General features: G+C 71.2%; 54 protein-coding genes and 1 pseudogene (2 of these 55 cut by a window edge). 32 read left to right on the forward strand and 23 right to left on the reverse strand.

What is annotated here, in order from left to right; translation table 11 throughout:
- The 3 genes in view from KME79_RS46230 to KME79_RS11120 are tightly spaced (at most 15 nt apart) and all read right to left on the reverse strand, a layout consistent with a single transcriptional unit that may run on beyond the window.
- Positions 1 to 2723, reverse strand: the 5' portion of a protein-coding gene (locus KME79_RS46230) for a helix-turn-helix transcriptional regulator (protein WP_219544355.1). 700 nt of this gene lie to the left of the window's left edge; only the first 2723 of its 3423 coding nucleotides appear in the window; it begins with the start codon at positions 2721 to 2723; the stop codon falls past the left edge of the window.
- Between the two features lie 15 nt (positions 2724 to 2738).
- Positions 2739 to 3470 (reverse strand): nucleotidyltransferase domain-containing protein, encoded by a 732-nt coding sequence (locus tag KME79_RS11115; RefSeq protein WP_219544356.1) that lies wholly within the window; start codon positions 3468 to 3470, stop codon positions 2739 to 2741.
- Positions 3467 to 4105 (reverse strand): nucleotidyltransferase domain-containing protein, encoded by a 639-nt coding sequence (locus KME79_RS11120; RefSeq protein ID WP_219544357.1) that lies wholly within the window; start codon positions 4103 to 4105, stop codon positions 3467 to 3469. The genes KME79_RS11115 and KME79_RS11120 overlap by 4 nt, the downstream gene beginning before the upstream one ends.
- Positions 4106 to 4246: 141 nt before the next feature.
- Here KME79_RS11120 and KME79_RS11125 point away from each other — a divergent pair, with 141 nt between their 5' ends.
- The 10 genes and pseudogenes from KME79_RS11125 (at position 4247) to KME79_RS11170 (ending at position 16390) form a co-directional block, all read left to right on the forward strand.
- Complete coding sequence (locus KME79_RS11125; RefSeq protein ID WP_219544358.1) at positions 4247 to 6109, forward strand: propionyl-CoA synthetase; 1863 nt, start codon at positions 4247 to 4249, stop codon at positions 6107 to 6109.
- A 71-nt stretch (positions 6110 to 6180) separates the two neighbouring features.
- Positions 6181 to 6603: pseudogene (locus KME79_RS47395) on the forward strand (NACHT N-terminal helical domain 7-containing protein); the annotation flags it as partial.
- A 139-nt stretch (positions 6604 to 6742) separates the two neighbouring features.
- A complete protein-coding gene (locus KME79_RS11135; protein ID WP_219544360.1) occupies positions 6743 to 7753 on the forward strand; it encodes an NACHT domain-containing protein in 1011 nt (336 codons plus the stop codon).
- Positions 7754 to 8451: 698 nt separating this feature from the next.
- Complete coding sequence (locus tag KME79_RS11140) at positions 8452 to 9606, forward strand: hypothetical protein (protein WP_246639639.1); 1155 nt, start codon at positions 8452 to 8454, stop codon at positions 9604 to 9606.
- A complete protein-coding gene (locus KME79_RS11145) occupies positions 9603 to 10703 on the forward strand; it encodes a sensor histidine kinase (RefSeq protein ID WP_219544361.1) in 1101 nt (366 codons plus the stop codon). Before KME79_RS11140 ends, KME79_RS11145 begins: the two co-directional genes overlap by 4 nt.
- Positions 10700 to 11347, forward strand: coding sequence for a response regulator (locus tag KME79_RS11150; RefSeq protein WP_148034642.1), 648 nt, complete (start codon positions 10700 to 10702; stop codon positions 11345 to 11347). Before KME79_RS11145 ends, KME79_RS11150 begins: the two co-directional genes overlap by 4 nt.
- 188 nt (positions 11348 to 11535) lie before the next feature.
- Positions 11536 to 13512 (forward strand): MMPL family transporter, encoded by a 1977-nt coding sequence (locus KME79_RS11155; protein WP_219544362.1) that lies wholly within the window; start codon positions 11536 to 11538, stop codon positions 13510 to 13512.
- A 48-nt stretch (positions 13513 to 13560) separates the two neighbouring features.
- Positions 13561 to 14454 carry a hypothetical protein gene (locus tag KME79_RS11160; RefSeq protein WP_271279207.1) on the forward strand — a complete coding sequence of 298 codons (894 nt, stop codon included), beginning with the start codon at positions 13561 to 13563 and terminating at the stop codon, positions 14452 to 14454.
- A 72-nt stretch (positions 14455 to 14526) separates the two neighbouring features.
- A complete protein-coding gene (locus KME79_RS11165) occupies positions 14527 to 15396 on the forward strand; it encodes a hypothetical protein (protein ID WP_271279208.1) in 870 nt (289 codons plus the stop codon).
- A 100-nt stretch (positions 15397 to 15496) separates the two neighbouring features.
- The gene (locus KME79_RS11170; protein WP_148032018.1) at positions 15497 to 16390 is read left to right on the forward strand and encodes a hypothetical protein; all 894 of its coding nucleotides are present in this window, start codon (positions 15497 to 15499) and stop codon (positions 16388 to 16390) included.
- Here KME79_RS11170 and KME79_RS11175 read toward each other — a convergent pair.
- Both KME79_RS11175 and KME79_RS11180 read right to left on the reverse strand, forming a co-directional pair.
- Entirely contained in the window at positions 16387 to 17532 is a 1146-nt protein-coding gene (locus KME79_RS11175) for a UDP-N-acetylglucosamine--N-acetylmuramyl-(pentapeptide) pyrophosphoryl-undecaprenol N-acetylglucosamine transferase (protein WP_148032017.1), read from the reverse strand. The two genes, KME79_RS11170 and KME79_RS11175, sit on opposite strands and share 4 nt — an antisense overlap.
- A 4-nt stretch (positions 17533 to 17536) precedes the next feature.
- Positions 17537 to 18460: a formylglycine-generating enzyme family protein gene (locus KME79_RS11180; protein WP_308248874.1), complete on the reverse strand. Its 924-nt coding sequence runs from the start codon at positions 18458 to 18460 to the stop codon at positions 17537 to 17539.
- Positions 18461 to 18584: 124 nt separating this feature from the next.
- On the opposite strand from KME79_RS11180, the gene KME79_RS11185 reads away from it, so the two are divergent.
- A complete protein-coding gene (locus KME79_RS11185; protein ID WP_219544363.1) occupies positions 18585 to 19544 on the forward strand; it encodes a Ppx/GppA phosphatase family protein in 960 nt (319 codons plus the stop codon).
- 80 nt (positions 19545 to 19624) lie between these two features.
- A complete protein-coding gene (locus KME79_RS11190) occupies positions 19625 to 19798 on the forward strand; it encodes a hypothetical protein (RefSeq protein WP_187281195.1) in 174 nt (57 codons plus the stop codon).
- 5 nt (positions 19799 to 19803) lie between these two features.
- On the opposite strand, the gene KME79_RS11195 is transcribed toward KME79_RS11190, so the two are convergent.
- Complete coding sequence (locus KME79_RS11195) at positions 19804 to 20235, reverse strand: ATP-binding protein (protein ID WP_148032014.1); 432 nt, start codon at positions 20233 to 20235, stop codon at positions 19804 to 19806.
- Between the two features lie 72 nt (positions 20236 to 20307).
- On the reverse strand, positions 20308 to 20628 hold the full coding sequence (locus KME79_RS11200) for an STAS domain-containing protein (RefSeq protein WP_219544364.1): 321 nt from the start codon (positions 20626 to 20628) through the stop codon (positions 20308 to 20310).
- 65 nt (positions 20629 to 20693) lie between these two features.
- Here KME79_RS11200 and KME79_RS11205 point away from each other — a divergent pair, with 65 nt between their 5' ends.
- Complete coding sequence (locus KME79_RS11205; protein WP_219544365.1) at positions 20694 to 21662, forward strand: GNAT family N-acetyltransferase; 969 nt, start codon at positions 20694 to 20696, stop codon at positions 21660 to 21662.
- Here KME79_RS11205 and KME79_RS11210 read toward each other — a convergent pair.
- The 5 genes from KME79_RS11210 to KME79_RS11230 all read right to left on the reverse strand — a co-directional run bounded on the left by KME79_RS11210 (position 21659) and on the right by KME79_RS11230 (position 27703).
- Entirely contained in the window at positions 21659 to 22954 is a 1296-nt protein-coding gene (locus KME79_RS11210) for an AAA family ATPase (protein WP_271277442.1), read from the reverse strand. The two genes, KME79_RS11205 and KME79_RS11210, sit on opposite strands and share 4 nt — an antisense overlap.
- The gene (locus tag KME79_RS11215; protein WP_219544366.1) at positions 22951 to 24378 is read right to left on the reverse strand and encodes a hypothetical protein; all 1428 of its coding nucleotides are present in this window, start codon (positions 24376 to 24378) and stop codon (positions 22951 to 22953) included. Before KME79_RS11215 ends, KME79_RS11210 begins: the two co-directional genes overlap by 4 nt.
- Positions 24375 to 25472, reverse strand: a complete 1098-nt coding sequence (locus KME79_RS11220) for a hypothetical protein (RefSeq protein ID WP_148032011.1) — start codon at positions 25470 to 25472, stop codon at positions 24375 to 24377. Before KME79_RS11220 ends, KME79_RS11215 begins: the two co-directional genes overlap by 4 nt.
- Positions 25469 to 26254 carry a hypothetical protein gene (locus KME79_RS11225; RefSeq protein ID WP_148032010.1) on the reverse strand — a complete coding sequence of 262 codons (786 nt, stop codon included), beginning with the start codon at positions 26252 to 26254 and terminating at the stop codon, positions 25469 to 25471. The genes KME79_RS11220 and KME79_RS11225 overlap by 4 nt, the downstream gene beginning before the upstream one ends.
- A gap of 105 nt (positions 26255 to 26359) precedes the next feature.
- Entirely contained in the window at positions 26360 to 27703 is a 1344-nt protein-coding gene (locus tag KME79_RS11230) for an MFS transporter (RefSeq protein ID WP_219544367.1), read from the reverse strand.
- A 195-nt stretch (positions 27704 to 27898) separates the two neighbouring features.
- Between KME79_RS11230 and KME79_RS11235 the strand changes: the two genes are divergently transcribed.
- Genes KME79_RS11235 through KME79_RS11245 form a run of 3 tightly spaced genes read left to right on the forward strand, consistent with a single transcriptional unit; the run spans position 27899 to position 31208 of the window.
- Positions 27899 to 28741: a shikimate dehydrogenase gene (locus tag KME79_RS11235; RefSeq protein ID WP_246639640.1), complete on the forward strand. Its 843-nt coding sequence runs from the start codon at positions 27899 to 27901 to the stop codon at positions 28739 to 28741.
- A 12-nt stretch (positions 28742 to 28753) separates the two neighbouring features.
- The gene (locus KME79_RS11240; RefSeq protein ID WP_219544369.1) at positions 28754 to 30517 is read left to right on the forward strand and encodes a bifunctional sugar phosphate isomerase/epimerase/4-hydroxyphenylpyruvate dioxygenase family protein; all 1764 of its coding nucleotides are present in this window, start codon (positions 28754 to 28756) and stop codon (positions 30515 to 30517) included.
- A 37-nt stretch (positions 30518 to 30554) separates the two neighbouring features.
- Positions 30555 to 31208, forward strand: coding sequence for a TetR/AcrR family transcriptional regulator (locus KME79_RS11245; protein ID WP_219544370.1), 654 nt, complete (start codon positions 30555 to 30557; stop codon positions 31206 to 31208).
- Here the strand turns inward: KME79_RS11245 and KME79_RS11250 are convergent.
- The 6 genes from KME79_RS11250 to KME79_RS11275 form a co-directional block, all read right to left on the reverse strand.
- Entirely contained in the window at positions 31196 to 32605 is a 1410-nt protein-coding gene (locus KME79_RS11250; protein WP_219544371.1) for a dihydrolipoyl dehydrogenase family protein, read from the reverse strand. The genes KME79_RS11245 and KME79_RS11250 overlap by 13 nt on opposite strands.
- A 149-nt stretch (positions 32606 to 32754) precedes the next feature.
- Complete coding sequence (locus tag KME79_RS11255) at positions 32755 to 33453, reverse strand: class I SAM-dependent methyltransferase (RefSeq protein WP_219544372.1); 699 nt, start codon at positions 33451 to 33453, stop codon at positions 32755 to 32757.
- Between the two features lie 32 nt (positions 33454 to 33485).
- Complete coding sequence (locus KME79_RS11260) at positions 33486 to 34307, reverse strand: ABC transporter permease (RefSeq protein ID WP_148032004.1); 822 nt, start codon at positions 34305 to 34307, stop codon at positions 33486 to 33488.
- Entirely contained in the window at positions 34304 to 35023 is a 720-nt protein-coding gene (locus KME79_RS11265; RefSeq protein WP_219544373.1) for an ABC transporter ATP-binding protein, read from the reverse strand. Before KME79_RS11265 ends, KME79_RS11260 begins: the two co-directional genes overlap by 4 nt.
- A gap of 27 nt (positions 35024 to 35050) precedes the next feature.
- Complete coding sequence (locus tag KME79_RS11270; protein ID WP_308248875.1) at positions 35051 to 35998, reverse strand: phosphotransferase family protein; 948 nt, start codon at positions 35996 to 35998, stop codon at positions 35051 to 35053.
- Positions 35995 to 37176, reverse strand: a complete 1182-nt coding sequence (locus KME79_RS11275) for an acyl-CoA dehydrogenase family protein (protein ID WP_148032001.1) — start codon at positions 37174 to 37176, stop codon at positions 35995 to 35997. The genes KME79_RS11270 and KME79_RS11275 overlap by 4 nt, the downstream gene beginning before the upstream one ends.
- 46 nt (positions 37177 to 37222) lie before the next feature.
- Here KME79_RS11275 and KME79_RS11280 point away from each other — a divergent pair, with 46 nt between their 5' ends.
- Together KME79_RS11280 and KME79_RS11285 are read left to right on the forward strand one after the other, a co-directional pair.
- On the forward strand, positions 37223 to 37549 hold the full coding sequence (locus tag KME79_RS11280; RefSeq protein WP_219544374.1) for a DUF6285 domain-containing protein: 327 nt from the start codon (positions 37223 to 37225) through the stop codon (positions 37547 to 37549).
- 180 nt (positions 37550 to 37729) lie between these two features.
- Positions 37730 to 38395 carry a lytic polysaccharide monooxygenase auxiliary activity family 9 protein gene (locus KME79_RS11285; protein ID WP_219544375.1) on the forward strand — a complete coding sequence of 222 codons (666 nt, stop codon included), beginning with the start codon at positions 37730 to 37732 and terminating at the stop codon, positions 38393 to 38395.
- A gap of 101 nt (positions 38396 to 38496) precedes the next feature.
- On the opposite strand, the gene KME79_RS11290 is transcribed toward KME79_RS11285, so the two are convergent.
- Entirely contained in the window at positions 38497 to 39063 is a 567-nt protein-coding gene (locus KME79_RS11290; protein ID WP_219544376.1) for a PIN domain-containing protein, read from the reverse strand.
- Between the two features lies 1 nt (position 39064).
- Positions 39065 to 39523 (reverse strand): helix-turn-helix domain-containing protein, encoded by a 459-nt coding sequence (locus KME79_RS11295; protein ID WP_148031998.1) that lies wholly within the window; start codon positions 39521 to 39523, stop codon positions 39065 to 39067.
- Between the two features lie 368 nt (positions 39524 to 39891).
- Between KME79_RS11295 and KME79_RS11300 the strand changes: the two genes are divergently transcribed.
- A complete protein-coding gene (locus tag KME79_RS11300; RefSeq protein WP_219544377.1) occupies positions 39892 to 40368 on the forward strand; it encodes a VOC family protein in 477 nt (158 codons plus the stop codon).
- Here KME79_RS11300 and KME79_RS11305 read toward each other — a convergent pair whose 3' ends face one another.
- A complete protein-coding gene (locus KME79_RS11305) occupies positions 40369 to 40974 on the reverse strand; it encodes a hypothetical protein (RefSeq protein WP_219544378.1) in 606 nt (201 codons plus the stop codon).
- A 48-nt stretch (positions 40975 to 41022) separates the two neighbouring features.
- Entirely contained in the window at positions 41023 to 41661 is a 639-nt protein-coding gene (locus KME79_RS11310) for a serine/threonine-protein kinase (protein WP_219544379.1), read from the reverse strand.
- Positions 41662 to 41903: 242 nt separating this feature from the next.
- Between KME79_RS11310 and KME79_RS11315 the strand changes: the two genes are divergently transcribed.
- The 7 genes from KME79_RS11315 to KME79_RS11345 all read left to right on the forward strand — a co-directional run bounded on the left by KME79_RS11315 (position 41904) and on the right by KME79_RS11345 (position 47415).
- Positions 41904 to 42449 (forward strand): alpha-ketoglutarate-dependent dioxygenase AlkB family protein, encoded by a 546-nt coding sequence (locus tag KME79_RS11315; protein ID WP_219544380.1) that lies wholly within the window; start codon positions 41904 to 41906, stop codon positions 42447 to 42449.
- Positions 42450 to 42599: 150 nt separating this feature from the next.
- Positions 42600 to 42908 (forward strand): MafI2 family immunity protein, encoded by a 309-nt coding sequence (locus KME79_RS11320; protein WP_219544381.1) that lies wholly within the window; start codon positions 42600 to 42602, stop codon positions 42906 to 42908.
- A 669-nt stretch (positions 42909 to 43577) separates the two neighbouring features.
- Positions 43578 to 43739 carry a hypothetical protein gene (locus tag KME79_RS11325; protein ID WP_219544382.1) on the forward strand — a complete coding sequence of 54 codons (162 nt, stop codon included), beginning with the start codon at positions 43578 to 43580 and terminating at the stop codon, positions 43737 to 43739.
- A 165-nt stretch (positions 43740 to 43904) separates the two neighbouring features.
- Positions 43905 to 44120 (forward strand): hypothetical protein, encoded by a 216-nt coding sequence (locus KME79_RS11330; protein ID WP_219544383.1) that lies wholly within the window; start codon positions 43905 to 43907, stop codon positions 44118 to 44120.
- Between the two features lie 52 nt (positions 44121 to 44172).
- A complete protein-coding gene (locus tag KME79_RS11335; RefSeq protein WP_219544384.1) occupies positions 44173 to 44970 on the forward strand; it encodes a hypothetical protein in 798 nt (265 codons plus the stop codon).
- Positions 44971 to 45023: 53 nt separating this feature from the next.
- Positions 45024 to 45224 carry a hypothetical protein gene (locus KME79_RS11340; protein WP_219544385.1) on the forward strand — a complete coding sequence of 67 codons (201 nt, stop codon included), beginning with the start codon at positions 45024 to 45026 and terminating at the stop codon, positions 45222 to 45224.
- A 154-nt stretch (positions 45225 to 45378) separates the two neighbouring features.
- Positions 45379 to 47415 (forward strand): hypothetical protein, encoded by a 2037-nt coding sequence (locus tag KME79_RS11345; RefSeq protein ID WP_219544386.1) that lies wholly within the window; start codon positions 45379 to 45381, stop codon positions 47413 to 47415.
- A gap of 30 nt (positions 47416 to 47445) precedes the next feature.
- Here KME79_RS11345 and KME79_RS11350 read toward each other — a convergent pair whose 3' ends face one another.
- On the reverse strand, positions 47446 to 49440 hold the full coding sequence (locus KME79_RS11350) for a beta-galactosidase (RefSeq protein ID WP_219544387.1): 1995 nt from the start codon (positions 49438 to 49440) through the stop codon (positions 47446 to 47448).
- Positions 49441 to 49599: 159 nt separating this feature from the next.
- On the opposite strand from KME79_RS11350, the gene KME79_RS11355 reads away from it, so the two are divergent.
- The 6 genes from KME79_RS11355 to KME79_RS11380 all read left to right on the forward strand — a co-directional run.
- Positions 49600 to 50607 carry a LacI family DNA-binding transcriptional regulator gene (locus KME79_RS11355; protein WP_271276549.1) on the forward strand — a complete coding sequence of 336 codons (1008 nt, stop codon included), beginning with the start codon at positions 49600 to 49602 and terminating at the stop codon, positions 50605 to 50607.
- Between the two features lie 247 nt (positions 50608 to 50854).
- A complete protein-coding gene (locus KME79_RS44710) occupies positions 50855 to 53470 on the forward strand; it encodes a glycoside hydrolase family 3 N-terminal domain-containing protein (protein WP_246639642.1) in 2616 nt (871 codons plus the stop codon).
- A complete protein-coding gene (locus tag KME79_RS11365) occupies positions 53470 to 54456 on the forward strand; it encodes an ABC transporter permease (RefSeq protein WP_219544388.1) in 987 nt (328 codons plus the stop codon). Before KME79_RS44710 ends, KME79_RS11365 begins: the two co-directional genes overlap by 1 nt.
- The gene (locus KME79_RS11370; RefSeq protein WP_148031990.1) at positions 54450 to 55328 is read left to right on the forward strand and encodes a carbohydrate ABC transporter permease; all 879 of its coding nucleotides are present in this window, start codon (positions 54450 to 54452) and stop codon (positions 55326 to 55328) included. Before KME79_RS11365 ends, KME79_RS11370 begins: the two co-directional genes overlap by 7 nt.
- 37 nt (positions 55329 to 55365) lie before the next feature.
- The gene (locus KME79_RS11375; RefSeq protein WP_219544389.1) at positions 55366 to 57003 is read left to right on the forward strand and encodes an ABC transporter substrate-binding protein; all 1638 of its coding nucleotides are present in this window, start codon (positions 55366 to 55368) and stop codon (positions 57001 to 57003) included.
- A 4-nt stretch (positions 57004 to 57007) separates the two neighbouring features.
- On the forward strand, positions 57008 to 57137 hold the beginning of the coding sequence (locus KME79_RS11380) for a hypothetical protein (protein WP_219544390.1). Its footprint extends 563 nt past the window's final position; the window shows 130 of its 693 coding nt (coding positions 1-130); it begins with the start codon at positions 57008 to 57010; its stop codon lies off the right edge, out of view.

Consider the following 57137-nt stretch of genomic DNA (forward strand, 5'->3'; position numbering starts at 1 on the left):
GTGGGTTGATCGGGGTGGGTCGGTGTTCCGTGGGTGGGTTGATCGGGGTGGGTCGGTGTTCCGTGGGTGGGTTGATCGGGGTGAGTCGGTGTTCCGTGGGTGGGTTGGTCGCGGTGGGTCGGCGTTCCGCCAGCCCTCTGATCGCGGTCGGCCGGCCCCGCGCCTCTCTTCGTCCGCCTGCCCGTCGTCCCGTGCCCGTAGATCGACCGTTCGAAGAGTGCCGTACGGAAGCGCAGTTCGTCGTGGACCAGGCCAGGGCCGCTTCCCGCCAGCTCCGCGCCCTGGCGGAAATGGCGGCGGGCGGAGTCCGAGTCGCCGCGCAGCGCAGCCACATGGCCGAGCACCGCCAGCAGCGCCGGTGCGAGGGCCATCGCCGACAGCTCGGCGGTGACCCGCAGCCCGGCCTCCGCCTCCGCCTCCGCGTCGTCCAACCGGCCCCACGCCAGCAGCAGATCCGCCCTGAACCGGTGACGCAACGGCCGCGACCAGGCCGTGCCCGCCGCGCGCGACTCCCGCGCGACCGTCGCGTACACCGCGTCCGCCTCCTCGAACCGGTCCAGCACCGTCAAGGCCGCGCCCAGCCAGAGCCGTGGATGCCTGTGCGCCACCTCACCCCCGGCCGCGTCCGCGATCCGTACCGCCCGCTCGGCATGCTCCAGCGCCACCCGAGGCTCGCCCCGGAACAGCGCCACGGTCGAACGCGCCTGTAACGCGACCACCTGCCCGAACGGCTCCCCACTGGCCACCGCGCCCGCCGCCGCCGCGTCGGCCTCACCGATCCGTCCGGTCATCATCAGCGCGTGCGCCCGTACCGCGAGCAGCCGCGCCCGCGCCTCCACCGGCACCCCGGCCCGCGCCAGCGCCCGCCCCGTCCGCTCCACCACACCCGCGTCGTCACCGGCATGCTTGAGCGCCTCCGCCAGCCCAAGACAGATCGCGGCCTCCTCCCCAGCACTCAGCCGCCCGCCCAGCGCATCCGCCGATGCCGTCACCGCCTGCGCGCCCGGCTCTTCTGGTGTGTCCAGCCGTCCGGCTTCCATGTGCCCGCTCGGCGCGCCCAACCGTGCCGTCGCCGTCCTCGCGCCCGGCTCTTCGGGTGCGTCGAGCCGTCCGGTCTGCCGGCTCGGCGCGTCCGCCGGTGCCGTCGCCGTCTGCGCGCTCGGCTCTTCGGGTGCGTCCAGCTGTCCGGCTTCCGTCTGCCGGCTCGGCGCGTCCAACGGTGCCGTCGCCGTCCTCGCGCCCGGCTCTCTGGGCGTGTGCCGCCGGGGGGTGGGGCCGTCCATCGGGTCGTTCTCATCACCTGGGAGAGCCGGGGTGTCAGGAGACCAGGGACGGGCGTACGGTCGCGCGGAGCAGTCGTCGGCGAGGGCGCGGGCATCGGCGAGGCGGCCCGCCGAGGCGAGGAGGCGTACGGCGTCCGCGACCAGCGCCGGATCCCAGCTGTCCGAGAGGTCGAGGGCTCGCGTCATCAGGTCGGCGGCGGCCGACGGGGCGGTGGCTCTGAGGCCGGCCGCCGCCGCACGCAGCTCCGCGACGGCTGCGGCGTCTCCCCGGCGGGCGCCGTGCCGCAGGTGCTCGGCCAGCTCCGCCGGGGGCCTGCCCTCGGCCCTGAGCACGGCGGCCGCCTCCCGGTGCCACGCGCTCCTGACCGCCTCCGGCAGCCCTCCGTACACGGCCTCCCTGATCAGGTCGTGCCGGAACGCCAGCCGCCCGCCCTCATCCACCAGCACCCCGGCCCTGACCGCCTCCTCCACCGCCGCGACCGCCCCGGCCACCGGCGCGCCGAGCACTCCTGCCGCCTCGTGCACCGAGAACGGCCGCCGCAGCACCGCCGCGACCCCCAGCAGCCGCCGCGTCCCCGCCGCGAGCGGCAGCAGCCGCCGCTCCACCGCCTCAGGGAACCCGCCGTCCATCCTGACCCGGCCGTCCTCACGAGCCGCTGACAGCGCCTCCTCCAGCAGGAACGGATTGCCGCCGCTCGCCCGTACCAGCTCCAGAACCGGTCGCGACTGCGGCGACCCCAGCAGGTGGCCGCTCAGCTCCGCCGCCTCCTCCTGGCTGAGCGGCGGCAGCGGCACCCGCACCGCCTCCAGCCGGTCCAGCGACTCCTGCTCGGGCAGCGGCCGCCGGGCCAGCAGCCACACCACCGAAGACCCGCCCGGCACCAGCCGCCGCAGCGCCAGCAAGCTCAGCTCGTCGGCCCACTGCACGTCGTCCAGCACCACGAGCAACGGCCCAGCGAACCGCTCCAGCGCGTCCCCGATCAGCTCCACCCCGCCGAACCGATCGCCGAGGTGGCCCGTTCCGGCCGCCCACCGGCCCCCCGAGCCGTCCGCGAAGGCCTGCCGGACGCCGCCGGCCGTCGCGAGGGGATCCCGCCCGCGAGCGGCGGGGTCCTCCCGGCGGTCCGCTCCACCGCCGGGCAGAGGGTCCTCATCATCGGTGCGGGCGGCGGCGTGGGGAGCTACACCGTCCAGCTCGCGGGTCACCGGCACCACTCCGGCCAGTGCCGAGCGCAGTGTCGACAAGGGGGCCACCCGGTCCAGCTCGGTGGCACGACCGGCGGCCACCGTCAGGCCGCGTGCGCGGCCGAGGCGGGCGGCCTCCGCGAGCAGCCGGGTCTTGCCGATCCCCGCGGGACCCTCCACCAGCACGCATCCCGCACCCTCGGCCAGCACGCCGCTGATCGCCGCGAGCGCCTCCCGCCTGCCGACGAACGTCATGGCACCGATTCTGCGCTACCCCAGGCGGATCCGGACCACGAGGTCGTGCAGGGCGGCGTGCGCGGAGGCGGTGCCGGGCAGCGCCGAGCCGTCCCCGGCCCGCTCCAGCTCCGCGGTCATCCTCGCCACGTCCGCGGCGGCCGAGGCGATCACGGGCGCGGCGCCGTGCTCGGCCTCCCGCTTGGCGGCCACCAGCTCGGGCAGGTACGCGGGCCCGTACTCATACAGCTGCGTCAGGTCGGCCCGCAGCTCGCCCGACCGCATCAGGTGGATCCCGGTGGCCAGCACCCGGAACGTGTACAGCAGCGGCTTCAGCTCGCCCGTCTTCCCGAACAGCCGCCACTGCGTCCGCGCGAACCCCAGGTAGTGGTGGGCGTGATGGCGCGTCAGGCACGCGGGCGCCAGCGCCACCAGCTCCTCGTGCACCGGCGACGACGCCACCACCAGCGGCGACAGGAGCTGCTCCAGCACGTAGCCGTTGCGGCTCAGCAGCAACCGGCAGAACTTGGCCAGGTCGTGCGTCACCAGATCCACCTCGACGCCGTCCCGCGTCCACGTCGCGTCGAGCGTCTCCGGCCCGGTGACCAGCCCGACGACCTCCCGGGCGGCCAGCACGTGCACACCGCGCAGGTCCACGTCCGAGTCCGCCGACGGGAAACCGTACAGATGGGCCCCGCTCACGGTGGCGAAGACCAGCGGGTACGGCTGCTCACCCGGGATCTCCGGCAACCAGGCGGGCAGGTTCACAGGTTCTCCCTCCGCACGCCGATCAGGAACTCCTCGACCGCGTCCCGGTCCGGCCGCTCCGGCAGCACCGAGTCGGTCGCCGCCAGCTCGGCGACCAGCCGCGCGCGCCAGGCGTCCACCTCCGCCCACGGCACCTCGCCCCGCTTGACCGCCAGCAGGCGCTCGCGGTCGTCGCCCATCCGGACGCGCGGCTCGCCGTGCCGGACCAGATGGAGGCCGCTCAGCAGCAGCCTGATCATGTGCATGGCCTGCTTCCACTTCGGCGCCTCCGGGTCCAGCCGGCGGAACTGCGCGTCCGCGTACCCGGCGAACGTCTCCTGGGCGCGGCTCGACAGGAACGCGCGGCGCAGGTCGAGCAGCCGCCGCCCGGCGGGCGTGACCAGTTCGACCAGCGGCGACCACAGGCACTCCAGCACCGTCGGGTTCGCCTGCAGCGCCAGCACGCAGAACCGCTCGACCTCCCACGAGAACTGCTCGGGCAGCGGCCCGTCGCGGTGCGTCGGCGGCTTGTCCAGCCGCCAGAACGCCTCGGTCGGGGCCGCGAACACGCCACGCCGGTCGATGTCGGACGCCTCGGTTTCCAGCCCGTACGCGCGCGAACCGGTCACCACGGACAGGATCAGGTCATCGCCCATGAGGATCGACTCTTACCTCCTGTGGTCGGCACCGAGCCCCGCACGAAGCCCGAATCCCCCAATTTAGGGCTTTGTTGCCCGTTCCGGGTTGATGATCGTCGATTGCTGACACAGTCTTGAGTCGTGGGAAGTGCTCCGGAAATGCGTAGCTACGAGTCCGTCTACCGGCAGAGCATCGAGGCGCCGGAGGAGTTCTGGCGCGAGGCGGCGCGGGGCGTCGACTGGGACGTGGAGCCCGAGCGGGCCCACGACGGCGGGCGGTGGTTCCCCGGAGGGCGGCTCAACACCTGCCACAACGCCGTCGACCGGCACGTCGCGGCGGGCCGGGGCGACCAGGACGCGCTGATCTACGACAGCCCCGTCACCGGGTCCGCGCGCCGCTACACCTACCGGGAGCTGCTCGGCCTGGTGTCCCGCACCGCGGGGATGCTCCGCGGGCTCGGCGTCGGGACCGGCGACACCGTGGTGATCTACATGCCGATGGTGCCCGAGGCCGTGGTCGCGATGCTCGCCTGCGCCAGGCTCGGGGCGGTGCACTCGGTGGTGTTCGGCGGGTTCGCGGCCAGCGAGCTGGCCGTCCGCATCGACCACGCCAGGCCCAAGGTCGTGCTGTCGGCGTCGTGCGGGATCGAGCCGTCCCGGCTGGTGGAGTACAAGCCGCTGCTGGACGCCGCGCTGGAGCGGGCGTCGCACCGGCCCGCCCACTGCGTGATCCTGCAGCGCGAGCAGCACCCCGCCGACCTCACCGAGGGCCGCGACCTCGACTGGGAGAGCGCCGTGCGCGACGCGGAACCCGCCGGATGCGTCAGCGTGGCCGCCACCGACCCGCTCTACATCCTCTACACCTCCGGCACCACCGGCGCCCCGAAGGGCGTGGTCCGCGACAACGGCGGCCACGCGGTCGCGCTCCACTGGAGCATGGCCAACGTGTACGGCGCCGCGCCCGGCGAGGTCTACTGGGCCGCCTCCGACGTCGGCTGGGTCGTCGGCCACTCCTACATCGTCTACGCCCCGCTGCTCGCGGGCTGCACGACCGTCCTGTACGAGGGCAAGCCCGTGGGCACGCCCGACCCGGGCGCGTTCTGGCGGGTGGTGTCGACGTACGGGGTGCGGACGCTGTTCACGGCGCCCACCGCGTTCCGCGCGATCAAGAAGGAAGACCCGTCCGGCAGTTTCGCCAAAAAGTGGGATCTGTCCAGCCTGCGTTACCTCTTCCTCGCCGGCGAACGGCTCGACCCCGACACCTACCACTGGGCCTCGGCCCTGCTCGGCATCCCGGTCATCGACCACTGGTGGCAGACCGAGACCGGCTGGCCGATGGCCGCCAACTGCGTCGGCATCGAGGAACTGCCGGTCAAGCCGGGTTCGCCCACCAAGCCCGTCCCCGGCTGGGACATGCGCGTCCTCGACGACGACGGGAACGAGTGCCCGCCCGGCGTCGAGGGCGCCGTCACGGTCCGGCTGCCGCTGCCCCCCGGCTGTCTGCCGACCCTCTACCGCGACGACGACCGCTTCACCGAGGCCTACCTGTCGCGCTACCCCGGCCACTACCTGACCGGCGACGGCGGCCGCATCGACGAGGACGGCTACCTGTTCGTCATGGGCCGCATCGACGACGTCATCAACGTGGCCGGGCACCGGCTGTCCACCGGGGCCATCGAGGAGGTGCTCGCGGACCACCCGGACGTCGCCGAGTCCGCGGTCATCGGCGTGACCGACGAGCTGAAGGGACAGCTCCCGGTCGGGCTCGTGGTGCTCAAGGCGGGCGCGGAGCGCGACCCCGCCGACGTCGAGCGCGAGCTGACCTCCCTGGTCCGCGAGCGGATCGGTCCCGTCGCGGCCTTCCGCAGGGCCGTCGTCGTGAGCCGGCTGCCGAAGACCCGCTCCGGCAAGATCCTGCGCGGCACCATGCGCGACATCGCCGCCGGGACCCCCTACCGCGTGCCGTCCACCATCGAGGACCCCGCCGCCCTCACGGAGATCACCGACGCGCTCAAGGGCTGAGCATCCGACAACCCTCCAAAGCCGGACCAACGGCGTCATGATGGGAGCTCTCACGCTCTTCGGAGACGCCGATGACGGACATCCTGAGCTACGCGGGCGCGCTGGACATCCTCGGCTGTGAGCGGCCCCGGCTGGCCGAGGCCGTCGAGCGGGCCGCGGCCGTGCCTCCGACCGGCTGGGGCGGCGCCGCCGTGCCCGCCGCGGGCCTGGTGGAGCTGCGCGGCGAGATCGTCCGCTACACCGAGGACACGGTGCGCGGGGTCGCCGCCCGGCGCGGCGGCGACACCCGGTTCGTCAGGACCCGGCGGCTGGCCGCGGCCCACGCCGTGATCGTGGTCTCCGCGTACTTCGAGGCCCTGGGCGAGGAGTCGAGGCCGCCGGTCACGCTGGAGAGACTGGACCACACCCGCCACCCGGAGGCGGCCGAGCGGTACGCCGCCCTCGTCAGGAGCCTGCTCGCCACCGGGCTGCCGACGCCCGAGCCGCATCGCCCGTACGAGGAGACCCGGCAGGCCGTGCGGCTGGTCCACCGGCGGATGTCGGAGGCGCTCCGCCCGCCGCGAGGTCGGCAGGGACGCCTCCGCCGCCGGGCTGCCGCCGCCCCGGCTGCGCGCCCTCGTCGACCGGGAGCTGGTGCGGCTCGGGGCGGTCGCGCTGTCGATGTTCGCCCGCGGCCGGCCGGTCGCCGCGGCGGCCGCGCTCGACGCCGACCTGGCGGCGCTGTGCGGGCCGGGCAGCGGGGCGGATCGGGCCACCAGGCGGTTCTTCTTCGCGCGCCGTACGTCCGCGCACCGTACGGGGAACGGGACAGACGGCTACGAGTTCGCGCACGCCACCTTCGGCGAGTTCCTCGTCGGCTGGCTGGCCGTGTTCGCGGTGCGCGAGCTGGTCAGGAGACACGACCTGACCGGCGGCGAGCTGGCCGCCGCGCCCGCCCAGGACCTGGACGACGACCTGCTGTACGCGGTCACCTCGTTCTCCTGCCTGGCCGAGCGCGGGCCGATCGTGGGCTTCGCCGTCGAACTGCTCGCCGGGCTGCCCGCGCGGGAGCGCGAGCGGGCCGTGGAACTGCTCGGCGTGCTGCTGCGCGAGTCGCTGTACGAGCGGCGGCGGCGCTCCTTCACCGCGTTCGAGCCGGTGCGGCGGCCGGTCACGCGGCGGCTGGCCGCCTACTCCGCCAACCTCACCCTGCTCATCGTGGCCGCGTCCGCCGCGCCCGTACGGGTGTCGGAGCTGTTCGGCGGCCCCGACCCGCTGGCGCGGTGGACCTCGCACGCCCACCTGTGGCGCAGCCAGCTTGGCGACGGCGGCTGGAGCGGGCTGCTGGCCGCCATGCCCGCGCTGCGGGTCTCCGAGCACGGCGAGCGCGACATCCTGCTCGGCGGGCCGGCCGAACCGCCGGGCGGCGACGGGCTCGGCTGGTGGTTCGGTCACGGCCTCGGGCGGCGCGCCACCGTGCTGCGCCACCGTGCTGCGCCACCGTGCTGCGCCACCGGATCAGGGTGTTCGCCGAGCGCGCGTACCTGCTCAACCCCGACACCGACCTGCTGGCCGACCTGCTCGACGAGGGCGCCGACCCGCCGCTCCTGCTGCGCCCGCGGGGCCGGGTGGCCAGCCTGCCCCGGCTGCTGCGGGACCTGCTGACCGGCGAGCCCCTGAACCCCGACGACCGGCTGGCCCGCTACCTCGACGCGATCACCGCCGCCACCGCCCCCGGCCTGCCGCCCGACGCCCGCCTGCTCGCGCTCATCGCGCACGCGGTCACGATCGACGGCGCCCGGCTGCCGTTCGCGGGCCGCGGCCGCATCGTCAGCGAGCTGCTGCACGCCGGCGCCGACCACGCGCTGCTGCGGCCGCTCGTGGAAGCCATGATCGCCGAACGGTTCGAGAGCTGGGAGAGCCTCGTCGAGGCGGGCATCCCCGAGGACGTGCTCCGCAAGATCCACAGCCCATGACCGGCTCTCCCGGACTTTGCGTAATAAATGCCGCCATAGCTTGATCAAGTACCGCTAGGGTATCCGCCGACCGCTGAACCGCGGTTCCGCGCCGGGATCCGCCCGGCCCGTCCGGGGGAACCTCTGCCATGGCGTCCGTCCTCGCCTTCCGTGTCCCGCCCGGCCGCTCCGCCGTGGCGCGACCGGCCGGCCACCGCCTGTTCGCGGCCGTGCTCGTGCTCGCCGCCGCGCTGCGCGTGCTGGTCATGCTGGGGTACGACACCGCGATGGTGTACTGGTACGACTCGTTCACGTACCTCGACACCGCCGTGCGCATGCGGCCGAACGGGGGCCTTCCACCCCGCCGGATACTCCGCGTTCCTGTGGCTGCTGCGGCCCTTCCACAGCGTGGAACTCGTGGCGGGCGTGCAGCACGCGATGGGGCTGGGCGTCGCCGTGCTGATGTACGCGCTGCTGCGCTCGCGCGGGCTGCCCGGCTGGGGCGCCACCCTCGCCACGCTGCCGGTGCTGTTCGACCCGTCGTTCGTCCGGCTGGAGCACGCGATCCTGTCCGACCTGCAGGCGATCTTCCTGGTGATGGCCGCGCTGCTCGTGCTGGGCCGCCGGGAGGAGGTCACCGCGCGGGCGGCGGCCGGGGCCGGCCTGCTGCTCGCCCTGGCCGGGCTCACCCGCACCGCCGCGGTGCCGCTGATCGGCCTGGCCGCGCTCTGGCTCCTGCTCAGGCGGGGCCGGCGCCGGCGGGCGGCCGTCCTGCTGGTGGCCGGCGCGCTGCCGCTGCTCGCCTACGCCGGATGGTACGAACGCCACCACGACCGGTTCGCGCTCAGCGGCTCCGACGGCGTGGCGTTATGGGCCCGCACGATGACGTTCGCCGACTGCTCGGTCATCCAGCCGCCGCCCGCCGAGGCGCGACTCTGCCCGAACGGCACCGTGATGGACGCCGCCTCCGAGTACGTGTGGGCGCCCGGCGCCTCGCTCAACCTGCTGCCCGGCGACCGGTTCGCGCACAACGACCTGGCCAGGTCCTTCGCCCTGCGCGCCATCGCCGCCCAGCCCCTGGACTACCTGCGGCAGATCGCCGGGGACACCGCGCTCGCCTTCACCTGGGAGCCGGTGCCGCACCCCGACCGGATGACGCCGACCTCGACGTTCCCGTACGGGGTCTGGACCGTGCCCGACAACGAGCTGGTGCGCGCGGTCCGCGCCGACTACGACCCGGACATCAGGGGGATGCGCTCGGTGGAGCCGTGGGGATCGGTGCTGGCCGCCTACCCGTACCCGTGGTTCCTGCACGGGACCCTCTTCGGGGTGCTGCTGCTGGCCGGGGCCGCCGGGTCCGTCGGGCGGCGGCGGCCGGCGCTGCTGCCGTGGGTGTTCGCCGCGTTCCTCCTGGTGGCGCCGGTCGCCGCGCTCGACTTCGACCACCGGTACGTGCTGCCCGCGATCCCGCCGGGCTGCGTCGCCGCCGCGCTCGCCGTACACGGGATACCGCGATCGCGGTATCGCGCGGCGGGGGACGAGCGCACTACCGTGAACATGTGAGGACGCTCGCCCTGGTCTGCGGCATGGCGGTGGTCGTCCTGTACTCGACCGTCATGGCCTACGACAACCAGCCCGGGGCCACGCCCCTCGACCCGGCCGGCTACGCGCTGCTCGTCACGGACGTGCTCGCGCTCGCCTGGCTGCCCCGCAGGCCGGAGGTCGCGCTGGCGATCAGCGTCGGGGCGGTCGCCGCCCTGTTCACCCTTGGCTACGCGTACGCGTTCTGGCCCGCTCCGGCGCTGATCGCGGTCTTCGCCACCATCTCGACCGGCCGCCGGGCGGCGGGCTGGGCGGGGGCGGTGTTCCTGGTCGCGGTGCCGGCGGTCGCGGCGGTGCTCCACCCCGGGGTGGACAACGCGGTGGCCGTGGTCATCTGGGCGCTGCTCGTCCTCGTCGCCGCGCAGCCCGCCGAGGTGTCGCGGGCCCGCCGCGCCTACACCCTCGAAGTCGAGCGCCGCGCCGCCGAGGCCGAGCGCGGCCGCGAGGAGGAGGCGCTGCGCCGCGCCCAGGAGGAGCGGCTGCGGGTGGCCAGGGAACTGCACGACGTCACCTCCCACACGGTGTCGGTGATCGCGCTGCACGCCGCCGTCGCGGCCGAGGCCGTCGCCCGCGCGGGCGGGCCGCCGGAAGCCCGCGACGCCCTCCAGGTGATCCGCGACTCCAGCCGGCAGGCGCTGGCCGAGATGAAGGGCGTGCTCGGCGTGCTCCGGCCCCGGCATCCCCTGCCCGGCAGCGCCCAGCTCCCCGCCCTGGCCAGGACCGCCGGGCTGCCGGTCACGCTGGAGACCACCGGCGAGCCGCGGCCGCTGCCGCCCGCCGTGGACCTGGCCGTCTACCGGGTGGTCCAGGAAGCCCTGACCAACACCATCCGTCACGCCGGCGCCACCCGCGCCACGGTGACGCTGGCGTACGAGGAGGCGGGCGTGCGCGTGCGCGTGGACGACGACGGCACCGGCCCGTCCGGCATCCCCGGTCTGGACGCGGGAGGCCATGGGCTGAGGGGGATGGCCGAGCGGGTGGAGGCCGCGGGCGGGAGACTCACCACCGGTGCCGGTCCGGCGGGCGGGTTCCGGGTGGCGGCGTGGATGCCCGCGTGATCACCGTCCTGCTGGCCGACGACCAGCCGCTCGTCCGGGCGGGGCTGCGCGCGCTGCTCGACCCGGAGGACGATCTCACCGTCGTCGGGGAGGCCGCCGACGGGGCCGAGGCGGTGCGCGAGGTGGCCCGGCTCGGGCCGGACGTGGTGCTGATGGACATCCGGATGCCCGGCGTCGACGGGCTGGAGGCGACCCGCCGCATCGCCTCCGGACGGACCCGCGTCGTCGTGGTGACCACCTTCGACCTGGACGAGTACGTGTACGAGGCGCTCCGATCGGGTGCCAGCGGATTCCTGGTCAAGGACGCGGAACCGGCCGAGATCCGGCACGCGGTGCGGGTGGCCGCGCGGGGCGACGCCCTCCTGTCCCCGGGGGTCACCCGCAGGCTGATCGAGGAGTTCGCCGCCCGGCCCGGCGTGAACGACGACCGGCTCGCCCCCCTCACCGGCCGTGAGCGTGAGGTCCTCGCCCGCGTCGCGCACGGCCGCACGAACGACCAGATCGCCGGCGAGCTGTTCATGAGCCCCGCCACGGTCAAGACGCACGTCAACCGCATGATGACCAAACTCGGCGTCCACGACAGAGCCCAGCTCGTGGTCCTCGCCTACGAAACCGGCCTCACCCGCCCCGGCCACCACCCCTGACCACCCCGTGGATGCGGTGGGGGACGCCCTGTCCCTGACCCCGGCCGTCCGGCGCCGGGTGCGGTGGAGGAAGACCCGTACCCGCCTCTGATCCTCCGCCGTTCGGTGCTGGATGCCGCGGGTGTGGTAGGCGGGGGACCGCGGTGGGGGGACGACCGGTGCGGAGGGCCGTTCCTAGCGTCGGCGGCATGATCCGATTCTGCATCCGCCACCGGCGGCTGGTCCTGCTGGGCTGGCTGGCGCTGGTCGCCGCGCTCGTCGCCGGGGCCGCCTGGAACCCGGCGCCGGTGGCCGGTGAGTTCGCGCTGCCCGGCAGTGAGAGCGGGCGGGCCGCCGAGCTGCTCGGGCCCGCACCCGCCGAACCGCCCGGCACGCTCGTCGTGTCCGCCCCCGCCGGGGTCGAGTCGCCGGCCGCCCGCCAAGCCGTGGACGGGCTTCTCGCGAGGATGAACGAGGTCCCGGGGGTCCGCGCCGAGACCCCGTACGCACGCGTCTCGCCGGACGGGACCGTCGGCACGATCCCGATCGACTACCCGGACGAGACCGCCGCCCGCGAGCTGGCCGAGGTCCGTGACGGCTTCGAGGCCGGGGCCGTCACGGCCGAGCTGGCCGGCGACGACTTCGCCGACTTCACCCCCGGCGGCCTGACCGAGGGGGTCGGGCTGGTGGCTGCGGCGGTGATCCTGCTGTACGCGTTCCGGTCGCTGCTCGCCTCCGCCCTCCCGATCGCCATCGGGGTCGTCGGCGTCGTCTCCGGCACCAGCCTGCTCGCCCTGCTCGGCCACCTGGTCGCCACGCCGGACTTCGCCGTGTACCTCACGATCATGCTCGGCCTCGGCGTCGGCATCGACTACGCCCTGCTCATCGTCACCCGCTTCCGCAGCGGCCTGCACGAGGGCCAGGAGGTCGAGACAGCCGTCGGCACGGCCATGCGGACCGCCGGCAGGTCCGTGCTGTTCGCCGGCGTCACCGTCATCGTCACCGGCGCCGGCATCGTGTTCCTCGGCCCCGGGCTCGGCGGCGGCATCGCGGTGGCCGCGGGGTGCGGCGTGCTCATGGTCATGCTCGCCTCCCTCACCCTCCTGCCCGCGCTGCTGACCATGATCGGCCACCGGATCGACCGGTTCTCGCTGCCGGCCCGTACCGGCGGGGAGCCGTGGTCGGCGCGGTGGAGCAGGGCCGTGCAGCGCCGGCCGTGGACGGCGGGGCTGCTGGCGACGGCGCTGCTCGCCGGGCTCGCGCTGCCCGCGCTGGACCTGCGCACCGGCTGGTCGGACGCGTCCGACCGGCCCGTCACCGACACCACCAGGCGCGCCCACGACCTGCAGGCCGGCGCGTTCGGGCCGGGCGCCGGGTCGCCGCTCGTGCTCGCCTCCGACCGCCCGCTCGGCGCCGCCGTCGAGCGGGCCCGCGCCACGCCGGGAGTGGCCGGCGTGACGCCGCTGGGGGAGCGGGCCGCGCTCGTCGTGCCCGCCACGGCGCAGCAGGACGAGGCCACCGCCGGCCTGGTGCGCCGGCTCCGCGCCGAGCTGCCGGAGCCCGTCCTGGTGACCGGCTCGACCGCCGCCGCCGTGGACTTCGCCGACCACGCCGCCGACCGGCTGCCGTGGACGGTCGGCGCGGTGCTGCTGGCCTCGCTGGCGCTGCTCATGGCCGTGTTCAGGAGCGTGGCGGTGCCCGTCAAGGCGATCCTGGTCAACCTGCTGTCGATCGGGGCCGCGTACGGGGTGGTCGTCGCCGTCTTCCAGTGGGACGTGCTCGGGCTCGGCACCAGCGGGCCGATCGACGCCTGGGTGCCGATGATGCTGTTCGTGATCACGTTCGGGCTGTCCGTGGACTACGAGGTGTTCCTCGTCTCCCGCATCCGCGAGGAGTACCGGAACGGGCTGGGCAACAGCGCCGCGGTCGCCGCCGGGCTCGCCGGGACCGCCCGGGTGATCACCGCCGCCGCCGCGATCATGTTCTGCGTGTTCGCCGCCTTCGGCGCGTTCGACGACCGGGCGCTGCGCGTCATGGGGGTCGGGCTGGCCGCCGGAGTGCTGGTCGACGCCACGATCGTGCGGATGGTCCTGGTGCCCGCCGCGATGGAGGTGCTCGGCGACCGTAACTGGTGGTTCCCCGGCCTGTCCTTCGCGAGGCTGACACCCGAGCGGGATGTTTCGTAGTATCCGGAACAGAGGAGCGTTGGGGGCGCCGAGGTGCCAGGGCAGAGCGTGGGAGTGGTCGTCGATCCGGCGGTGCCGCCGGAGACCGCGGGGATGCTGCGCGCCAACGCCCCGCTGCTGTCGAGGATCCGGACGGGCTGGGTGCCCCCGGCCGCCCTGCCGGTCCCCGCCAGGCGGCGCAACACCTCCAGCGTGGCGCTGCTCGCCGCCACCCCGCTGGTCATCGCGCTCATGGCCGTGCTGCTGGACTCGCCGGCCGCGCCCGCCGGGTTCCTGCTGCTCGGCGGGTTCGTCTTCCTCGTCCTCGTCAAGATCGCCAACATCAGCGAGGCGGTCGACGACGACCACCGGCCCCAGGAGCGGGCCCTGTACGAGAAGGCCCGCCGGCACCACGGCCGCTACCTGATCCCGCAGGACTTCGACGAGGAGGCCGCGGCCGTGCTCCACCGGGCCCAGCAGGCCGTCGGCACCGTGCTGCGCTCCCACGTCAACGCCGAAGGGCTGCTCGACGGCCCGCGCAACGCGCTCCTGCTGCCGGAGCAGGAGTGGGAGATCGCCCGCCTGCTCGCCAAGCTGTCGGCGCTGCGCGCCGACCACCGCGAACTCCTCGGCCGGGGCCTCGCCCCCGAGGTCGCGGCCGTGCTCAAGCCCCTGCAGGGCGCGCTCGACAGCAGCGAGGCGGCCGTGGTCGCGCGCGTCGAGGCTCTGGAACGTTACGCCGGCCACGTAGCCGAGGCCGAGCGGGCCTACCACGCCCGCGAGCAGATCGAAGAGCTGCGCGCCAGGCTGCCGCGTTACGAGGAACTGCTGGCCGAGACCGGCGCCGGCACGATGGCCGTCGCCGAGATCGAACGCCTCGCGGAGGACGCCGACTCCGTGGAACGCGCCCTGCGGCGAAGTGTCACCTCCGCGCATGAGGCTTTTCGCTACTTAGAAGGCTGACGTTCGGACAGACCGCCACATAGGATTCTTAATGTGCCGGGTCGTCATGCGAAGGTGGTAGTGGAGCCGACGGTGCCTGCCGAGACGGCCGACCTGTTCCGTGACCACCGCAAGCTCCTGCTGCGCATCCGCGCCGGGTGGACCCCGCCGAACAGGCGTCATCCTCCGGCTCTCGGGCTCGTCACCCGGATGACCACCACGCTCGTCGCGCTGGTCGCCGTCGGCGCCGGGCTCGACTTCTTCCTCGCCGGCCTCTACACCCCGTTCGTCGTCGTCATGACGCTGGCCGCGCTGCTCATCGCCGGTGTGCTCGCCAAACCCAGGCCCGACGCCGAGGCCGAGCGGCGCCAGGTGGTCGAGCGGCACGTCTACGACAGCGCCCGCAGGTTCGAGGGCCGCTACGTGCTCCGCGAGGACCTCGACGAGAGCGCCCGCCGGCTCATGGCCCGCGCCCAGGCCGCCGTCGACGCGGTCATGGAGTCCCACGTCAACGCCGGAGGGCTGCTCGACGACGTGCGCAACGCCGTCATGCTGCCCGCCCAGGAGTGGGAGATCGCCCGCCTGCTGGCCAAGCTGTCGGCGCTGCGGTCCGGACACCGGGAGGTCGTCTCCGAAGGCGTCACCCCCGAGGTGGCGGCCGTCGCCGAGCCGCTCGCCCAGGTGCTCGACAGCAGCGAGCGCGCGGTCGTCGCCCGGGTCGAGGCTCTGGAACGTTACGCCGGCCACGTCGCCGAGGCCGAGCGGGCCTACCACGCCCGCGACCAGATCGCGCGGCTCAGCGCCCAGTTGCCCCGCTACGAAGAGCTCCTGGCCGAGTCCGGCGCCGACGACTCGGCCGTGCCCGAGCTGAGCCGGCTCAGCGAGGACGCCGACCGGCTCGAACAAGCGCTGCGCGACAGCGTCACGTCGGCCCACGAAGCGTTCCGTCACTTACAGGGGTGATCGGCCGTTCACCCCGCCGTCCGCCACAGGGAGGGTCGCACGCCGTTTGTCGTACAAAGAATCGAGCTCGAAGGGCAGAGTTCCCATAGGATCCGGATTTGTGGAAGTCGTGGTGGATCCAGGGGTGCCACCGGAGGACGCGCGGCTGATCAGGGACAGCGGCCAGGTCCTGGTCAGGATGCGCCGCGGCTGGGTTCCCGAGCCGCCGCCCCGCGCCGGCGTCGCCCAGTCCAAGGGCGTGGCCGTCGCCGTGACCGCCGTCGCCGTGCTGCTGATCGCGCTCGGCCTGATGAGCCGCGGCATCGGCCTGCTGCTGCTCGCCTTCGTCGGCGTGCCCGTGCTCCTCGTCGCCTTCATCCGCAACGACCTCACCGACGAGGACGAGGAGGCCGTGCTCGCCCGCGAGGTCTACGAGCAGCTGCGCTGGTACGAGGGCCGCTACGTGCTCACCGACGACCTCGACGAGGCCTCGCGCAGGCTGCTGGCCCGCGCGCAACGGGCCATCGCCACCGTCAACGAGTCGTCGGTCAACGCCGAAGGGCTGCTCGACGGGGTGCGTAACGCGGTGATGCTGCCCGCCCAGGAGTGGGAGATCGCCCGCCTGCTGGCCAAGCTGTCGGCGCTGCGCACCAGACACCGCGAGACCGTCACCGGCGCCGTCACCCCCGAGGTGGCGGCCGTCGCCGAGCCGCTCGCCCGGGCCCTCGACAGCAGCGAGGAGGCCGTGGTGGCGCGGGTCGAGGCGCTGGAACGCTACGCGGCCAACGTCACCGAGGCCGAGCGCGCCTTCCGCGCCCACCAGCAGGTCGAGGAGCTGCGCGGCCGGATCCACCAGTACGAGGAACTGGTCGCCGAGACCGGGGCCGACGCGTTCGCGGTGCCGGAGATCGCCCGGCTCGCCGAGGACGCCGACCAGCTGGAGCAGGCGCTGCGGCGCAGCCTCAGCTCCGCGCATGAGGCCTTCCGCCACCTGGAGCCGGGCGAGCGGTCCTAGGCCGCGGCGGGCCGGGCGGGCTGGGCGGTCTGCAGCAGCAGGTCGCACAGCACGTCGGCGGCGTCCACGCGGCCCAGCTTCTGGGCCGCCTCGCCCATCGCCGCCCGCAGGCCCGGGTCGGCCAGCAGCGGCATCAGCTCGGCCAGCAGCTGGTCGGCCGCAGGGTTCGGCTCCAGCAGCGCCCGCGCCGCGCCCGCCGACACCAGGTAGCCGGCGTTCTTGCGCTGCTCGTCGCCGCCCGTCGGGATCAGCGGGATCAGCAGCGACGGCTTGCCGATCGCGGTCAGCTCCGACACCGTGCCGGCTCCGCTGCGCGAGATCACCACGTCGGCCGCCGCGTACAGGTCGGCCAGCTCGGACCCCACGTAGGGGACCGGGTGGTAGCGGTCGGCGAGCTCGGGCGGCAGCTCCACGGCCCGCATCTGCTCGATCCAGGCGGGGCCGCACTGGTGGACGATCTGGGCGTGCGGCAGCAGCCTGGGCAGGACCTCCGCGATCAGTGTGTTGATCTGCTTGCTGCCCTGGGCGCCGCCCGTCACGTAGATCAGCGGCACCTCGAACGTCAGCCCGAACAGGTCGTAGGCCGCCGCCCGCTTGCCCTGCAGCAGCTCGGGCCGGATCGGGTTGCCCGTCACCACGGCCTTGGCCCTGGCCTTGGCGGGCAGGTGTTCGAGCGACGACTCGTGCGACAGCGCGATCCGCGTCGCCAGCCTGGACAGGATCCGGTTGGCCAGCCCCACCACCGTCGTCTGCTCGTGCATGACCAGCGGCCTGCGGATCAGCTTGGCCGCCACCCCGATCGGCACCGCCACGTAGCCCCCGGTCGACAGCACCACGTCGGGCAGGTAGCGGGCGGCGTGGCCGATCGCCTGGAACACCCCGACGGGGATCCGGAACAGGTCGGCCAGGTTGGTGCCGAGCTCGCGCAGGTTGGGCCGGCGGCGCAGCTTGCCCGTCGTGATCGCCTTGAACGGGATGCCGTGCTCGGCGGTGATCCTGGCCTCCAGGCCGTTGGCCGTGCCCACCCAGAGCACGTCGTGCGGCACCTGCCGGCGCTGGATGGCCGTCAGGGTCGTCAGGGCCGGGTAGGTGTGACCGCCGGTGCCGCCGCCGGTGATCAGCAGTCGCAGGGTTTGTGACATGGGCTCAGACTATGGCCGCGCACCGGAAACCCGTATGTCCGGTGGCCGAGTCGGGGGTGTTGGCGGTGCGGGCGGCCAGCCGGTAGCGGTTGCAGTAGGAGTCATGGCACATGTAGGAGCCGCCCCTGATCACCTTCATGGTGCCCTCGGCCGGGCCCGTGGGGTTCTCCGCGTACGGTTCCCAGCGGGTGTCCCACCAGTCGGCGGTCCACTCCCACACGTTGCCCGCCACGTTGTAGAGGCCGTAGCCGTTCGGCTGGAACGACTTGACCGGCATCGTGCCCCTGCTCGGCGCCGAGGGGAACGGGCCCTGCCAGATGTTGCACCGCTGCCGCCCCTTCGGCGCCAGCTCGTCGCCCCACGGGTAGCGGGTCCGCCGCAGGCCGCCGCGGGCGGCCGTCTCCCACTCGGCCTCCGTCGGCAGCCGCTTGCCGGCCCACCGCGCGTACGCGGTCGCGTCGTGCCACGACACCTGCACCACCGGATGGTTCTGCCGGTCGCCGATCGACGAGCCGGGCCCCTCGGGGGAGCGCCAGGAGGCTCCTTCCACCCCGACCCACCAGGGCGCCTGCGGCACGCTCGCGTCCATGACGCCGCGGGAGGCGAACTGGCGGAACACGAACGACCAGCCGATCCGCTCGGCCTCGGTCACGTATCCGGTCTCCTTCACGAACCTGGCGAACTGCGCGTTCGTCACGCAGGTCGGGTCGATCAGGAACGCATCCAGCTTCACCTCGCGGACCGGGCCCTCGCCGTCCTCCGGGTTGGCGTCGGGGTCGTCGCCGCCCACCGAGAACGTCCCGCCCGGGACGCGGACCATCCCGCGCGGCGGCTCCCGCCGCGCCGGCCCGGGCATCACGAGGACCGGCGCCTCGGGGGCGTCCGCCCCGGTGACGGCCTCCCTGGCGGGCCCGCAGCACGCGCTCATCTGGCTCCTCCCATGTGTCACGACCTCTAGGAAGGGTAGTCGCCCCGGCATGCCCACGATCACGCGGTCGTCGCCCCCCGGCCTCCGCTTCGCGGGCGAAGCGCCTGCCTGTAGCGTCATCGCCATGCGACTCGGCGTGCTGGACATCGGCTCGAACACCGTCCATTTACTCGTCGTGGACGCCCACCGCGGCGGCCGTCCCATCCCGGCGTTCTCCCACAAGGAGGAGCTGCGCCTCAGCGAGCATCTCGGCCCGGACGACAAGCTGTCCGCCGAGGGCGTGGACCGGCTGCGCGCGTTCGTCGAGCAGGCCGTGGTCATCGCCGAGGACAAGGGCGTGGAGGAGCTGCTGGCCTTCGCCACCTCCGCCGTGCGCGAGGCCGCCAACGGCGAGCGGGTGCTGGAGAAGGTCCAGCGGCACACCGGCGTGCTCATCGACGTGCTCTCGGGCCGCGACGAGGCGAGGCTGACGTTCCTGGCGGTGCGCCGCTGGTTCGGCTGGTCGTCCGGGCGGCTGCTGGCCTTCGACATCGGCGGCGGCTCCCTGGAGATCGCGGCCGGGGTCGACGAGGAGCCCGACGTCGCGGTGTCGCTGCCGTTCGGCGCCGGGCGGCTGACCCGCGACTGGTTCACCGCCGACCCGCCGTCCGCCGACGAGGTGCGCCGGCTGCGCCGCCACGTGCGCGCCGAGATCGCCCGCACCGTCGGCTCCGTCGTCCGCTACGGCGGGGCCGACCGGGCGGTGGCCACCTCCAAGACCTTCAAGCAGCTGGCCAGGATCGCCGGGGCGGCACCGTCCAGCGACGGCGTCCACGTGCCGCGCTCGCTGTCGCGGCAGGACACCGCCGACTGGGCCGCCAAGCTGACCGCCATGACGGCCGCCGAGCGCGCCGAGCTGTCCGGCGTGTCGGCGGGGCGGGCGGCCCAGCTCGCGGCGGGCGCGATCGTGGCCGACGCGGTGATGGACCTGTTCGAGGTGGAGCGGCTGGAGATCTGCCCGTGGGCGCTGCGCGAGGGCGTCATCCTGCGCCGGCTGGACGCGCTGCCGGGACGGCTGGAGGCGCCCGACGGACCCACCGAGTAAGAGGGATATATCGCCACATAACAGGCAACTGACCGCGATGAAACTGCAGAGAACGAGCACCGGCGGGCAACTCTGACGGAGTGTGGACGTTGCTCGGCGCGATCGGCTCGCTGCTGGTCGCCCTCTCCCTGTCGTTCCTCGCGGTGCTGGGCATCGCGGTGGCCGTGCTCATCTGGCTGGCGCTGATGGCCTCCATGAGCGGGATCGTCCTGACGCACGGCGGCTCCGCCCGGCGGAGCGGCCGTGAGCCATGACGTCCTCACGTCCGGATGAAGTGCGGCCCCGCCGCGCCCGGTGAGTAGCGCAGCCGCTTCTCCAGGCACACCACCGCGCCGTTCTCCCGCTTGTTGGTGAAGCGGACGTCGTCGGCCAGCGCCCGCATGATCTGCAGCCCCCGCCCGTTCTCGGACCCGGGCGTCGCGTCCCTGACCGACGCCGGGTCGAAACCATGGCCGGTGTCGACCACCCGGATCACGCACAGATCGTCGTAGACCATGGCGCTCACCGTGTACTCGTCGCTCGGCGCGGCATGCTTGACCACGTTGGAGCACGCTTCCGTCAACATGAGCTCGATGTCGTCCCGGATCTCCGGCTCCACACCCAGCGAGTTCAGCGTGCCGTCGAGCATCTGCCGGATGAGCGGCACGCTCGCCGCGTCCCTGGGCAGCCGCAGCGCCATCGTGGTCTCCACCGGCGCCTCCCTTCCGTGTCGAGAATGCCTCTGCCCATGATCCGGCGAAGCATTCGTTACGGAAGGAGACGCTCAGCCCGGCGGCAGGCCGAACAGGCGGTCGAGCGCGGTCATCCGCATCAGATTGCGCAGATAGGGCGTGACGGCGACCACCCGCAGCACCGCGTCCTCGGCGGCCACCCGCTGATAGAGGCGGACCAGGGCCGCCAGCCCCGACGAGTCGATGAACCCCAGCCCCGACAGGTCGACGTCCACCCGCTCGAATCCGTCACCCAGCCGGACCGACGACAGCTCGTCCGCGGTGTCGAAATCGAGGTCACCGCGGACCGCGAGCTGGACCGTGGTCTTGTCGGACGAGTCGATCTCGATCTGCAGCGGGGTCTTGTCGGGCACCCTCACAGCCTAACCACCACGAAAATACGGCGCGCGGCGAGGGGCACAACCATGACAATCACCCCATGCATCACTTCAGCCGACCGGGTGCCGGAGACGCCCCGGCCATCCACGAGCTCAGCGCCGCCTGCGACACCGAAGTGCTCGGACGGCCCGACCTCACCCTCGACGACATCGCGGGCGAGCTTGCCGAGCCCGGCTTCGACCTCGACAGCGACGCCTGGCTCGCGCACGGCCCGGACGGTCGCCTCGACGGCTGGGCGTGGGCGCGCCGCCAGGGCGCGAGCGAGATCGTCGACGCCGACGTGATCGTCCGCCCCGGCGTGGCCGGCCTCGCCGAGCGGCTCTGGCCGCTCGTGCTGGAGCGCGCGGGCGCGCTCGCCCGCGAGGCGGGCCACCCCGCCGCCGTCACCGACGTCGGCGTCTACCGGGCCGACCGGGCCAAGCAGGCGCTCGTCACCGGGTACGGGTTCGCGGCCGCCACCAGCTTCCATCGCATGCGCGTCGACTTCGACGGCCCCGTCGAACCGCCTGAGCCGCCGCCCGGCGTCACCCTGCACGGCGGCCAGAACGAGCAGGTCCGCCGCGAGGCCCACGAGGTGTACCAGGAGGGCTTCGCCGACCACTTCGGCCACGCCTACGTCGACTACGACCGCTGGTACGCCCGCAGGCAGGCGATCCCCACCACCGACTGGAGCCAGCTCACCCTGGCCAGGGTGGACGGCCGCGCGGCCGCGATGGTGCTCGGCAACAACCAGTTCGCCGCCGACGAGGGCTGCGGCTACGTCGACACGCTCGCCGTGCGGCCCGAGTTCCGCGGCCGGGGCCTGGGCCGCCTGCTGCTGCGCACCGCCATCGCCGCCGACGCCGCCCGCGGCCGCGAGGGCACGATCCTGCACGTCGACACCAACAACACCACCCCCGCGCTGGGCCTGTACGAGTCGGAGGGGATGCGCCCGGTCCTCGTCATCGACATCTGGCGGCGCACCGTCGAACCCGGCACCGTCGAAGCCGGCACCGTCGAAGCCGGTTAGACCCGGTGGGCCGCCAGGTGGTCCAGCACCGCCTGGTTGGCCTCCCACCCGTCGGGGAACTTCACCGGCACCCCGAGCTGCACCGGCTCCGCCGACGGATGCGCGTCGAGCAGCTCGGCGATGCCCGCCCTGGCCACCACCACGCACGCGTGCCGGTGCCGCGAGGCCAGCACACACAGCCGCCCCGACTCCAGGTGGAAGGCGGTCGCGTCGCGCCGCCCCGACAGCGGGTGCAGCACGATCGTCACGTCGTACTCGCGGCCCTGCAGCCGGTTGGCGGTGTCGACGGTGATCTCCGGCGGCAGCCCGGCGTTCCTGATCGCCGCCACCTGGTCGCGGTGGGCCGCGCCGACCGCGATCCGGTCGGCCGTCACCGGCCGCTCGCCCTGCTCCGAGCTCGCCACCGCGCCGCGCTGCATCAGCCGGGCCGCCAGCAGCGCCACCGCCTCCACCGCTTCGGCGTCGGTCCGCACGGTGTGCCGGTTCGGCAGCTCCAGCAGCGCCCACCCGGAGCGGGCCGCCTCCTCCAGCGCCCGGTCGTGCACCGTGCCCATGCCGCCGGTGACCAGCTCCAGCCGCCGGTCGCCAGGCCCGGTGCCCGACCGGAACCCGGTGAACGGGTAGAACGCCCGCGACACCACCGGCGCCGCCGACGAGGGCAGCCGCCACGACACCGGCAGCCGGTGCACCGGCAGGTCGGGGTTGTGCCGCAGCAGCACCGACACGGCGCTCTGCAGCGGATCCCACGACAGCCCCGACCACCGGTCGCCGTCCACGATGGAGAACGGGTCGAGCTGCCCGGGGTCGCCCACGAACAACGCCCGCTCGAACAGCCCGGCGATGCGCAGCAGCTTGTCGGAGCGCATCTGGTAGGCCTCGTCCACGATGGCCCACGGCCACGTCCGGCCGCTGATCCAGGCCCACTTGTCGGCGGTGGCGATGACGACGTCCGGATCGCCGAGGTCCTGGACGCGGGTGCCGAAGGTCACCCCGGGCAACTCCAGCATCCGCTTGCGCGGCACGTAGCCGCCCGCCGACAGCCGGCCCACCGTGAGCCGCGGATGCTTCTCGCAGATCCGCGTCACCAGGTCGTCCACCTGCTCGTTCGTCTGGGCGACGATCATCAGCGGCTCGCCGGTGGCGGCCAGGTGCGCCGCCGCCCGCACCACGAGCGTCGACTTGCCCGCGCCGGGCGGCGAGTCGACCACCACGCCCCGGTGGCCCGGCAGGTCGGCCAGCACCCGCCGGATGACCTCCTCAGGCGTGGGCTCGGGCGTGGGCTCAGGGATCACGACCACTCCTCCCGGGCATCCTCGTCGGCCGGTTCGTACGGGCGCGGCGGGCCGCCGTGGGTCCACGGCGTCGCCTCCGGCTCCGGCAGCGCCGCCGCGCCCTGGAACTCGTCGGTCAGCGAGCTGTAGCAGACCCGCTCGCCGATCTCCGGCACCGCGCCGGGCGCCGGGGTCTTGCCCCGCCCCATGCCCTTGGTGATCTTCAAGGTGACCAGGCCGTCGCCCGCCGACACCAGCTCGGCCCCCTGCCCGCGCCGCTCGGGCGTGCCCAGCGAGGTGCCGGGCGGGATCCGTACGGGATCGTCGGTCTTGACCGTCACCAGCGGGCGCAGCTTGCGTGAGCGGCCCTCGCCCTCGGTGTTGCCGGGCACCGTGTCGACGACCTCGCCCGCGAACGCCTCGCCCGTGAGCCGGTACTCGGCCATCACCAGCGGGTCGTCGTAGGCGCGCTGCACCTCGTAGGCGGCCTGGGCGCGTTCCATCCGCGAGAGCCGGGCCGCCGCGGCCACCGCGCCGTCGCGGCGGGCCTGCGGCGGCGCCCCCTCCGCGAGCTGCGCGGTCATGCCGCTGAACGAGCCGCGGTCGTGCTCCCACCGCTGCGCCACGCTCGCGCCCGGCTCCAGGCCGCGCAGCAGCTCGACGGCCCGCCACACCAGCCGCCACGTCGGCTCCAGCTGGGTGCGCAGCGCCTCGGCGATCCGCTCTGCCGATCCGCTCTCCATCGCCGGCGCCAGCACCTCCGCGTCGAACCCCGGATCGGTGGCCGGGCCGGCCGGCGGCCAGATCAGCGGGTCCTCGGCCGCGTCGTCGGGCCCGTCGGTGATCCAGGCGAGCAGCGCCGCCAGGTTGGCGTCCTCCAGCGCGCTCTGCCCGCTCGCCCAGTGGCGGGCCAGCTCGTCGGTCGCGGCCAGCATGAGTGACGAGCCGGGGTACGCGGCGCGCTCGGCGAAGTACGTCAGCCACCGGCCGAGCAGCGGCACCCCCTCCGGCACCGGGAACGGCCCGTCGGTGCGCCGGAACCGGGTGGAGCGGCCGAGCAGCCGGGTGAAGGCCACCCCGGCCCGGTTCGGCACGATCAGCTGCGGCGCGTCCAGCGCCCGCTCGTACGGGTCGGCGCCGCGCCGCTCCACCGTCTCGGTCTCGGCCGTGAAGCCCGCCACGTACGGCAGCAGCACCCCGGCCAGGTCGGCCGTCCAGGCGAAGCGCAGGTCGCGGTTGCGCGGCTGGGCCACCGCCAGCAGCCGCGGCTCGGCGGGATCGGTGCCCAGCATGGCGGCCAGCGGCGCCGCCGCCTCACCCGACAGCTTCAGCGGGATGAACACCATCGGCCGCGCCGACAGGTGGCAGTGGCGGACGGTCGCGATCGGCTGCGCGACGCCCTCGTCGATCGCCCGCAGCCGGGCGAGCGAGGTGAGCAGGCTCACGCCAGGCACTCCCGCCGCAGCCGCTCGGCGCCGCGCAGCAGCCGGGCGATCTCCTCCTGGCCCTGCGCGGGCGCGCGCGAGCCGTCGGCCAGCGCCAGCGCCTCCCGCACCGACGCCACCCCGCCGAGCTCGTCGCGGACGGCGCGGCCCAGCAGATCGGACGCGCCCTCCTGACGGGCCTCGTCGCGGCAGAAGAAGCACAGGTCGCACGTGGACAGGCAGTCGGGCGCGTAGCGGGCCTCCGCCCTGCGGACCGCGTCGGCCAGCTCCGCGACCGGCCTGGCCGGCCGCCCGTCGGCGTCCGGCGCCAGGTCGAACGTCACGTCCTCGGGCAGCGCGTCCAGCAGCCGGTCCAGGCTCGTCATCCGGGAGAGCTGGCGGCGCAGCACCGCGAGCTGGCGGCGCACGTCGACCAGCGTCGCCACCGGGCGGTTGGCGAAGTTCTCCGGGCAGACCAGCACCACGTCGTCGGCCACCCGGAGCGGGTCGTGGCCCAGCTCCTCCAGCAGCGTCCGCAGCGCGAGCACGTACACGGCCGCCTGCCGCGCGGCCGCCGCCACCGCGGCCGGGTCGGCCTGCCCGTCGACCACCGCGAACGACTTGATCTCCACGATGTGGAACCGGCCGCCGAGCTGGAACGCGACCACGTCGGGCTCCAGATAGGCGGTGTGGCCGGCGATGCCCAGCGTGAACAGCGGGTGGTCGTAGACGGTGCCCACGCCCTCGCCCCTGGCCGCGCGGTCGATCAGCGCGCGGGTGTGGGTGTGGCGCAGGTGGGCGCCGACGTTCTCCACGTCGTGGTAGGCCACCTCGTCGATCGGCAGGCCGAGCAGCTCGCGCAGCATCCGGATCAGCTCCGCGCACCCGTCGGCCTTCACCAGCGCCTCGAACGCGTTGCCCCGCGTGATCGCGAACGGCGACTGGCCGAACGGGGCGGGGAACCCGAGGTGGCGGGCGACGGCGTCCTTGTCGATCCCGGCGCCGTCCATGAGCGCCCGCCGCGTGCAGCCGGGGTTGGCCGCAAGCGCGGCGATCGCCCGGGCGTCGTGCGGCTTCGGCGGTGTGGTGCCGCGCAGCGCGTCGAGCCGGTTCATCGGCCGCCTCCCATAGCCATGACTGATCTTGGAACAGTGGTCAGCGTAGTGGCCCCGAACAGCCGGGCCACGTCATCGAGCTGGGTGTCGGCGCGTCCCGCCAGCTCCGCGCGGTCGCCGGCGTCGCGCCCGGCGTGCACGGCCAGCTCCCGCCGCGCCGCCTCGGCCACCCGCGCCGGGTCGGGCGGCACCTCGTCACCGGCGCCAGGGATGTTGCGCGCCATCCTGGATAACAGCCGGTCGCCGTCGGGCGAGCGCCGCCCCGCGGCGTGCTCGGCGATCCGGATCGCGCAGGTGAGGAAGTCGACGCGAGGGCTGAGCGGGCCCACCACCCGGCGCTCCACCGGCCACGTGCTGACGGTGAGGTAGCCGCGGGCGGGGGAGAGCCGGTCGGTCAGCGCCGCGCACAGGTAGTAGGGCCGCCCGAACGGCGACGAGCGGAACGAGCGCTCCTCGTCCCTGCGCAGGCTGGTGAGCTGGGAGCTGCGGATCGTGCCGGCCAGGAACGCGCCGCTCACCGCCACCACCAGCCGGGCCTGCGCGGGCGCGCCCAGCAGCTCCAGCGCCTGGTGCACCTGCTCGCGCACGGTCACCAGCCGTGGCCCCTGTGTCTTCCCGGCGGGCTTCTCGCCGCTCACCAGGGAGTCCCACGCCTTCTCGGCGGTGCGGAGCTCGGCCCGCAGCGCCCTGGCCGCCGAGCCGTCCCTGGCCCGCATGGCCCTGCGCACACCGGCCCTGAGCTCGTCGATGCGCCGTTCGAGCTCGTCCAGCCGGTCACTCATGGCGCGAGGGTATCAGGGGTTCCAGTAATTACCAGTATTTCGGTGCGTGTCCCGCAGATGCGTACGCGGCCGCACCCGGGAAGGGCGCGGCCGCGTACGGAAGGGTCAGGCGGACGTCGTGACGCGGTCGGCGGGCGGGAGGCCGAGCTGGTCCGTGGGGACCTTGTGGGTCTCGCGCGCCGTGGCCACCGCCACCGCGCTGATCGCGCAGAGGATGGCGGTGAAGATGCCGACGCCGACCCAGCCCTGCAGGCCGAGCCAGCCTCCGGGGGAGACGATGCCGGCCGCCGAGGCGACCGCGAAGCCGGCGACGGCGAAGCCGATCTGGGTGCCGATCGCCATGCCCGACAGCCGCACCTTGGTGGTGAACATCTCCCCGTAGAGCGAGGGCCAGATGCCGTTGGAGGCGCTGTAGACGACGCCGAGGGTGAGGATGCCGACCAGGAAGATCATCGGGTAGCTGCCGGAGTTGATCGCCGCCAGGTAGGCGAAGATCATGATCGGGCTGCCGACGGCTCCGATGAGGAACACGGGCTTGCGCCCGATCCGGTCCGACAGCATGGCCCACAGCGGGATGGCCAGCAGCGCGGCGGTGTTGGCCACGGTGCTCACCCAGAGCATGGTGGCCCGGTCCAGGCCGACGTTCTCGACGGCGTAGTTGAGCGCCCACACGGTGAAGATGGTGCTGACCGTCGCGATCAGCGCCGCGCACACCACCCGCACCACGCTCGCCCAGTGGTCGCGGAAGAGCAGCGACAGCGGCATCCGCGGCACCGTGCCCTGGGCCACCTCGCGCTCGAACGCCGGCGTCTCCTCCAGCTTGCGCCGGATCACCCAGCCGACCACGGCCACGATCACGCTCATCCAGAACGGCACCCGCCAGCCCCAGGACAGCAGCTGCTCCTCGGGCATGGCCGCCACCGGGATGAACACGACGGTGGCCAGGATCTGCCCGAACTGGGTGCCGTTGAGCGTGAAGCTGGTGTAGTAGCCGCGCCGGTGCTCGGGGGCGTGTTCCAGGGTCATGGAGTTGGCGCTGGCCTGCTCTCCGGCGGCCGACAGGCCCTGCATGATGCGCAGCACGACCAGCAGCACCGGGGCGAGGTCGCCGATCTGGTCGCGGCTCGGGAGGCAGCCGATGAGGAACGTCGACACGCCCATGAGCACGAGCGTGAACACCATGATGCGCTTGCGGCCGAACCTGTCGCCGACGTGACCGAGGATGAACGCGCCCACGGGCCGGGCGGCGTAGGCGACGCCGAAGCTGGCCAGCGACTGGAGGGTCGCCGTGGTGGGATCGGACTCGTCGAAGAACACCTTGGAGAAGATGAGGGCGGCGGCGCTGCCGTAGATGAAGAAGTCGTAGTACTCCAGCGCGCTGCCTATCCAGGCCGCGACGGCCGCTTTGCGCGGCGTGCCCTGGCGGGCGCCGGGGGGTTGGTCGGTCACGATGGCTCCCTGTTGGTGCGGCGTCGTCAGTGTGGACCGTGCCCCCGTCCGGGCCCCGCACTTGTTACGAACTAGATAGTTAATTGCTCGCCATGCTCCTGTGACCGCGATCTCATGTCAAGAGTCTCTTCACGGGACGGCTCCGGAGATGTTATGACTAACTCACTAGTTCGTACATAAATCATGAGGGTGAGCATGACCTCCTACCTGATCGGGCTCATCGGCTCCGGCATCGGGCCGTCACTCAGCCCCGCCCTGCACGAGCGGGAGGCGGTCCGGCTCGGCATCCCGTACGTCTACCGCCTGATCGAGGCGGCCGACGCCGCCGAGGTGGGGGAGCTGGTCCGCGCCACGCGGCGGTTCGGCTTCGACGGGCTGAACATCACCCATCCCTGCAAGCGGGCCGTGCTCCCGCACCTGGACGAGCTGTCGGCGGACGCGGCCACGCTGGGCGCGGTCAACACGGTGGTGTTCGACGGCGAGCGCGCGGTCGGGCACAACACCGACTGGACCGGCTTCGCCGAGTCGTTCGCCCGCGACCTGCCCGGCGCGCCCACCCGCCGGGTGACGCAGCTCGGCGCGGGCGGCGCCGGGGCGGCGGTCGCGCACGCGCTGCTCACGCTGGGCGCGGGCGAGCTGACGGTGGTGGACGCCGAGCCCGGCCGGGCCCGGGCGCTGGCGGGGGAGCTGGCCGCGCGGTTCGGCGCGGGCCGGGCGCACCCGGCGGCCCCGGACGACCTGCCGGACCTGCTGCCGGACGCCGACGGGCTGGTGCACGCCACCCCCACCGGCATGGCGGGACACCCCGGCCTGCCGCTGCCCGCCGCCCTGCTCCGCCCGGACCTGTGGGTGGCCGACATCGTCTACCGGCCGCTGGAGACCGAGCTGCTGCGCCGCGCCCGCGCCCTGGGCTGCCGCACCCTCGACGGCGGCGGCATGGTCGTCTTCCAGGCGGCCCACGCCTTCCACCTGTTCACGGGCAGGAAACCGGACGCGGAGCGGATGCTCGCCCACCTGACCGAACTCGTCACCGCCTGACAGGAGGACGCCATGCGCAAGTCCATCGCGACCGTGTCGGTGAGCGGCACGCTGACCGAGAAGCTGGAGGCGATCGCCGCGGCCGGCTTCGACGGGGTGGAGGTGTTCGAGAACGACCTCGTCGCCTGCCCGCTGCCGCCCGAGGAGATCCGCCTGCGGGCGGACGACCTGGGGCTGGGCATCGACATGTACCAGCCGCTGCGCGACTTCGAGGCGGTGCCCGACGACGTGCTCAAGGGCAACCTGCGCCGCGCCGAGTACACGTTCGAGCTGATGAACCGGCTCGGCGCGGACACGCTGCTGGTCTGCTCGAACGTCTCCCCGGACGCCCTGCCCGACGACGAGCTGGCCGCCGCCCAGCTCCGCCTGCTCGCCGAGCGGGCCGCCGGGCACGGCATCCGGGTCGCCTACGAGGCGCTCGCCTGGGGACGGCACGTCAGCGAGTATCTGCACGCCTGGCGGATCGTGCGGACGGCCGACCATCCCGCGCTCGGCGTCTGCCTGGACAGCTTCCACATCCTGTCGCGCGGCTCCGACCCCATCGGCATCGAGGCGATCCCGGGGGAGAAGGTGTTCTTCCTGCAGCTCGCCGACGCGCCCCGGCTGGCCATGGACGTGCTGCAGTGGAGCCGCCACTACCGCTGCTTCCCCGGCCAGGGCGGCTTCGACGTGACGGGCCTGGTACGGCACGTGCTGGCCACAGGGTACGCGGGACCGCTGTCGCTGGAGGTGTTCAACGACGTCTTCCGGCAGTCCGACGCCCGCCGGACCGCGCTGGACGCGATGCGGTCGCTGATCGCGCTGGAGGAGGCGCTGACGCCGGACGGGGTGCCGCCGGTGGTGCCATCCGGGTTCGCCTTCGCCGAGCTGGCCACCGAAGGCTCCGCCGAGCTCTCCGGGATCCTGTCGGCCCTCGGCTTCGCCCGTACCGGCACGCATCGCACGAAACCGGTCGAGCTCTGGGAGCAGGGCGGCGCCCGCGTCCTCCTCAACGCGGCCCCAGCGGAATCGGCCGACGAGGAGCCGGCGCTGGTGGCGATCGGGCTGGAGACGCCCGACCCGGCCGCTTCGGTGAAACGGGCCGGGAAACTGCTCGCGCCGGTGCTGCCGCGCGAGCGCGCGCCCCGCGACGCGCCGCTGGACGCCATCGCCGCCCCCGACGGGACCGCGCTGTTCTTCTGCCGCACCGGCCACGCCGACCACCCCGACTGGACGGCCGACTTCCCCCGTGCGGAGCCCGTACCGGAAGGGGACGTGACCGGGATCGACCACGTCGCGCTCACCCAGCCCTGGCAGCACTTCGACGAGGCGTCGCTGTTCTACCGCGGCGTGCTCGGGCTGCGCCCGCAGGAGAGCCTGGAGGTCGCCGACCCGTACGGCCTGCTGCGCAGCCGCGCCATGGCCGGCGGCGGCACCCGCCTGGTCGTCAACATCGCCAGGACGGTCGCCCGCCAGGCGTCCCGGCAGCACGTCGCGTTCGCCGTCCGCGACCTGCGGGCGCTCGCCCGGCGGCTGCGCGCGGACCATCCCGGCCTGCTGCTGCCCATCCCGGCCAACTACTACGACAACCTGGAGGCCAGGTACGGGGCGGACCCGGAGATCAGGGAGCTGGGGCTGCTGTACGACAGGGACGAGGAGGGCGAGTTCCTGCACCTGTACACGGTGACGGCGGGCCGGGTGTTCTTCGAGCTGGTGCAGCGGATCGGCGGCTACGACGGGTACGGCGCCGCCAACGCGGCTGTCCGGCTGGCCGTGCAGCACGCCGAGCGGTCATAGGATGAGGCGTATCGTCCCCGCCGTCCCGTGGAGTCACATGACCTCGCAGCCAGCCACCGGTGAGCGACGGCGCGACGCCGACCGCACCAGGGCGGAGATCCTCGAGGTCGCCCAGCGGGAGTTCGCCAGGCGCGGCTACGCGGGGGCGCGGGTCGACGAGATCGCCGAGCTGATGCGCACCACCAAGCGCATGATCTACTACTACTACGGCAGCAAGGAGAAGCTCTACATCGCCGTCCTGGAGAAGGCCTACTCCGAGGTCCGCGCCGCCGAGCGCGACCTCGACGTGGAGCACCTGGCGCCGGTCGAGGCGATCCGCACGCTCGCGCAGCTGACCTTCGACCACCACGAGGCCCACCGCGACTTCATCAAGCTCGTCGCGATCGAGAACATCCACGGGGCCGAGCACATACGCAAGTCGCAGGCCCTGGCCAACCTCGGCACGCCCGTGCTCGGCGTCATCGAGCGCATCCTGGAGGCGGGCCGGGCCGGCGGCGACTTCGACACCGAGGCCGACGCCGTCGACGTGCACATGATGATCAGCGCGTTCTGCTTCTTCCGGGTGGCCAACCAGCACACGTTCGGCGCGCTGTTCGGGCGCGACATGGCCGCGCCCGAACACCGCGACCGGCTGCGCCGCATGGTGGGCGAGATGACCGTCGCCTACCTGCGCGGCGGTCACAGACCGTAGGCCTCCAGCAGCCGCAGCCACACCTCGCTCACCGTCGGGAACGACGGCACGGCGTGCCAGAGCCGCTCCAGCGGCACCTCGCCGGTCACCGCGACGGTCGCCGAGTGCAGCAGCTCGGCCGTGCCCGGCCCGGCGAACGTGACGCCCAGCAGCACCTTGCGGTCCTCGTCCACCACCGCCTTGGCCCGGCCGCGGTAGCCGTCGCCGAGCAGGTAGGCGCCGGACACGTCCGCGAGATCGTACTCGACCGCCCGCACCCGGAAGCCGGCCTCGCGGGCGGCCGACTCGGTGCGCCCGACCGAGCAGATCTGCGGGTCGGTGAACACCACCTGCGGCGGCCCGAACCCGTCCGCGACCGCGCGCATCCCCGGCAGGTCGTCGGCCTCGCCCCTGGCCCGGGCCGCGATGACGTCACCGCACGCCCGCGCCTGGTACTTGCCCATGTGGGTGAGCAGGTTGCGCCCGTTGACGTCGCCCACCGCGTACAGCCAGCCGCCGTCCACGCCGGTGGCGCGCAGGCTGTCGTCCACCTCGACCGGCCGGTCCGCCGGTAGCCCGACGCTCTCCAGCCCCAGCCCCTTGGTGGCGGGTCTGCGGCCGGTCGCGACCAGCACCTCGTCGGCCTCGATCGGCGGGCCCTCCGGCAGGTGGACGGTCACCTTGCCGCCCGGCTCCGGCCGTTCCACCCGCTCCGCCGAGGTGTGCGGCCGCACGTCGATCCCGGCGGCCGCGAACGACTCGGCCAGCAGCTCACCCGCGAACGGCTCCATCCGCTCCAGCAGCCCTCCGCCGCGCACCAGCATCGTCGTCTGCCTGGCGCCCAGCCCGTGCATGGCCTGCGCCATCTCGCAGCCGACCACGCCGCCGCCGATCACCGCGAGCCGGTCGGGCACCGAGGAGGCGGCGGTCACCTCGTGGCTGGTCCACGGCTCCGCCTCCCTCAGCCCCGGCACCGGCGGCACCGAGGCGACGCTGCCGGTCGCCAGCACCACGGCGTGGCGGGCGGTCAGCACCCGCTCGCCGTCCGGGGTGTCGACGACGACCCGGCGCGGGCCGTCGAGCCTGCCGCGCCCGCGCACGAACGTGGCGGGCACGCTCTCGATCCACCCCACCTGGCCGGCGTCGTCGTAGCGGCTGACCGCCTCGTCGCGGCGGGCCAGCACGGCCCGCGTGTCGATCGGCCCCACCTCCAGGCCCGGCACCCGGGACACGTCGGCGGCCAGCTCGACCGGGCGCAGCAGCGCCTTGCTCGGGATGCACGCCCAGTAGGAACACTCGCCGCCCGCCAGCCGCTCCTCCACGACCGCGGCCGACAGCCCGCCGCGCACCGCCCGCTGGGCGACGTTCTCACCGGCCGGGCCTGCTCCGATCACGATGACGTCGAACTCGTCGGACACGGTTACCTCCCGGATGGCGTTTCCCCTGGGGGCAGTCTGCCAGCCGATCAACCCACGCTCCAGGGCGCGCACCGAGCCCGCGAAGCCGATCGCCGGCGAACGCGCGGGGCCATCCGGTTCTCAGCGCAGGCCGGGGGCGAGGTCCTCGCTCAGGCCCCGGCGCCGGTCGAAGGCACGGCCTTCAGCCAGCCTCTGTCGTCGGTCAGGAACCGGTCCAGCCGCAGCCCCGCCTCCTCCAGCGCGGCCGCCAGCTGCTCGTCCGACAGCCGCCGCGAGGTGAACGACTGCGACCACTCGCGCTGCCCGTACCAGTAACTCATGGTCGCGTTGACCAGGCCGGGCGCGATCTCCTCCAGCGCCGACAACTCGATCCGGAGGTCGCCGTCGGTCCTGCCCCGGCCCACCTCCCAGGCGTCGTGCCGCTCCGGCGGCGTCCACTGGATCAGCACCGCCCCGTCCCCGGCCACGTGCCGCGCGCACGCCTCCAGCAGGCCCCGCCGCCCGCTCTCGTCGGCGGTGTGCACCAGGTTCGAGGCCAGCAGCACGCCGTCGAAGCGCCGCCCCAGCCGCAGGTCCTGTACGCGCGAGCAGACGGTCTCCGCCCCCCGGACCTCGGCCAGCATCTCGGCCGACTCGTCGACCGCCACCACCTCGTAGCCGCGCTCGACCAGCGGGTGGGTCACCCGCCCCACGCCTGCGCCCAGGTCGAGCACCGACCCGCCGGCCGGCACCTCGCCGGCCACGATGTCCGGCTCCCCGCCCGGCCGCATCAGCTTGTAGAACTCGACGGGCGAGCCGTCGGGAGTGATGGCCCCGAACCCGGTCCCGCTGTTCGGAATGATCTTCATGCGTTCGACACTAATCCCGGAAGGACGCGCCGTCAGTCGCCGAACCGGGACAATTTCCCGTGCCGCCGGGCATACCGCAGCGCCCACCCGAACAGCGCCAGCGTCGCCGCCACGTAGACCACGTTCAGCCCCGCCGCCCACGCCATCCGGTCCCACGGCACCGCGCCGCCCGCCATGACCGTGCGCATCCCCTCGAACACATGGGACGCGGGCGTGAACCAGGCCACCACCCGCAGCGGCTCCGGCAGCACCGAGACCGGATAGAAGATCCCCGCCAGCGGCTGCACCACGAACACCAGCGACCAGGCGATCACCTGCGCGTTCTCGCCGAACCTGAGCACCGCCGAGATGCCGACCAGCCCGAGCGACCAGCCGAACACCAGCAGCACCCCCATGAACGGCACCAGCCCCACGCCCAGGGTCATCACCCCGAACCCGTACAGCGCGTACGCCAGCCCCGCCATGACCATGACCGCGACCGCCACCTTGCCCAGCGCGAACAGCATCAGCCCGGTCACGTACTCCACGCTGGACAACGGGCTGACCTGGACGTTCAGCAGGTTCCTGGACCAGATGTCCTCCAGGAAGGCGATGGAGATCTCGTTGCTGGCCTTCTGCAGCACCTGCCACAGCAGCACCGCGCCGAGCAGGAACGTGACCACGAACGGCACCCGCTGCGACTGCAGGAAAAGCGTCACGAACCCCCACAGCACCAGCTCGACCGTCGGCCAGAACAGGATCTCGAACATCCTGATCGGGCTGCGCCGCAGCGCCGCGAAGTCGCGCCGCACCACGCCGAGGATCCGCTGCCGCCGGGCGGCCGCCCCGAGCGGGGGCAGCGTCAGAGTCGTCATCCGCGCGCCACCTTCAGGAACACCTCTTCCAGGTCCACGACCCCGTAGTGACCGGCCAGCTCGGCGGCCGTCCCCTCGGCGACGATCCGCCCGGCCGCCATGAAGCAGATGCGGTCGCACATCCGCTCCACCTCGCGCATGTTGTGCGAGGTGATCAGCATCGCGCTGCCGTTCTCCCCGGCCACCCGCGACAGCAGGCCGCGGATGCGGTCGCCCGCGTCGGGGTCGAGGTTGGCCGTCGGCTCGTCGAGCACCAGCAGCCGGGGCGCGTTGAGCAGCGCCTTGGCCAGCTGCACCCGGGTGCGCTGGCCGGACGACAGGTCCATCATCCGCCGCCCGCGCAGCGGCCCCAGCTCCAGCAGCTCGATCATCTCCGCCACCCGCGCCTTCGGCCGCCGCACCGCGTAGAGGCGGGCGAACGCGTCCAGCACCTCGTGCACCAGCAGCGGCCCCGGGAGGTCCACGTAGCTGGCGGCGAAGTTGACCTGGCTGAGCACCTCGACGCGGTGCCGCGCCAGATCCATCCCGAAGACCCGCACCTGGCCCGCGTCGGGAGTGATCAGCCCGAGCAGCATGTGGAGCGTCGTCGACTTGCCCGCCCCGTTGAGGCCCAGCAGCCCCACGACCTCGCCGTGGCCTACGCCGAAACTCACCTCGTCGACCGCGGTGACCGGGCCGAACCGCTTGACCAGCTTGATCGCCTCGAGGATGGCCACCGCTTCAGCGTGCTGCCCCGGCGCGAGTCACCGCAACGGGTTTTCCTCCAGCATGGCCAGCAGGTCCCACTCGTTCTCGCACACCCGCCGCCCGATCGCCGCCAGTTCCACCGACCGCGACTCGCCGGTGAGATGCCGCCGGGCCTGCACGACGCAGATGACGCCCCACTTGAGCACCCCGAACGTCTCCCACCAGCGCAGCGCCTCCCGGTCCACCGGGTGTCCCGACGCCTTCTCGTACGAGGTCACGAGGTCGTCGTAGGACCCGAAACCGCCCACCGGCAGCGGCGACCCGAACCGCCACGCCTTGACGCACAGCCAGCCGAGGTCCTCCAGCGGGTCGCCGGCGTGCGCCAGCTCCCAGTCGAGCACCGCCCTGACGCCCTCGGGCCCGACGATCAGGTTGCCGTTGCGGAAGTCGCCGTGCACCACGGTCCGCCGGCCGCGCTCCGGCCGCGCCGCCGCCAGGCGCCGCAGGGCGAGCTCGAAGACCGGATGCGGCTCCCCGGCCATGTCCAGCGCCGCCCGCCACTGATCCAGCGGATCGTCGCTTCCGTAATCGGCCTGGGGGAGCGCGGACAGCGGCATCCGGTGGATCGCCGCCAGCGCCTCACCGCACTGCGCGGCCAGCCGTGGCCGCGCCTCGCGAAAGGCGTCGTCCCGCAGGATCCGCCGCGGGATCGTCTCACCTTCGACCCGCTCCATGAGCACGTACGAACCAGCCGCCGCCACCACACCCGGCACCGGCACCCCGGCCTCCCGCGCGGCCCGCATCAACCCCGCCTCGGCCGCCGGCCCGGCACCCAGCCCGCCCTCGGCCCCCGACCGCAGGATCAGCGGATGACGTACCCCGTCAGGCGTGACCACGTCCAGCGCCCACGTCTCCCGCGACGCCCCGCCCGGCAGCCGCACCCGCCCCTCGACCGAGGCCCCGCCGCCGAAGGCCTCCCGCACCACCGCGTCGACGTCGGTCACCGGAGCCCGAACTCCCAGTTGCCGCCGCCCGCGTACTCGCCGAGTATCCGCCGCCCCACCGAGTCGATGTGCACCTCGTCCGGCCCGTCGTAGATCCGCCCGGCCCGCGCGTGCCGGTACATCCGGTCCAGCGGCGTGTCCGGAGTCAGCCCCGCCGCCCCGTGCACCTGGATCGCCCGGTCGATGACGTTGTGCAGCATCCGCGCCCCGACCACCTTGATCGCGCCGATCTCCACCCGCGCGCCGCCCCCGGCGTCGACCGCCTCCGCCGCCTGCAGCGTCAGCAGCCGCGCCGCCTGGATCTCCGCGTACGAGTCGAACACGTGCTGCCGCATCAGCTGCTTCTTCGCCAGCGGCTCGCCGAACGCCGTCCGCTCGTGCAACCGGCGGCACATCAGGTCGAACGCCCGCTGCGCCTGCCCCAGCCACCGCATGCAGTGGAAGATCCGCCCCGGCCCGAGCCGCTTCTGCGCGATCACGAACCCGTGCCCGCGCGGCCCCAGCAGGTTGGCCGCCGGCACCCGCACGTCCTCGTACCGCACCTCGCAGTGCGACCCGTTCAGCCCGAGCACCGGCGTCTCCCGCACGATCGTGTAACCGGGCGTGTCCGTCGGCACCAGGATCATCGAGAACGCCAGGTGCGGCGGCGCGTCCTCCTCGGTCCGGCACATCACGGTCGTGTACGCCGCCTGCGACGCGCCCGTGGTGAACCACTTGTGCCCGCTCACCACCCACTCGTCGCCGTCGAGCACCGCCCGCGTCGCGATCTGCGTCGGGTCGCTGCTCGACACCGCCGGCTCGGTCATCGCGAAGCTCGGCGAGATCTCGGCCCGCACCAGCGGCGCCAGATAGCGCTCCCGCTGCTCGGCGGTCCCGTGCTCGTACAGCATGAGCGAGTCCTGCAACGTGTACGTGCCGAGCGCGAGCTGCCCGTACTCGCTGCGCCCCTGCACCTCGTTGACGTACACGTAGTCGAGGAACGGCAGCCCGCCGCCGCCCAGCTCCTTCGGGTGCCCGAGCGCCCAGAGCCCTTCCTTCTTCGCCTCCTCCTGCAGCTCGCGGAGCGCCTCCCGGCCGCCTTCCTCGATGGCGCGCTCCGCGGGCTCCACCCGCTCGGTCATGAACGCGTACACGGCATCCCGCAACGGGCGGACCCTGTCAGGCACGGCGAAACTCATGCAAGGATCTCAACCGAAAACGACTGTCCGGTCAACGGAGAACAGCATGCACGACGCCCCGACATCTGCCCAGCTGGTCGCCGCGGTCCGTGAGTTCCTCGAAACGGACGTGCTCCCGGCGGCCGAGGGCCGGGTCCGCTTCCACACCAGAGTCGCCATCAACGTGCTCGCCATGGTCGAACGCGAGATCGAGCTCGGCCCGTCCCAGGCCCTCGACCACGAGACCCGCCTGGCGGCCCTCGGCGTCGCCTCCGACGCCGAGCTGGCCGCCGCGATCCGCGAGGGCCGCCTCGACGACAACCCCATGCTGGCGCCCTTTTTGAAGGAGGCCGTACGCGCCAAACTCGCCGTCGCCAACCCCGGCTACCGCTGAAATTTTCACCCCGTACGAGCCCTCTGCGGAAAGCCCTTTCCCCAGCTCATCCCCTGGTAGGTTCGTCCACTTCGGCTCTTGACATCATGCCGTCATTGGCGTGGCCTTCAGCGGTCAGATAGCGTCACCGGACGGAGCGCTCCCACCACCGGCCCCCTACCGGAACACGGAGACCGCACTATGTCCCACGCCGGACCCCGCCGCCGGGCGCGGCGCATCCTCGCGCTGCTCGCCGCCACGGTGACCCTCCTCGCCATGCCCCTGACCGGCACCGCCTCGGCGCACGGCTCGATCGTCGACCCCGCCTCCCGCAACTACGGCTGCTGGCTGCGTTGGGGCAGCGACTTCCAGAACCCCGCCATGCAGCAGCAGGACCCGATGTGCTGGCAGGCCTGGCAGGACAACACCAACGCGATGTGGAACTGGAACGGCCTCTACCGCGACAACGTCGGCGGCAACCACCAGGCCGCCGTCCCCAACGGCCAGCTCTGCAGCGCCGGCCGGACCCAGGACGGCCGCTACCGCTCCATGGACACCCCCGGCGCCTGGACCACGACGAACGTCGGCGGCTCGTTCAGCATGCGGCTGCACGACCAGGCCCGCCACGGCGCCGACTACATCAGGGTCTACATCACCCGCCAGGGCTACGACGCCACCACGACCCCGCTCGGCTGGAACCACCTGGAGCTCGTCCGCGAGACACCCCGGTACGCGCCCGCCGAGAACTACCTGATCACCAGCCTGACCAAGGGCTCGCGCACCGGCCGCCACGTGATCTACACGATCTGGAAGGCGTCCCACATGGACCAGACGTACTACTTCTGCAGCGACGTCAACTTCACCTGACCCTTTCCCCTTCCGCTTCGTGAGCGGCCGCGCATGGACGCGTGGCCGCTCGCGCGCAGCAGGCGGACAAAGGGGAGTTCGTGTTCATCGCGAGAAGAGCGTCATGCGCCGAACCGGCCGCTACGTAGTGCGGCGACCGACTCCACCAAGCCGGCCCTCTCCAGTGCGTAGAGCACGTCCTCGATTGTCTCCGGCGGGTTCACCCGGGAGTCCACGATCTGTTGGACACAGGCCCACACGATCCGGTCGTCGAGTTCGATCTGATCGAGGATGAAGTCGTCCGGCGACTGAGCCTCCAAATTCCAGGTGGTTAGTTCCTCCGCTGGGAAGTCCTTGAGATTGGAGGTGACGATGACCCGGGCGCACGCCTTGATCGCGGCTGCGAGTACATGCCTGTCATCCGGATCGGGCAGCTTCAGCCCTTCCATCAACGGCTCGTATCCCTCAACCAGGCAGTTTCGGACTGCGGCGTTCATGAGGTCACGCAATCTCGAGAGCTTGTCCGCCGGAATGTCCGGGCGATCGGCCGCCAGGTTGCGAAGCGTCTCGTCCAGAATTTGGTTCGTCCACTTGGCTTGCACGATGTCGGCCTGGGCGATGCGGATGAGGAGATCCCGGAGAGTGTTGCCATAGAGGACGTTGGCGTCGTAGACCACGACGAAGGCCACGTCAGATCCCCAGCTCCTGGCCGAGAGCGGCGAGGTCGTCGGCGGCGGACCGCCGCTTCAGATCATCACGCCGTTTGTACGCCATGAGATCCTCAACGGTGATGCGACGGTGCTTCCCCACCATCCGGTAAGGGATCGCACCATCCTCCAGCAAGCCGATCAGGTACGGCCGGGACACGTTCAGCATGTCCGCCGCCTGCTGGGTGGTGAGCTCGGCGTGGGACGGAACAACCGACACACCCCGACCCTCCGCGGCCTGAGCCAGTATGTACGCCAGCAGGCTCACGGCGTCACGCGGAAGAATCAATGCTTCCTCGTTGCCGACCTCCCCGGAAACCGGGATGACCTCCTTCTCGGGATGTCTCATCAGATAGTCCTTGATCCGCCTGACGGCTCGGGCTGCGACCTGCGCGTCCATCGACCCGGGCTCGATCGAGCGCTTGACCTGGATGCCTGCCATGACTGGCTCCCTCCCCACAGTCGCATTATGCGCAATAATCGAAACAAACGCAACAGAGGACTTGCGAGGCAGGGCTGGAGACTGCTCGCGACCTGCTGTCCGGTGTGGACGTGGAGTGGGGCGAGTGGCCGCACGGTGGCCGGTTCGTCACCAGCCCCCGCCGCCGAAGCGATGTGGCTGTGGGATCGCTCGCTGACAGGGGGCACCCTGATCGAGCAGACCCCGGTTCGCTCAATGATTTCGAGCGATTGCGAGTGGCAGGCTGGCAGGACCCTTTCTGCCAGAATCTTGACTAGAGAGGACGAACATCCAGGCACATGCGAGGGCTACCGGTGGGCCACCCCGAAGATTTCCGAGAAGGGATGACGATGTCAGCTGAGCGGAAGCCGGGTGCTGTCAGGCAGTTGCGGCTCGTGGTGGAGGCGGAGGATTACGAAGCGGCCGTCGCTTTCTATCGGGACGTGCTGGGTTTGCCGGAGCAGGCCGCCTTCTCCGGGGGCGACGGAGCTGAGGTGGTGATCCTGGAGGCGGGCCGGGCGACGCTGGAGATCGCCAATCCGGCGCAGAAGCGGATGATCGACGACGTGGAGGTGGGGCGGCAGGTGGCGCCCAAGTTCCGGGTCGCGTTCGAGGTGGAGGACACGCGGGAGACCGTCGACCGCCTGACGTCGGGTGGAGCGGATGAGGTCGCACCGCCTACCGTCACGCCCTGGCAGTCGCTGAACGCCCGATTGGACGCGCCGGGTGGCATGCACATCACCGTCTTCCAGGAACTGCAGAGCCTGGAGGAGCGGGAATCGATGGACGGATTCGGCACCGGGACCTCACAGAGCGTCGCCTTATGATCACGAAAAATGACCACCCGGGCGTGGAAAGTTCCAGGCCAACCCGGCCGCGACGAGGACGACGATGCTGATCAGGGCCAGCGACACCGTCACCGACTCTCGTCCTGAGAGCTCCATCGTGTTCTGCAAGGTCTCGCCCGCGCCGTGGAAGGCGAACGCGGCCGCACCGCAACCGAAGACGAACCCCGCGACACCGACGAGCGCGGTGACGGTCTTGCCTGCGCGCACCGGCAGGAACCACGCGAGACCGGCACACAGTAAGCCGGCGAGGACGACATCGGCGACGGCGACGATCAGCACGGCGACGCTGAGCACGGCATCGTCCCCGTAGTGCTCGAAGTGCTCCCACGTCCCGCCGGCGTCGGGGAGCCCGGCGACGTCGACCGCCGTGATGATCGCCATCAGCGCGGCAACACCCATGAGCTGCCACGCCTTCGGCCGCGTCGTGTCACTCCGCACGTGCACCTTGGTAGCGGGCTGTGCCCCTGCCATGGTCAGCGCTTCGGCGACGGTCGGCCTGCGCCGCGGGTCCTTGTCCAGCAGCCGCGTGATCAGCTGCGTGAGCGGTCCGGCTCGTCGCGGCGCCGGGGCCTCCTCCAGCAGCACCGCGGCCAGCGTCGCCTCGTGGGTGTCGCGGCGGAACGGCGAGACTCCCTAGACGGCCTGGTAGAGGGTCACGCCGAGGGAGAACAGATCGCCGGCGGGAAGGCCGTCGGCGCCGCGCAACCGCTCCGGCGCCGTGTACTCGGCCGAGCCGATGAGCATCCCGGTTGCGGTCAGCGCGGTGTCGGTGTGGTGGACCGCGGTCCCGAAGTCGGTGAGCAGGACCTTCCCGTTCTCGGCGAGCATGACGTTGGCGGGTTTGATGTCGCGGTGCACGACACCTTCCCGGTGCGCCGCGCCGACGGCCGTCAGCAGTGCCGCGGCGACTTCGGCGGCCCTGCCCGCCGGAAGCGGTCCGTGCTCCGCGAGGTGCTCGCTCAGCGAGCGGCCGTCGACGAGTTCCATGACGATCCAAGGAAGGCCGTCATCGATGACGACGTCGTGGACCGCGACGATGCCGTCGTACTTGCGCAACCGGGCGGCATTGCGGGCCTCGCGCGTGGCGCGCGCCAGCCGCTCGGCCCGTTCGGTCTCCGGCGGCCCTGCCGGCAGCCGCAGCTCCTTGATCGCGACGTCCACGTCGAGGGCCGTGTCGCGGGCCTGCCAGACCCGCCCGAAACCCCCGGACCCCAGTTCGGCGACCAGGCGGTAGCGCCCGCCGACCACGTCACCGGCCAGCCTCGAAGTCATGACCGTCTCCCGCCATCGTGCTCGGCACGGACAGTTGATCAGAGTACAGCCACCGATATCGGTGCACGCCTGTTCGCGCTTATGCGAAAGCGACGGTCATCGCGTCCGCGGGCCGGTGTTATTCGCTGGCCTGCGGGTGCGAGCCCCTTCTAGGATCCCGGCCATGCCGTGCCATCGTCGCCAGCGACAACGTGAGTTCACACCGCACCACTGGTTGAACCCACCCCCGCGACGGAGAAGCAATGACCGCACCGCCACTCGACGTCCGCTATTTCGCGGACGCGCTGCCCCATGCCGACACTGATCTGGCCTTCCTCCTCACCGAGGTGACCTGGGACGACCGCATGCGTGCGCGCCGTACCGCCAGTTTCGGCGTGCCGTACAACTACTCCGGCCAGCACTACGAACCCATGGCGATGCCACCGCGGATCGCGGCGATCGCGGCCCGCGTCGGCGAGTTCGCGGGCTACCCCTTCAACAACTGCCTGGCCAACCGCTACGAAACCGGCGACAACACCATGGGCTTCCACCAGGATTCCTACGAGGGCCTGACTCCGTCCAGCGCGATCGCGATCGTCTCGCTCGGCGCCACACGCCCCCTGGTGTTCCGCAGCATCGACGGGGCCCACCGCACGGAACTCACCCTTGAGCACGGGTCATTGCTCCTGATGACACAGACGACTCAGCGCACCTGGACCCACGGTGTCCCCCGCACCAGTTCCGCCGGACGCCGCATCAGCCTCACGTTCCGTTGTTTCGATACGGGGTCCGTGAATCCTTCGAGGTGAATCTCGACGCTCCTGAAGTGAAGGCCGCTGCAGGCACGGAGATAGGTCGAGGCCGGCCCCACGCATGGGCCGATTCGGCGTACCTACGAATATCTTCCTGATCAAAGGCACAACAAGTCCAAGCGTGGTTCCGACGAACTAGAGGATACGATGATGAGCCCGGAAGAACTCGAGCGAGAGAATGAGGCAGTTCTGGACGCGGTCCAGGCACTATTGGGCCTCATCTCCCCAGATGTGATTGCCGTGGCAGTCCGTGCGGAGAAGGATCGCATCGAATTGAGCTTCTGGGTTCGACGCCGTACGAGCGAACTCGACGAGGACATAGAGGATGCAATCTTCGACATGGAGGCTCTCCATTCTGGGGAAGGTCCTCTTATCGAGCCAATTATCCATGACGGAGCACCCGATCCTGCGATGCTAGGTCCATACGTTCGGATGATCTACTGGGCGAAGCACTGAGGCTTTTTCGTGCGCCCAGCAGAGCAGGAGGTGAAGCCGTGACATAGCGGTGGATCTTGCTGTTCGTAAGCTCGTCGTCGCTTGCCGGTGGGAGTCCGGCCCGGGTAGCTGCCAGGAGGCCCGGTAGCAGGCTGGCGGCTTCGTCTGAAACGGGTGGGGTCGAAGCCCAGCGTCAAAGGCCCTTTCGTGGGGGAGCGACGGTGCGGTCCGTAGCATGAAGCGAAGCCTGCGGCGTCGTTGCTCAGCCCGCCCTTGTGGTGGGACAAGGGAGTGCCGAGCCTCTCGAAACCGGGGCGAAGGCCATGGACGCGGTGAAGATCCTGGAAGCAGCCGTCAAGGACTCCCCGGCGTATGGGTCGCGGAACGTGCCGATAGTGGCGGTGGGAATTGGGGAGGCCCTCCCCAGCCCGGCAACCTGCGGAAGCTTATCTTCGTTGCCGGAGCATCGCGCCCTATAACCGGTCGAAGCCGGGAAGCGGGTGGCGAGCCGGGGTGGTGCCCTTGGAGCCGACGTTGGGATACCCGTGTGGATGAGAGCCTGGCTCTCGGACCACCAGGTCTCGACGGTGGTGGTGTGCTCCGAGCGGAGCCGTTCGGAGATCTACTGCTGGGTCTTGGCCGGGCGGATGTCACGTTCGCCCTGGTTGGTGGTGGGGGAACGTTCAGGTCGTGGGCGAAGCGCAGCACGTCGTGCTCGCGGTCGCAGAAGACTTCCAGCAGGACGTTGTCGAGCAGTTGGGTGACGGTCTTGGCCGGTCCGGCATGCAGGGGTGGCCTGATCTCCGATGGTCGGCCTCCATGCATGTGGCAACATCTTGGCTGCTGCTGTGAGGGACGCTGCAGGCACGGAGATGGGCGTGAAAGGGCGGTCGAGGCCGGCTCACCCGAGACCGGAGGCGCTTCGGAGGCTGTGATGGTACAGATCGCGGGGATGAATGGGCGGGCCGGGGTCAGCACTTGATGGTGTCCCGATGGCATTGAAGAAGATGGCAGAGGATGGATCTCGTGAAGGTGAATTGGACGCCCCTTGTCCTCACAGGCGTAGCTCTCGTCGTCGCCGCTATTTCGCTTGCTCTGAAGGCAAGTCCTGATCCTGACGTGGTCCGAATCGGCGGCACCCTCGGCGCCGTGGGAATCCTGGTAGGCGGGGCAGCCCTCGTGGTCTATGGGATCCAGCGCGAGATCGAACGGGATCGAGACCGCCGCATGTGATCGCATCCTGTCCGTGCTCTGGATGTGATCCGAGCGGGGCATCATCACGTTGATGAAGAAGATCACCGTGACTTTGGTGGCCTGCGGTGCTCTGCTGGCGGGCGGTGATTCTTCTCGGGCAGTGACCAAGGACCCCGTACGGGCGCTTGATGCTCTTCTGGCGCCGGGACGTGGCGTGCACTTCACCGAGGTGACCACTCTGTCAGGTGGCGCCGGCGAGCGGGTGGAGCGCCAGCGTACGGGGCTCTTCGAGTTCAACGCGGACGGCGGCGTCAAGGCCCTCCACGTCACCACCACGGGGGGTGAGCACGGACGTGAACGTGCTATCGGCTTCCACCACGACGTAGGCGGCACCGGCTACCGTTCCGGGGGACCTGTAGGAAAGTGGCTGAAGACGGGCAACGACTGGTGGAAGGATTCTCACCAGTCGCACCTCTGGCACACACAGTTGCTTGGTTATGACGAGCAACTCGTCAACCCGGCCGAGCCCGCGACCTTGGACGCTCTGCTGAAGAACGGGAAGCGGAGTGGAGACACCATCACAGGCGTAATCACCTTCGAGGAGCTTGAGCGGGTTTCCCGCTGGGCGCAGCACTCAACGCACGCCGGCTGGGATTCGGGCACAAGGCTGTCCTACACCATCACTCTGAACTCCATGAACGTGATCAGCAGGGTGCGGAGCACGTTCACATTCGCTGACGGCCTCGACGAACTGGTAGGCAAAACCCTCGACGTCGACACCCGCTACAGCCGGTGGGGCGGCAATGTCTCCATCAAGGCGCCGGACCCTGGTGAGACGACCACCGAGCTATGCATCGAGGGCATCTGCAATTGGCGCCTTCCTGGCTGACGGGCAGAGCATATCCCGATCGTCTATGACAACACCTTGATGGAGGTCCCCGAATGAAGGTAGTGGCCCGTGGCCAGGACATGATCGTTCTCGAACTCTCTGTCAAAGAAACGCACACCATCATTGCGAGTCTGCGTGAAGCCGACCAGGAGTTGGAAGACTGGGAGTTCCAGACAAGAACCGGAGTCGAGCGAAACGTGATGAGAGAGTTGCACCGCGCCATCCGCGATGCACTTTATGGAGCCGGGGCGTAAGTATTCGTCCCTGGCCGGATCTTTCGTGATCGTCCGGCACCGCACAAGGTAGTGGATTGTCCTTTGCCCGGTATCGGTTTTGAGCAATTTCCCTTTCGATTCCCGTCGCATCTATTGTGGCTGGACTGGACATGGTCATGGTGCACTTTCAAAGGTGGATGCAGTGTTTGCGGGGATCGACGAAGTTCCCTGGGCCCAGATTGCAGGGGCCTGTGACCAGCCTCAATCTGTACTGTTCTTGCTACGCAAAATCGTAGAAGGGAAGTCGGGCGACGCATATGTGTGGGATCTGCGCAGCCGACTTCTTGCTGGTGAAGGAAAGGTTGCTGAGGTTGCTCCTTACCTAATTCCCTACCTGCTGGAAGTCGTTGCGGTACCTGAACTGCCGCATCGGGCGCTGATCGTGAACACCCTAACGGAGATCGTACTCGGAGAGTCGGCCTACCCTTATTCCAGCGAGCAGGCAGGCAGGTCGAAACCAGATTATGTTGCGGTAGCACGAGCTAAAATAGTTGCTGAAAGCGATCGACTGATCAGGCTTCTTTACGATAAGGACGACTCGGTCGCTGCTGCGACGGCTCAGTTGCTTGCATGGCTGCCAGAGGCCGCTGAGGCGAGTGTGCCGGTATTACGCGCCCGAGTTGAAAGCGGCGCAGCCGATAGTAACGCCCGTGACACCAGTGCGAGAGATGCGGAAGCGGCCTGTATTATCGCCCTCGCACGGCTCTCACCGGATGGGCACCGCGGCTGGTTCACAAACATGTTCCATCAAGCGATCCACCCTGATGTGAGCGCTGCCGCTGCAGTAGGGATAGCGCTAACGGACTGGCGAGCGGAGGCCGACCTCCCTGCAGTGCGAGCAGCCACTGATGCTCTATTGGATCGAGCTTCAGCCTTCAACCGTATTCATTGGTACCGATACGGGCTGAACGTTATCAGCACGAGCTTCCAGCAAGCCGAGCGCTGGAGTCGCGCCTTAGCACGGGAAGTTTTGTCCCGTTCGGGGCAGCGGGAGGACCAGTGGGGCGCGCTCCTGGCGCAGGAGGCGATGGAGCGATGGAGAAGTGCTCCGGCTGAACTCGTTCCACTCGTCGCGAACAAGGTCCGAACGATGGTGATTGTGGCGCCAAACCAGGAGGACCTCGATGCTACGGAACAGTTTGTCGAGGTGCTTGGGCTTTCTGGACATGCCGTCGCTGCTCACGCCGACTTACTCGCTACCTTTTTGACAGGTGATCCCAACTATTACTGGCCAGCGGGGACATCGCCGGCAGTTAATGCTTTGGCACGCATCGGTGATGCCCGCTGTCTTCCATGGCTAGCTTCCGCCATGCTCGAGCACCGCGGGCTGGTTGGTCACATCGATTTCGGACACGCACTACCCGGTATGACGGCTCATAGCGACGCTTTGATCCCCGTAGTCGAGACGGTCCTGCGTAAGCTCGACGACCCAGGCTGGAACCCCAGATGGGACACGGTCAGGTTTATGCAGGGCTTGTGCGCATGGAAGGAGGCGGCTGCTCCGTTGGCCTCTGCCGTCGCGGCTCGGATGCACAAGCATGCTTGGCTGGCGTTATCTGTGCTAGGCGCGATTGGCCCAGCTGCCATGGAAGCCGAGCCACTCGTGCGGGCCTTGCTCGATGAAGATGGGCACGATTACGACGAGGAACAGGAATTGGCTGCTTGGGCGTTGTGGCGCATAACTGGTGAACCTGGGAGGGCGGTTGAAATCTGGACCAACGCCATTGTGGGCGATCACCATGCTACCCGCCGCATAGCCCCTCTACTCACACAGCTAGGTCCCGCTGCCGCAAGTGCCGCCCCCTACCTACGTTCGTTGCTCGACGATATCGAACCGGACGATCATCGATCTGTGGGCATCGCCCGGACGTTGTGGGCTGTCACCGGTAACGCAGCAGGTTTGATCCCACCGCTAGTTGCCGCCGTCGAGAAAAGACCGCTGGATGATGAGTGGTTTGGAATGCCACCTGATGGATTGCAGGCGATCGAGACCTTGGGATGGATCGGCGCAGCTGCCGCCGAGGCTATCCCCGCCCTGCACTCGATCGCCCACGGCCCGACGCGGGTAACCGCTGGCGACGTGTGGTTAGACGAGTGCTACCAAGAGGCTGCTCGGGCAGCTCTCTCAGCAGTTCAAGGTGACAAGACTCCCAAGACACCTTATAGGTGAGGCCAGGTATCCCGAAGGGGGAATCCTTGCTCAAGCACGCTCGATGACCGCTGAACCCAGAGGAACGAGGGTGATCTCCTTTGTCACCTGGGTTCCGGTCTGGAGATCTGTACCGGAGAAAGGAAGCGGAACGGTGGTTGAGTTGGCGCTGTGGTTGAGCAGGAATAGGTATTTGTCCCCTCTGATCGTGCATTCCACGTGCGAAGGAACTTCGGTGAATGGCGACCTCACACCCGCCATTCGTACGGTATCCACCAGCACTCCGCCGAAAGCTGACTCCTCCAATAGCGTGGCGAAGTAGATCACCCGTCCCGAGCCGAATCCGTTCTCGACGACGGCGGCGCGGCCGGCGAGGAGCCCGTCGTGGTAGACCGCCAGGGGCTTGCCGGTTTCCAGGTGGAGGTCTTCACGCCACCAGCTCGCCGTGGTGGTTCGACCGTCGGTGAACTCGACGATGAAGGTCTCGGATGGGCGAGCCGGCCAGTATTCGTCGATTCTGGCGCCGACCAACTCCCGGAACGCGCCCGGATACCCGTCCGGCCGGACGCGGTTGCAAGAATCCACGACGCCGGAGAAGAACGACATGATGACCGTCCCCCCGGCGAGGGCGAACGCGTGGATGGTCGCCACCCCGACATCATCAATCAGGTAGGCGTTCGGGACGATCAACACCTTGTACGGGGACAGATCGCCGCCGGTAGACACCACGTCCACGGGCACATGCTCCCGCCACAGCGGCGTGTAGTGCCGCATCACCGTGTCCGCATAGCTGAAGTCGTTCCGAGGCAGCCCGTACGTCTCCTCCAACCCCCACCACCCGTTCCAGTCGAACAGCATCGCCACGTCGGCCCGCATCGAGGTGCCGGCGACCCCGGACAGCAGTCGGAGTTCCCGGCCCAGGTCCGTCACCTCGCGGAAGGTGCGGGACGACGGCCCGGAGTGAGGGAGCATCGCCGAGTGGAAACGCTCCTGGCCGCCCCGGCTGGCCCGCCACTGGAAGAACATCACCGAGTCCGCCCCCCGCGACAGCGCCTGCAGCGACCCGAGCCGCATCCGCCCCGGCTCCTTGACGACATTCAGCTTCCACTGACTCACCGCCGAGGCCGCCTGCTCCATCAGCATCCACGGCTGACCGCCCTTCAAGGACCGGAACAGGTCGTACTGGAAGGCGGCCGAGATGTGCGACGTCGGGTCCGCCGGGTCGGGGTAGATGTCGAGGGCGACCGCGTCCTCCTCCGGCGCCCAGCGCCAGTAGTCGGCATGGCGATAAAAGCGCATAAAGTTTGTCATGACCGGAATGTCATCCCGGAACGACCGGACGATGTCCCGCTCGGCGACGAAACACTCCAGCAGCGCGTCCGACGTGAAGCGCTTGAAGTCGAGCCGCCGCGCCGGGTTCGACCACGAACGCGGGATGTTCGGCACCTCGATCTGCTCCCAGGACGTGTAGACCTGCCCCCAGAACCGGGTGGTCCACGCCTCGTTCAGCGCGTCGAGGGACCCGTACCTCCGCCGCAGCCACTCCCGAAAAGCGACGGAACTGGCCGGGTTGTACGCGGTAGGCCCGTACTCGTTGCTGATGTGCCACATCGCCAGCGCCGGATGGTACGAGTACCGCTCGGCCAGCTTGGTGGTGATCGCCGCAGCGTACCGCCGGTAGATCGGCGAGGACGGGTCGTAGTGCAGCCGGCTGCCGAACCCGAACGGCTCCCCGTCCGCCATGATCGGAAAGACCTCGGGGTGCAACTGGGTCAGCCACACCGGCGGCGCGGCCGTCGGAGTGGCCAGGTTGACCGCGATGCCGTTGCCGTGCAGCAGGTCCATGACCTCGTCGAGCCAGCCGAACTCGTACGTGCCCGGCTCGGGTTCCAGTGAGGCCCAGGCGAAGACGCCGAGCGAGACGACGTTGACCCCGGCCTCGCGCATCAGCCGCACGTCCTCGCACCACACGGCCGGGTCCCACTGCTCGGGGTTGTAGTCACCGCCGTACGCCAGCCCGCCGACGCGACTCCTGAACGCGGCCATACGAGACATTACGCTCCCAAAGCAGCAGTCAACCGATGCCGCACGGCATCAGAAAGTTTCGGTAGGAGTTGCCGGAAACTTGGCCGTCACTTGTTGCGTTACGGTAGGCTCCGCTTCGCGGCGCTGTCAACAGCGCCACGAGCGCTCCCAGGGGGTTCCGTGCAACGCGCCACGCTCGCCGACATCGCCGCGACCGCCGGTGTCTCCGTGCCCACGGTCTCCAAGGTCCTGAGCGGCCGTAAGCACGTCTCGCCCACCACCCGCGACCGGGTGCTGGAGGCGGCCAGGGCCCACGGCTACGAGCCGCCGCGCCCGCCGGGCGGCCCTCGCGCCGGCATCGTCGACCTGCTCATCAACGGCCTCGGCTCGCCCTGGGCGCACGTCCTCATCGAGGGCGCCGAGGCGGCGGCCGCGCGCTGGGGCTTCTCGCTCGTGGTCACCTCCTCCTACCGCCCCGACTTCGACCGGCGGCGCTGGGTGGGCATGCTGCGCAAGCGCGGCACCGACGGCATCGTGCTGGTGCTGTCGCGGGCCGGCCAGGAGGAGATCGAGGCGATCAAGGACCTGCTGCACGTCCCGCTGGTCCTGCTCGACCCCGTCGGCCAGCGCGAGCTGGGGCTGTCGGCCGTCGGCGCGACCAACTGGGCCGGCGGCGTCCAGGCGACCACCCACCTGCTGGAGCTCGGCCATCGGCGCATCGGCTTCATCGGCGGCCCGCTCGACAAGCAGTGCACGCTCGACCGCTACGAGGGCTACCTCGCCGCGCACCGCACGTTCGGCATCGACCCCGACCCGGCCCTGACCCGTTACGGCGACTTCCTGATCTCGGGCGGCCGGCTCCACGGCGGCGAGCTGCTCGACCGCCCCGACCGGCCGACCGCCGTCTTCGCAGGCTCCGACCCGCAGGCCGCCGGCGTCTACCAGGCCGCCGCCGAACGCGGCATCCGCGTGCCCCACGAGCTGTCCGTCGTCGGCTTCGACGACTCGCCGCCGTGCGAGATGATGACGCCCCCGCTCACCACCGTGCGCCAGCCGCTCGACGAGATGGCCAACGAGGCGATCCGGCTGGTCCACGAGGAGCTCACGCACCCGCGCTCCACCGGCACCCGCATCGAGCTCGCCACGAGTCTCGTCGTCCGGAGCAGCACCGCTCCTCCCGCCGGCTGACTCGTCGTACGGCGGCATCATGCGGGCGGGCGTCACCCCTCGCACGGGCCTCTGAAAGTTTCTGGCAAACGAGCCCCGCCCTGGACGTTGCCGCAGGTGCGCATCTCCTGGTACGGCCGGGCTCCGACCGCCCTCTTGACACCTCTCGACGCGCGCCCTAAGTTGCCGAAATATTAACGGGTCTCCGAAAATTTTCGGCAAAGTCCGGCATCACGGTTTCCGTATGCCGCCCGGCCGAGAGGATGGCATGACGGGCCAGTCACCCCCCGACACCACGCCCGGCGCGAACTCCCCCTGGCGGGACCGGAGGCTGACGCCCGCCGAGCGGGCCGACGCCCTCGTCCCGCTCATGACGCTGGAAGAGAAGATCGCCCAGCTCGTCGGCGTCTGGGCCGGCGCCGACCCATCGGGGGACGGCGTCGCCCCGCGCCAGGCCGACATGAACGTCGTCGACTGGGCCACGGTCATCCGCCACGGCCTGGGCCAGCTCACCCGCCCGTACGGCACCGCCCCGGTCGACCCGGCGGCGGGCGCCCGGTCCCTGGACGCATCCCAGCGGGAGATCATGGCGGCCAACCGGTTCGGCATCCCGGCCCAGGTGCACGAGGAATGCCTGACCGGCTTCTCCGCCTGGCGGGCGACCGTGTACCCGGCGCCGCTGAGCTGGGGCGCGTCCTTCGACCCGGGGCTCATCGAGGAGATGGCCGGGCGGATCGGCCGCTCCATGCGCGCGGCCGGCGTGCACCAGGGCCTCGCGCCGGTCCTCGACGTGACCCGCGACTACCGCTGGGGGCGCACCGAGGAGACCATCGGCGAGGACCCTTACCTGGCCGGCAGCATCGGCGCCGCCTACGTGCGCGGCCTGGAGGGCGCCGGGATCGTCGCCACCCTCAAGCACTTCGCCGGCTACGCGGCCTCCCGCGGGGGACGCAACCTCGCTCCCGCGCACATGGGGCCGCGTGAACTGTCCGACGTCGTGCTGCCGCCGTTCGAGATGGCGCTGCGGCTGGGTGGCGCCCGGTCGGTCATGAACTCGTACGCGGAGATCGACGGCGTGCCCGTGGCCGCCGACGAGAGCCTGCTCACCGGGCTGCTGCGCGAGGAGTGGGGCTTCACCGGCACGGTGGTCGCCGACTACTTCGCCGTCCGGTTCCTGCAGAGCCTGCACGGGGTGGCCGGGGACGGCGCGGAGGCGGCCGGGCTCGCGCTGCGCGCCGGGATCGACGTCGAACTCCCCACCGTCGACACGTACGGCGGGCCGCTCGTCGAGGCCGTCAAGTCCGGCACGGTCAGCGAGGCGCTGATCGACCGCGCGCTCCACCGCGTCCTGGCCCAGAAGGCCGAACTCGGCCTGCTCGACGAGGACTGGCAACCGATTCCGGCCCCCCAAGCCCTGGGCTACGGGACGGCCGCGCAAGCTCCGGGCCGCGTGGGCGACGGCACGGACGGGCGGGTCTCTGACCACTCGGCGGACGCGTCAGTCTCCGGGCACGTGGGTGGCGGCGGGGATGGGCGGATTTCTGGCAGCCGGGGTTACGGGACGGACGCGCAAGCTTCGGGTCGCGCGGACGACGGCGTGGCCGAGAGGGTTTCCGATCACGGGGGTGATGGCGGGGAGGGGCAGGGTGTCGGGGGTCGTGGTGGTTTGAGGCTTGATGACGAGGGGTCTCGGGGGCTTGCTCTGCGGCTGGCTCGGGAGTCCGTCGTGCTCGTGAGGAACGGCGGGGTGTTGCCGCTGGCTCCCGGTCTGCGCGTCGCTCTGGTGGGGCCGGTGGCCGACGATCCGATGGCGATGCTCGGCTGCTACGCCTTTCCCAACCACGTGGGTCCGCACCATCCCGGGCAGGGGCTCGGGCTGGAAATCCCGTCGCTGCGCGAGGAGCTGGGGAAACGGATCCCAGGGCTCACGTACGCGGCGGGCTGCGACGTCAGGGGAGAGGACACCGCAGGCATCGCGGCGGCCGTCGCCGTCGCCAGGGAGAGCGACGTGTGCGTGCTCGCCGTCGGCGACCGGGCCGGGCTGTTCGGGCGCGGCACCTCCGGCGAGGGGTGCGACGCGACCGACCTGAGCCTGCCGGGCGTGCAGGCCGAACTGGTGCGGGCCGTGCTCGCCACGGGCACCCCGGTGGTGCTGGTGCTGCTCGCCGGTCGCCCGTACGCGCTCGGGCCGGAGACGGACGCGGCCGCGGCGGTGCTGTTCGGCTTCTTCCCGGGCCAGCTCGGCGGTCGAGCCGTCAGCGAGGTGCTCACCGGCGCGGTGAATCCGTCAGGGCGGCTGCCGGTCAGCGTCCCCCGCGACGCGGGCGGGCTGCCGGCCACCTACCTGACCCCGCCGCTGGGACGGCGCACCGACGTGTCGTCGGTCGACCCGACGCCCGCGTTCCCGTTCGGGCACGGCCTGACCTACACGACCTTCGAGTGGACCGGGGCCGAGAGCGGCGGCGAGTGGCCCGTCGACGGCGAGACGGTCGCGGCCGTCACCGTCCGCAACACCGGGGAGCGGCCCGGCGCCGAGGTCGTCCAGCTCTACCTGCACGACCCGGTCGCCCAGACCACCCGTCCGGTCGTCCGCCTCATCGGGTACGCCCGCGTGCAGTTGGAGCCCGGCGAGGCCGCTCGCGTCACCTTCACCGTCCACGCCGACCTCGCCTCGTTCACCGGCGTGCGCGGCAGGCGGATCGTCGAGCCCGGCGACGTCGAGCTGCGCCTGTCCCGCTCCAGCGCGGACGTGGCGGCGGCGCTCCCGTTACGCCTGACAGGCGAGGAACGCGAGGTCGCCCGCGAACGGCGCCTGCAACCCACGGTCCACATCGAGCGCGGCATGACCGGCGTGGGCCGCCGGGACGGAGCACCGGAGGTCTGATGAGCGCAACCGACACCGTCCCGCCGGACACGCGCGAGCCGCGCCGGGCCCGCCGCGACGGGGGGAAGCCGCCGGCGGCGCCGCGCACCACGTGGCGGCGGGCGCTGCGCCGCGACTGGCAGCTGTACACGCTGGCGCTGCTGCCGCTGGCGTTCTTCCTGATCTTCAGGTACGTGCCGATGATCGGCAACGTCATCGCCTTCCGCAAGTTCGAGCCGGGCGGCAGCATCTTCGGCGAGGAGTGGGTGGGCCTGCGCTACGTGCGCATGTTCCTGGACGACCCGACGTTCTGGACGGTGTTCACCAACACGCTCGTCCTCGGCGGCCTGACGCTGCTGTTCTGCTTCCCGCTGCCGATCGTGCTGGCGCTGCTGCTGAACGAGATCCGCACCCGCAAGCTCAAGCGGTTCCTGCAGTCGGTGTCCTACCTGCCGCACTTCCTGTCCATCGTGATCGTGGCAGGCATCGTCATGCAGATGACGGCCGTCGACGGCCCGATCAACCAGCTGCTCAAGGTGGTCGGCGAGGAGCCCGTACCGTTCCTGCAGAAGCCGGAGTGGTTCCGGACGATCTACGTCACGTCCGAGATGTGGCAGACGGTCGGCTGGGGGACGATTCTCTACCTCGCCGCGCTGACCACCATCGACGACCAGCTGTACGAGGCGGCGCGGATCGACGGCGCCGGCCGGTGGCGGCAGATCTGGCACGTCACCCTGCCGGGCATCCGCCCCACGATCGTGACGCTGATGATCCTCAACATCGGCACCTTCATGGCCGTGGGCTTCGAGAAGGTCCTGCTGCTGTACAACCCGCTGACCTATCCGACCGCCGACGTGATCACCACGTACCTGTACCGCATGGGCGTCGAGTCCAGCAGCCTCAGCTACGCCGCCGCGATCGGCCTGTTCGAGGCGCTGATCGGGATCGTGCTCATCACCTCGGCCAACGTGATCTCCCGCCGCACAGTAGGGACGAGCCTGTGGTGAAGCTGGACGACAGCCCCGGCTACCGCGTGTTCCGGTGGATCAACGCGGTGATCCTCACCGGCGTCGTGGTCGTGACGCTGTATCCGTTCGTCAACATCATCGCGCGCTCGTTCAGCGAGGAACGGTACATCGTCACCGGGCAGGTCAACCTGATCCCGCGCGGGTTCAACCTGTCGACCTACGAAGTCCTGATGTCGGACCCGATGTTCTGGACGAACTACCGCAACACGGTGGTCTACACCGTCGTCGCCACGGCCATCGCCATGGTGATGACGACGTGTTACGCGTACGTGCTGTCGAAGAGGCACCTCAAGGGCCGCACGGTCCTGATCTGGATCGCCGTCTTCACCATGATCTTCTCCGGCGGTCTGATCCCCAACTACGTGCTGATCAACAGCCTCGGGCTGACGAACTCGATCTGGGCCATCGTCCTGCCCAACGCCATCAGCGTCTTCAACCTCCTGGTCATGAAGGCGTTCTTCGAGAACCTGCCGACCGAGCTGGAGGAGGCCGCCGCGATCGACGGCCTCGGCACCTACGGCATCCTGTGGCGCATCGTGCTGCCGCTGTCGAAGGCGGTCATCGCCACGATGGTGCTCTTCTACGCGGTCTCGTTCTGGAACTCCTGGTTCACCGCGTTCCTCTACCTGCACGAGCAGCGGCTGTTCCCGGTCACCATCTACCTGCGCAACCTCATCGCCGGGGCCACCACCTCGGATTCCTACGGCCTCGCGGCCGGCGACGTGACGCAGGCGGCGTCGAACATCCAGTCGGTGGCGATCATGCTCACCGTCCTGCCCATCCTGGCGGTCTACCCCTTCGTCCAGAGGTACTTCGTCTCCGGCGTCATGCTCGGCGCGGTCAAGGGATAGACCGCAACCCCACCCCCACGGCAAAGGAGTCCCCCCCATGCGCGACATCTCACGACGTCAGGCGATCATCGGACTGGGCGCGTTCACGCTCGTGCTCGCCGGCTGCGGCGAGGACGGCACGGCCCCGAAGGCCGCCGACACGTCCGCGAACAGGGCGGGCGCGATGGCGAACTACGGCGTCGGCCAGCAGTTCAAGGCCACCGAGCCGATCTCCTTCGACGTGCTCTACAACAACCACTCGTTCTACCCCAACAAGAACGACTGGCTGTTCTGGGAAGAGCTCACCAAGCGGACGAACGTGACGCTCAAGCCCGTCGAGGTGCCGCTCAGCGACTACGAGCAGAAGCGCGGCCTGCTCGTGGGCTCCGGCCAGGCCCCGCTCATCATCCCGAAGACCTACCCCGGGCAGGAGGACACCTTCGTCTCCTCCGGCGCCATCCTGCCGGTCAGCGACTACCTCGACCTGATGCCGCACTTCAAGGACAAGGTCGCCAGGTGGCGGATGGAACCGGAGCTGAACACGCGCAGGCAGGCCGACGGCCGCTTCTACCTGCTGCCCGGCATGCACGAGAGCGTCTGGGTGGACTACACGCTGGCCGTCAGGACCGACATCCTGGAGAAGCTCGGCCTGGAGGTCCCGGCCACCTGGGACGACCTCTACACGGTGCTGAAGGCGATGAAGGAGGAGTACCCCGACCAGTACCCGATGACCGACCGGTGGGGCGACCCCACCCCGGGCGGCAACCTGTTCAAGCTCGTCGCCCAGGCGTACGGCACCAGGGGCGGCTGGGAGTACCTGCACGCGACCTGGGACCCCACGGCCGGCAAGTTCGCCTTCACCGGCGCCATGCCGCAGTACAAGCAGATGATCGAGTACCTGCACAAGCTGGTGCAGGAGAAGCTGATCGACCCGGAGAGCTTCACCCAGCAGGACGAGCAGGCCAAGCAGAAGTTCACCTCCGGCAAGTCCTTCGTCATCAGCACCAACGCGCAGAGCCTGATCAACGACTACCGGGGGCCCCTGGAGAAGACGGTCGAAGGGGCCAAGGTCGCCAAGATCCCGGTGCCCATGGGCCCGGTCGGCGACTACAAGATCGGCACCCGGCTGGAGAACGGCATCATGATCTCCAGCAAGGCCAAGGACAACCCGAACTTCGTGGCCATGATGCAGTTCATCGACTGGCTGTGGTACTCCGACCAGGGCCAGGAGTTCGCCAAGTGGGGCGTCGAGGGCACCACGTACACCAAGGACTCCGCCGGCGCCTACAAGCTCGCCGACGACATCGACATGGTCGGCCTCAACCCGGGCGCCTCCAAGCACCTGCAGAAGGACTTCGGCTTCGGCAACGGCGTGTTCGCCTACGGCGGCACCACCAAGCTGCTGCAGTCCACCTTCTCCGAGGAGGAGCTGGAGTTCCAGAACGTGATGAACGCCAGGAAGCAGTGGCCGGTGGACCCGCCGCACCCGTTCACCGACGAGGAGCGCGAGCGGTCGACCCTCTGGGAGACGCCGCTGAAGGACCACGTCACCCAGAACACGCTCAAGTTCATCCTCGGCGAGCGCGACCTGGCCGAGTGGGACGCCTACGTCAAGGAACTCGAAGCCAAGAACATGACCACCTACATCGACCTGGTCAACGCCGCCGCGGACCGGTTCAAGAAGGAGCACGGCTGAGCCGATGGGCGAGGTGACCGCCGGGCGGCGGTTCGGCGAGGGTCCGCTCTCGCGCGCCGCCGCCCTGATCTACACGATGCTGGTCGTCGAGCTGCTGCTGCTGGCCGCCACCGCGCCGGGCCTGGCCGGGCTGG

This window comes from Nonomuraea harbinensis (assembly GCF_019396385.1).
In the GTDB taxonomy this organism is placed as follows: domain Bacteria; phylum Actinomycetota; class Actinomycetes; order Streptosporangiales; family Streptosporangiaceae; genus Nonomuraea; species Nonomuraea ferruginea.

Excerpts from the sequence above, each read along its gene's own strand:
- KME79_RS11280 (WP_219544374.1), top strand. The coding sequence starts at position 37,223 with ATGCACGACGCCCCGACATCTGCCCAGCTGGTCGCCGCGGTCCGTGAG.
- KME79_RS11120 (WP_219544357.1), bottom strand. The coding sequence starts at position 4,105 with ATGGGCGATGACCTGATCCTGTCCGTGGTGACCGGTTCGCGCGCGTAC.
- KME79_RS11240 (WP_219544369.1), top strand. The coding sequence starts at position 28,754 with ATGCGCAAGTCCATCGCGACCGTGTCGGTGAGCGGCACGCTGACCGAG.
- KME79_RS11295 (WP_148031998.1), bottom strand. The coding sequence starts at position 39,523 with ATGGCAGGCATCCAGGTCAAGCGCTCGATCGAGCCCGGGTCGATGGAC.
- KME79_RS11185 (WP_219544363.1), top strand. The coding sequence starts at position 18,585 with ATGCGACTCGGCGTGCTGGACATCGGCTCGAACACCGTCCATTTACTC.
- KME79_RS11335 (WP_219544384.1), top strand. The coding sequence starts at position 44,173 with ATGAAGAAGATCACCGTGACTTTGGTGGCCTGCGGTGCTCTGCTGGCG.
- KME79_RS11225 (WP_148032010.1), bottom strand. The coding sequence starts at position 26,254 with ATGAGTGACCGGCTGGACGAGCTCGAACGGCGCATCGACGAGCTCAGG.
- KME79_RS11125 (WP_219544358.1), top strand. The coding sequence starts at position 4,247 with ATGCGTAGCTACGAGTCCGTCTACCGGCAGAGCATCGAGGCGCCGGAG.
- KME79_RS11340 (WP_219544385.1), top strand. The coding sequence starts at position 45,024 with ATGAAGGTAGTGGCCCGTGGCCAGGACATGATCGTTCTCGAACTCTCT.
- KME79_RS11255 (WP_219544372.1), bottom strand. The coding sequence starts at position 33,453 with ATGAAGATCATTCCGAACAGCGGGACCGGGTTCGGGGCCATCACTCCC.
- KME79_RS11220 (WP_148032011.1), bottom strand. The coding sequence starts at position 25,472 with ATGAACCGGCTCGACGCGCTGCGCGGCACCACACCGCCGAAGCCGCAC.
- KME79_RS11245 (WP_219544370.1), top strand. The coding sequence starts at position 30,555 with ATGACCTCGCAGCCAGCCACCGGTGAGCGACGGCGCGACGCCGACCGC.
- KME79_RS11375 (WP_219544389.1), top strand. The coding sequence starts at position 55,366 with ATGCGCGACATCTCACGACGTCAGGCGATCATCGGACTGGGCGCGTTC.
- KME79_RS11205 (WP_219544365.1), top strand. The coding sequence starts at position 20,694 with ATGCATCACTTCAGCCGACCGGGTGCCGGAGACGCCCCGGCCATCCAC.
- KME79_RS11285 (WP_219544375.1), top strand. The coding sequence starts at position 37,730 with ATGTCCCACGCCGGACCCCGCCGCCGGGCGCGGCGCATCCTCGCGCTG.
- KME79_RS11235 (WP_246639640.1), top strand. The coding sequence starts at position 27,899 with ATGACCTCCTACCTGATCGGGCTCATCGGCTCCGGCATCGGGCCGTCA.
- KME79_RS11300 (WP_219544377.1), top strand. The coding sequence starts at position 39,892 with ATGTCAGCTGAGCGGAAGCCGGGTGCTGTCAGGCAGTTGCGGCTCGTG.
- KME79_RS11180 (WP_308248874.1), bottom strand. The coding sequence starts at position 18,460 with ATGAGCGCGTGCTGCGGGCCCGCCAGGGAGGCCGTCACCGGGGCGGAC.
- KME79_RS11175 (WP_148032017.1), bottom strand. The coding sequence starts at position 17,532 with ATGTCACAAACCCTGCGACTGCTGATCACCGGCGGCGGCACCGGCGGT.
- KME79_RS44710 (WP_246639642.1), top strand. The coding sequence starts at position 50,855 with ATGACGGGCCAGTCACCCCCCGACACCACGCCCGGCGCGAACTCCCCC.
- KME79_RS11330 (WP_219544383.1), top strand. The coding sequence starts at position 43,905 with ATGGATCTCGTGAAGGTGAATTGGACGCCCCTTGTCCTCACAGGCGTA.
- KME79_RS11155 (WP_219544362.1), top strand. The coding sequence starts at position 11,536 with ATGATCCGATTCTGCATCCGCCACCGGCGGCTGGTCCTGCTGGGCTGG.
- KME79_RS11275 (WP_148032001.1), bottom strand. The coding sequence starts at position 37,176 with ATGAGTTTCGCCGTGCCTGACAGGGTCCGCCCGTTGCGGGATGCCGTG.
- KME79_RS11320 (WP_219544381.1), top strand. The coding sequence starts at position 42,600 with ATGATGAGCCCGGAAGAACTCGAGCGAGAGAATGAGGCAGTTCTGGAC.
- KME79_RS11350 (WP_219544387.1), bottom strand. The coding sequence starts at position 49,440 with ATGGCCGCGTTCAGGAGTCGCGTCGGCGGGCTGGCGTACGGCGGTGAC.
- KME79_RS11260 (WP_148032004.1), bottom strand. The coding sequence starts at position 34,307 with ATGACGACTCTGACGCTGCCCCCGCTCGGGGCGGCCGCCCGGCGGCAG.
- KME79_RS11315 (WP_219544380.1), top strand. The coding sequence starts at position 41,904 with ATGACCGCACCGCCACTCGACGTCCGCTATTTCGCGGACGCGCTGCCC.
- KME79_RS11365 (WP_219544388.1), top strand. The coding sequence starts at position 53,470 with ATGAGCGCAACCGACACCGTCCCGCCGGACACGCGCGAGCCGCGCCGG.
- KME79_RS11310 (WP_219544379.1), bottom strand. The coding sequence starts at position 41,661 with ATGACTTCGAGGCTGGCCGGTGACGTGGTCGGCGGGCGCTACCGCCTG.